Source organism: Sedimenticola hydrogenitrophicus (genome assembly GCF_025175675.1).
GTDB classification, from domain to species: domain Bacteria; phylum Pseudomonadota; class Gammaproteobacteria; order Chromatiales; family Chromatiaceae; genus Sedimenticola; species Sedimenticola hydrogenitrophicus.
The window spans coordinates 57,157-112,865 of the sequence record NZ_JANIOA010000005.1 but is presented as its reverse complement, the minus strand read 5'-3'; the positions used below and the strand labels follow the sequence as shown (position 1 = coordinate 112,865).

Genomic DNA, 55,709 nt, shown 5'->3' with positions numbered 1-55,709 from the left:
TTGGTGGCGTGGCGCGCCTCCAGCACCGCATGGGTGGCCAGGCAGGAGCAGAGGGTCGAGGTAACATTCGCATAGGCCCACTCCACCACCCGTTCCAGCGGCTCCCAGAACGGTTCGTCGGCCAGGTTGGGGTGGACCGGGGTGGCGCCGCTGATGATCAGGGCGTCCAGCCCCTCCTCCTGGATCTTCGCCAGTGGCTCGTAGTACTGGTCGATATGCCGGCGCGCCTTGTCGCCGCGCGGCAGCTCATCCAGGGTAAAGGGGTGGACGTAGAACTGGGCAATTGGGTTGCTCTCGCCGATCAGCTGGAAGAACTGGCGTTCGGTCGGCTCCAGGGCGCCGTCCGGCATCATGTTGAGCAGGCCGATGTGCAGTTCGCGGATATCCTGGTGCTGGGCCCGGGTCGGCTCCAGCACGGTCTGGCCGGCCTTTCTCAGGCGCTCGAAGGTGGGCAGGTTGTTGTGTGATACCAGTGGCATGATGGCTCCCGGTCAATCCGGTTGTTTGCGTGAAATGGCCAGCTCCAGCAGGGCCAGGAAGTCGGCCTCGTCGCGCACCTGGTTCGCCTCCAGGGAGGTGACGGTGTAGCCGAGCGGTCCGGCGATCGCCTCGTAGTGGGGGAGGCGCGAACGGAACAGGCGCGGGAACACCCAGCGGGTGAAGTCGCCCGGGTCCATCTGCGCCGCGTAGCGGAGGCCCTGCTCCTGGAGATAGTCCTGCACCTGCTGGCGCAGGAAGGCGGGACGGAAGTAGAGCGGCTTGGGGTCGTCCTGGGCGCGCCGCACCAGCTCCGCCTCCTCGTCCGCCGCGGTGGCCTGGATATAGAGGATCAGGCTGTGCTCCGCCAGCAGGTCGATCACCCCGGGCTCCTCCATGTCGCACAGGCTGCCGCCCACGTCGTTGACGAAGTGCTGGTAGCCGTAGATCTCCCGCGCCTTGCGGATGAACTCGGGGACATCGCGCATGGCGTTGATCTCGGCCTGGCGGTACTGCGCCTGGCGCTGCTGGAAGGCCTCCAGCGGCACGCCGCCCAGCTCCGGGTTGCCCAGCTTGCCGACGTAGGAGAGTACCGGGCCCAGGTCATCCACCTTGATATTGTTGCGGATGTAGATCCAGTCCTTGCGCAGCAGCTCCTTGAGGAACGGCACCCGCATCGCCTCCTGCTTGATGCTGTCGAGGATCGCCTCGTCCAGGTAACGGGTGCCGATACGGTAGTCGCCGGAGTAGTGAAACCAGTTGTAGCGGCGCATGGTCTTGGAGAGGTGGGTCTTGCCCACGCCAGACATGCCCAGCAGGGTGATGCTCTTGTTTTTCCAGGCGCGGAACTCTTGCAGACTCAACTTCACGGATTACGGCCTTCTCTATAAGGGTTGGTGATGCTCAAGCGATATAATATAACCCAAATCAGCGGCGGGCGTCCCTACGCTCTCCTATACCTGCCATAAATGGCAGTAACAGCAGCAGCAGGCAGATCAGGATCACCCCCTGCCAGCCCCAGCGGGTGTAGGCGAAGCCGCTGCCGGTGATGCCGATCCAGCCGCCCACGTAGTAGAACAGTACGTACAGGGCGTTGGCGCGGCCCTGGCCGCCGGTGAGGCGCCTGTTGAGGGAGCCGACGGCGGCGGCATGCACGGCGAAGAAGCCGGCGCACAGCCCCAGCAGCCCGAGGATGATGGCGCCGATGGAGGGCAGCAGGGTCAGCGCCACCGAGACACCCAGCAGCAGGGTGCCGCCGATCAGGGTATTGCCGCTGCCGATGCGGTTGCTGATGCGCCCTGACAGGGGGCCCATGAAGATGCCCATCACATAGACCAGGTAGAGCAGGGTGATCAGCTCGGTGGAGAAGGAGAAGGGTTCGGCCGCCAAACGGAACGGCAGGTAGTTGAATACCGAGGAGAAGATGAAGAAGCCGCCGCCCGCCGCCAGGTAGATACGCACCAGCTCCCAGCGCCGCAGCAGACTGAGAAAGCGTGGCTGTTCAGTGACCACGCTGTTCGCCTTCGGCTGCCGGGGCAGCTGCTTCAACGCCACGAAGGTGGCCACCAGTATCAGCACGGCGGCGGATCCGAAGGCGTAGCGCCAGTGCAGCGGCGGGTGGATCCAGCCACCCAGCAGGCGTCCGCCCAGCCCGCCCACCACGGTGGCCGAGACATAGGCGCCCATCACCACGTTGAGCCGTTCGATCGGCAGGGTCTTGGCCAGGTAGGCGGCGATGCAGGTGGTCAGCGCCGGGATGAACAGCCCCTGCAGGAAACGGGCGCCGATCAGCACCCAGAGGTTCTCCGTGAAGGCGCAGATCAGGCCGCCGGCCGCCACCGCGATGCCGCCGGTGAGGATGATCGGCTGGATCGGCAGGCGGTCCGCCAGGACCCCGAACGGCAGATTGGAGAGGGCGATGCCGAGGATCACCGCGGCCACGGTGAAAGAGACCTGCAGGGTGCTGGCGGCGAACTCCGCCTGCAGCACCGGCAGCACCGGCTGGGTCAGGTAGACGTTGGTGAAGGAGGCGGCCACCAGGGCAAATACCACCAGTTGCAGGCGCAGATGTGAGTCCTTACTCATTCAGGTGCAGCCGCCGCAGCTGCCGCAACGCCAGTCGCTGGCGTTGACCGCCTGGAAGAACCAGCGGGCGTGCTGTTCGTCGATCGGGATGTCGTGGGCGATGAACAGGTCGCAGAGCCAGTCGATGTTCTCCAGCACCCAGTCATCCTCCTCCAGCCCCTCGGCGAACGCCGGGTCGTCGGGATAGAGGAAGGAGTAGATGCCGTGGGTGCCCATGTCCTCCTCATGGCGCGGGGCCGGGATCTCCAGCGGGCGCCCCCGGTAGCGGATCTCCCAGCGGCCGAGACAGATCAGGTGGCCCTGTTCGCTCCAGGTGGCGGTGAATGGATTACTCATGTTTCTCGAAATATAAGGTGGTGCCCACTGTGGAAGATCGGCGGTCCTTTTTCCCCGTGGGTCGGAGTCAACGGGTCCGGGTGCAAGGGGTCGCAAGCAACCTGGCGGGTGCGGTGAGATCACCTGCCCGTTCAGGTTGGTTTGACTCCGACCCCTGCAGCTCGATTGGCTGCGTCCGCCGGCGGACCGGCAGGGCAGGCATTATAACCGATCCGGGGCGCCCGCCTGTAGTGCGGATTGGGCGCTGAATCGGGCCGCCAGGCGCCGCCGGGTGACCCAGCCGGCGCCCATGAACAGCCGGTAGAGCAGCGGGATGACAAACAGGGTCAGCACCGTGGAGACGGCCAGGCCCCAGACGATGGCGGTGGCCACCGGCCCCCACATCAGGGACGATCCGCCCAGCCCGGTAGCCAGGGAGAACAGCCCGGCGATGGTGGTCAGGGAGGTGATCAGGATCGGGATCACCCGGCGGCGGGCCGCGTACAGGGTGGCGTGCAGCACGCTCATGCCCCGCGCCAGCCGCGCATTGGCGGCGGAGATCAGCACGATGGCGGCATTCACCGCGATACCGGCCAGGGCCACCACCCCATACAGGGTGAACAGGCTCAGGGGGTTGTTGGTGATGGCCAGGCCGATCACCACGCCGGTGAAGGCCATGGGCACGGTGGCCAGGATCATCAGCGGCTGGAAGTAGCTCTTGAACTGGGTGCCGAGGATCAGGTACATGAGGCCGACGCCGAACAGAAACAGCACGGCGATGGCGTCGAGACTCTCCTGGATGTCGTCCAGCTCGCCGGAGAAGTCGAGATCGATGCTGGGATAGCGCGTCGCGATCTTGTCCCAGGCTTCCTGGATCCGCGCATTGGCGGCCACCGTGTCCATCTGCTGCTTGTCCAGGTCCGCCTCCACGGTGATGGTGCGGCGGAAGTTGTAGTGGCGGATGCTGTTGTCGCTGGGCCGGGTGGTGCTGTGCACCAGCTCCTTGAGGGCGATGCGCCCACCGCCCGGCAACGGCAGGGTGTAGTTGCCCGGGGCGCCGATGGTGGCCAGGGTGCGCGGCAGCGCGCGCACCCGCACCTCCAGCTCCTCGCCCCGGTCCTGCATCTGGCTGACGATCTCGCCGTCCACCAGCATCCGCAGGGTGCGAGTCACCTCGGCCGGGCTGATGCCGGCGCGGCGGGCGGCATCCTGGTTCACCCGCAGCGCCAGCTCCATCTGGCCCTGGCTGTCGTCGTCGGTGATGTCGCGGATCGCCGGGTTCTGCCGCAGGATCAACTTCAGCTCCGCCACCGCCTCACGGATGGTGCCGGTATCGTCGCCGCGCACCTTGACCTGGATCGGTTTCGAGGTGGGCGGACCACCGGCCAGGCGCAGGAAGGTGATCTTGTCGGGGCCGGCGGTGGCCTCGATATCGGCGCGCATGGATTCGATCATGGCATCCACGCTACGCAGGCCGTCGCTCTTGGGGTTGAGCGCCACCAGCACTTGGCCGTAATGATCGCCGAAGAAGGGGGCGGTCTCGGTGAACAGCTGCCCGGCGTAGCTGAGAATGTTGCGCGTTTCGCCCGGGCGGATGTGGCGGCGGATCTTCTGCTCTACCTGCAACACTTTGTCGCGGGTGACATCCAGCGGGGTGCCGGCCGGCATCTCCAGGCTGACATAGAACAGGCGGATCGGGTCGGAGGCGAAGAAGTCGATCTTGACCAGTCCGTTGGTGGCGCCCACGACGGCGCCGACAAACATCAGCAGCACGCCGATCAGCAGTGTCTTAGGCCAGCGCAGGGCGCGTACCAGCAGTTTGGTGTACTTGATGCGGATCCAGTGCAGGGCCTCGCTGCGCCGGCGCTGCAGGCGCGACGGATTGCGCAGGCTGATGTTGGCCCCCAGCATATGGGCCGGCAGCATCCAGTAGGCCTCGATCAGGCTGATGGCCAGGGCGATGGTGACCACCAGCGGGATGATCAGCATGAACTTGCCGAGGATCCCGGGCAGCAGCATCAGTGGCAGGAAGGCGGCCATGGTGGTCAGTACCGCGGTGGTGACCGGGGCGAACACCTCCCGCAGTGCCTCCAGGGTGGCCGGCAGCACCGCCATGCCGCGCTGCAGCCGGTAGTAGATCGACTCCACCACCACCACGGCGTCGTCCACCAGCATGCCGAGGCTGATCACCACCCCCAGCAGCACGCTCACGTTGAGGGTCTGGTCCAGGGCGTTGAGCACCAGGAAGGTGCCGGCGAGGATGAACGGGATGCCGATGGTGGTGAGCAGGGAGATACGGCTGCCGAGGAACAGCCAGGTGACAAATAGCACCATGATCAGGCCCAGCAGGGCGTTGGTCTGCATGATGTCGAGGGCGTTGCGGGTGATCTCGGTCTGGTCGTCGATTAGCACCACCTCGACCCCGGTCTTGTCCTGGAAGCGGTTGCGCGTGTCGGCGTAGTCGGCGATCTGCCGCACCAGCTCCAGGGTGTTGGCGCTCTCCTTCTTGGTGATCGCCAGCATCACCGCCGGCCGGCCCTGGTAGAACACCGCCTTGTCCTGCTTCTCCCGCGCCCGCACCACCTGGGCCAGATCGCCCAGCGGCACTTCGCCGTTGACCCCCGCCACCGGCAGGGCGGCCAGATAGCCCGGATCACTCTCCTGGCCGATGATGCGTACCAGCCAGTTCTGGTCGTTCACCCGAGCGCTGCCGGCGGCCAGATCCTGAAAGCTGCGGGTGACGGTATCGGCCAGTTGACCGGGGCTGATGCCGGCGGCCTCCAGACGCTCCGGATAGAAGTTGATCTGCAGCTCGGGATCGCGCAGGGCGGTGTCGAGGATGCGGTCGACCCCCTTGATGCGCTCCAGATCCTTCTTCACGTTCTCCGCCTGGCGGCGCAGGTTCTCGTCGTCGGCCGGCCCCACCACCGCCAGCGTGGCGCTGGGGAAGGCGTTGGCGGTGGTGATCTCGAACACGAACGGGGTGGTGGCATTGGCCGGCAGCTCATCGTCGGCGTTCTGCACCTCGCGGCGCAGATCCGCCACCCGTTTGTCGAACACGGCGGGTTCGATATCCTCGAAGCGCACCAGGATGCTGGAGATGCTCTCGCGGCTGACGCTGGAGACGAACTTGATATCGGAGATGCGGCGGATCTGCTTCTCCAGCACCTCGGTGACCCGTTTCTCCACGTCGGCCGCGGCGGCGCCGGGGAGTACCGTGGTGATATCGATCCAGTTGAAGTTGATGCTGGGATCCTGCTCCCGCGGCATCAGGTTGTAGGAGAGAAAACCGACCACCAGCACCAGGCCGAAGGTCAGGTTGGCCAGCACGTGATTGCTGAACAGGCGTCCCAGCATGTCAGTCGGTCTGCTCTATGCGGGTGCCATTGGTCACGGCCTGGCGTCCCTCGATGACCAGCAGGGTATCGGCCGGCAGGTCCACACGGGCCGGGTGACCCTCCAGGGCCTCGGGCAGGGGGAAGAAGCGGGCCTTCTCCTGCTCGACCAGGAACAGCCCCAGGTGGCCTTCCCGCCGCACCGGCAGGTCGGCCGGCACTTGGGGCCGTAGCGATCGCCACAGCAGGCGGCCACTGCTGCCGGGCAGGGTGCGGCCGTCGCTGAACTGCAGGCGCACCTCGCGGTTGCGGCCGAGTGCCTCAACCACCGGGACGATCTGGCGCAGCCGCACCGGGTAGCTGCCTTGGTTGGTCTCTAGTACGATGGTGTCGGCCTCCCGCAGTGAACCGATCAGGTCCACGGAGACCTGGGCGGAGATCTCCAGATGCTCCAGGTCGGTCAGGCGGATCAGCGGCTGACCGGGATTGACCCATTCACCTTCACCGACCAGCCGCTCCCGGACCACGCCGGCAAAGGGGGCACGAATCTCACAACGCTGCCGGTTGAGCCGCGCCTCGGCGATGCTGGCCAGTTGCGCCCGGCGCTCGGCCTCGGCGATCTGCAGATCGGCCTCCTGTTGATTGAGTTGCTCCTCGGAGGCGCTGCGGGTCTGGCGCAGCAGCCGGGTCCGTTCGATCTGGCGGCTGGCCAGGGTGACCCGCGCCGCGATACTGGCCAGTCCCGCCTCGGCCTGCTGCAGCCTGAGCTGATTGTCACGACAATCCAGGGCGGTCAGCAGGGCGTCCCGCTCCACCCGGTCGCCGACCCGTACCGGGATGTCCAGTACGGTGCCGGTGGTCTCGGCGCTGATCCGGCTCTCGTTCAGGCTCAGGGTGGTGGCGGGTGCCGAGTACTCCTGGTAAATGGTGACCTCCCCCAGCCGCGCGGTGGTGACCTGGATGGGTCGCTCCGCGGCCGCCGCGGGCCGCATGATGAGGGTCAGCAGGCCTGTCAGGAGCAGGCCGGGCAGGTGCCCGGTCGGTTGTTTCATTCGCATGATGCTGTCGGGCTCCTTGCTGCATCGATCTCCCGCAACAGCGCGGTGCTGCGGCCCTGCATCAGCTGGAGCAGGGCCCGGTTGGCGGCAATGCCGTACTCCAGGGTGAAGCGCATGCCCGGGGTGAGGGTCGGGCACTCATTGATGATGCGCTCCAGTATGTCCAGCTCACTCTGCAGATGGGCGGTCTGCTTCTCCAGCAGCGCCCTGTTTTGCTCGTTCGGCAGCAGATGGGCGAACATCATCAGGAACAGGAAGTCACTGCGGTGCTGTTCGGTCGGTTCGGTGCTCATCAGGGTCTGAAAAAAGTGTTTCCGGCCCGCCTCGGTGAGGGCGAACACCTTCTTGGTAGGCCGCTTTTGCTGGGTCTGTTCGTGAAAACTGACCAGCCCCTGGTGGGTCAATTTCGCCAGGGTCGGATAGATGGAGCCGTAGCTGGTGGCCTGGAAGTGGCTGAAGGCCTGCTCGATCGCCTTCTTGATTTCATAGCCACTGGCGTCCCCGAGACAGAGGATGCCGAGACAGAGCTGGCTGGTGTTCATAGGGCATTCATCGGGAATTGGCTATATCGGATCGTTATATATCGGGGCAATATATTTACTGGGCGCCGCGCTGTCAAATCTGTTAATCTTGCGTCCGCGTTTTTACCACTCGATGACAGACGAGTACTCTGTCAGGGTGATATTGACGTATTCAGTTGGCCTGTCCGCGTTCCTGGCAAGGCGCGGCTCGCAGCGAATGGCCCGGTCCTTTGCAAGAGCCGCAACACGGCCAGGGGCGCGGACAGGCCAACCCGAAGGGCGCCCCTGTGGTGTCCCGCCGCCGCGTTGCGTCGTTTGACAAGGACCGGGCCATTGCCTGCACGACGCGCCTTGCGGCGAAACACCACAGGGACGCTGAACTAGTCAATATCACCCTGACAGAGTACCAGGACCCCAAGCCATGAATTTTGCCCCGCTGCGATTGAAGAAGAACGAGGATCGACGCCTGCGTGCCGGGCACTGCTGGATCTACAGTAATGAGATCGATACCCTGATCACCCCGTTGCAGGGGCTGGAGCCGGGTCAGCCGGTGGAGGTCTACAGCGACCGGGAGAAGTTGCTCGGCACCGGCTATGTCAATCCCCACTCCCTGATCAGCGCACGCCTGGTCAGCCGTGATCGTCAGCACCCGCTCAGCGGCTCGCTGATCGTGCATCGGCTGAAAGTGGCCCTGAGCCTGCGCGAGCGGCTCTACCCGAAGCCGTACTACCGGCTGCTGTTCGGCGAGAGCGACGGGCTGCCGGGACTGGTCATTGACCGCTTCGGCGACCACCTGGTGATCCAGATTACCACCGCCGGCATGGAGCGGCTCAAGGCGGAGATCCTGGCAGCGGTGGTCAAGGTGCTGCGCCCCGCCGGCGTGCTGTTTCGCAACGACTCGCCGGCGCGGGAGCTGGAGGGCCTGGCGCTCTATGTGGAAAATGCCCTGGGCGGCTGGCCGGACGAACTCACGCTCGAAGAGCACGGCGTGCGTTTCACCCTACCCTCTCAGGCGGGGCAGAAGACCGGCTGGTTCTTTGATCAGGCGGCGAACCGGGGGCGCCTGATTCCGTATGTTCCCGGCAAGCGGGTGCTGGATGTCTGCAGCTATGTTGGTGCCTGGGGTGTGTTGGCGGCGGTGAAAGGGGCGGCGGAGGTGATCTGCGTGGATGCCTCGGCAACCGCGCTCGACGCGGTCGATCGCAATGCCCTGGAAAACGGTGTGGCGGAGCGGGTGGCCGGGCTGCAGGGGGATGCCTTCGATGCGCTCCGCGAACTGCGCCAGGCCAATGAACGTTTCGATGTGGTGCTGGTGGATCCGCCGGCCTTTATCAAGCGAAAAAAAGACACCAAAGAGGGCGTTATGGCTTACCGCCGACTGAACCAGCTGGCGCTCCAGGTGCTGAGCAAGGACGGTATCCTGGTCTCCTCTTCCTGCTCCCATCACATGGGCGAGGCGGCGCTGCTGCATGAAATCCAGCAGGCGGCACGACACACCGACCGCTCGCTACAACTGCTGGAGCGCGGTTTTCAGGCGCCCGACCACCCGGTCCATCCGGCAATACCGGAGACGGCCTATCTCAAGACCTTCTACCTGCGAGTCCTGCCGAGCTTTTAGGGTGGAGCCATCCCTGTGCCGAACAGGACACAGGGATGGGCAGGACGCCTACCCTTTCGAGGAGAGGTCCATGATCTCCCGCTGTATTCTCGATTTATGCGGCTCCGGCATGCCATGCCACGCCTCGGCCACCGCCATGGCATCCGGCGGAAGCGATGCGGCCAGTTCATCGCCGAACATCAACCAGGCGGGATTGACATCCAGCACGGCGGCAATCTGGTCTATTTTGCGTGGACGCAGGCTTTTTCCATTTTCAATCTTCTGGATGACGGCCTGGTTGGTCCCGGCTCGCACCGCAAGCTGCTCTTGTGTCCAGCCTTTTTCCTGGCGCCTGAAGCGCATCCGTTGACCCAGATTCCCGGGGTTTTGGGGATTCTCATTAGTCATTTTCTTCAACCTGTTGTTTGTCCAATTTTGAGTATAGCTCCCAGTCGGGTGACCGATTGCTGTTCTTGGGCCTTTATTTCAGACCCCTGTCACACACCGTCATGCCGGGGGTTCGGGGCACGACCAGCCACCACATCAATTACTCCAGGATCGCCCGGTGGTTTACCCGACAATCCTGCGCATTCAGGAGCACCAGCTTCTGTTTTTCGCTTTGCATCATGATCAACTATCAATGAATACAATTACTAACACCAAGGAAATTATTATCTTACGAGAATAATCATCCTCACTGCTAAGCATAACCCTTTTTCCTAAAGCTGTCCCTATTTTGCGTCCCAAACAGTGCCCGGAAAAGCATTTATTTCATTTTTATGCCCCGATTCTTGATGTGGATCGCTTTTCACATTGTCGATCCGGCTGGATCCGAAGGCGTTGCCCGCTACCTTGTCCCTGTCTCCACAGGGTGAACACCCTGCGGAAATGGTGGTACTCTTTGCCGGTCGTAAAAGCTTGGCCCGCCCCATATGAATTCTATGGGGTGATTTATTTTAAACTGACCATAAGAAAGATAGCCCCCTAATGCTGACTTACCCAAATATTGATCCGGTGCTGTTTTCCCTGGGGCCTGTCTCGGTACACTGGTACGGTGCCATGTATCTGGTGGGATTTGTGGCGGGCTGGTGGCTTGGTCGCCGGCGTGCCGCCCGGCCCGATTCCGGCTGGCGTGTCGAGCAGGTGGATGACCTGCTGTTCTATATAGCACTGGGCGTGGTGCTGGGCGGCCGACTCGGCTACACCCTGTTTTACGGCTTCGATAACCTGCTGCAGGATCCCGTCTCGTTGCTGCGCATCTGGGAGGGCGGGATGTCCTTTCATGGCGGTCTGCTGGGGGTGCTGGTGGCCATGTGGCTGTTTGGGCGGCGCCATGGCAAGGACTTTTTTCAGGCAACCGATTTTATCGCGCCACTGATTCCGCTGGGGCTCGGGGCGGGGCGCATCGGTAACTTTATCAACGGCGAGTTGTGGGGCGCGCCCGGTTCCATGCCCTGGGCGATGCAGGTGCCCTGCGAACGCTTCATGGCGCTCTGCGTGGACAAACTACAGCTGCCCCCCGGCACGGCAATGACCCCGCCGCTGCATCCCAATCAGCTCTATGAGGCACTGCTGGAAGGGGTGGTACTGTTTGCCATCCTGTGGCTGTTTTCGGCCCGTCCGCGTCCGGCCATGGCGGTCTCGGGACTGTTCCTGGCCTGCTACGGACTGTTCCGTTTCGCCATCGAGTTCGTGCGCATGCCGGACGCCCATATCGGCTATCTCGCCTTCGACTGGGTCACCATGGGGCAGATCCTGTCCCTGCCCATGCTGCTGGCCGGCGGCCTGCTGATCTGGTTCGCCTATCACAACCGAACACGAACGGATTGAATCATGCGTCAATATCTCGATCTCATGCGCCATGTCCTGGAGAACGGTACCCGCAAGGAGGACCGTACCGGCACCGGCACGCTGAGTCTGTTCGGTTACCAGATGCGCTTCGATCTATCGCAGGGCTTTCCCCTGGTCACCACCAAGAAGCTGCACCTGCGCTCGATCATCCATGAGCTGCTCTGGTTCCTGAAGGGAGAGACCAATATCCGCTACCTGAAGGAGAACGGGGTCAGAATCTGGGATGAGTGGGCGGATGAAAACGGTGATCTGGGACCGGTTTACGGCGCCCAGTGGCGCTCCTGGCCGACCCGCGAGGGCGGCCGTATCGACCAGATCGCCCAGCTGGTGGAGCAGATCCGCCACAATCCGGATTCGCGGCGTCTGCTGGTGACCGCCTGGAACCCGGCCGAGGTGGAGCGTATGGCGCTGCCGCCCTGCCACTGCCTGTTCCAGTTCTACGTGGCGGAGGGCCGGCTCTCCTGTCAGCTCTATCAGCGTAGTGCCGACATCTTTCTCGGCGTCCCGTTCAATATCGCCTCCTATGCCCTGTTGACCCTGATGATCGCCCAGGTCACCGGGCTTGAGCCGGGGGAGTTCGTCCATACCTTCGGCGACGCCCATCTCTACGCCAACCACCTCGAGCAGGTGGCGACCCAGCTGGCTCGGGAGCCCTTTCCCCTGCCGTGTATACGGTTGAATCCCGCGGTCGACTCGCTGTTCGATTTCGTCTATGACGACTTCACCCTGGAGCAGTACCAGTGCCACCCCCACATCAAGGCGCCGGTGGCGGTCTAAGGGCTCGCGCAAAAATAAGTTTCGGTATTCGGTCGCCACTGGAGCCCGCTGGCGGGGTTACGCCCTCGGTACTGCGAAATTATTCTTGCCCGAGCCCTAAGGCCGGTCAACCCCTACCGAACCGGCGCCGCGCCCCATGCAACAGGGAAACCTATACTGGATAGTATGCCTCTAATCTGTTGAAGCATAGATTCCGGAAGGTGGCTGATGCGGCGCATAGCGACTGTCGGTGTGGCCTCCGGCCAGGCGGGCCGGCATGGGGGATGCTGGCGTGGCCCCCTGGTGTTGCGCAATTCGCCGGGCTTGAGACGCTACTGTGCTGCCGAGGGGTTGCAGCTGGTCTGGCATGCGCTGCTGCAGGCGGATGAGCGGGTCACCAAGCTGGAGGCGGTGACCGGGCTCTGCCGGCAGGCGGCGCGCTTCGCCTCCGCCCTGGTCCGCCACCACCAGCCGTTCCTGTTCCTGGGCGGTGATCATGCCACCGCCATGGGGGTGTGGCAGGGGGTGATGGGGGCGCTTCCCGGGAGTCGCCGGCTGGGGCTGATCTGGATCGACGCCCACATGGATGCCCACACCTTCGAGACCACGCCCTCGGGCAATGTCCACGGCATGCCGGTGGCCGGACTGCTGGGCCAGGGGGATCGGCTGTTGAGCCGGGTGTATGGCGGCATGCACCACTTGCGACCGGAAAACCTGGTGCTGCTCGGGGTGCGCAGTTATGAGCCGGCGGAACAGCGCCTGCTGGAACGGCTCGGCGTGCGGGTGATCGGGATGGCTGAACTGAATGAGCCGGGTGCGTTGCGTTCACGGCTGGTAGAGACCGCGGCGCGCCTGTCGCGGCAAGTGGATGTGCTCGGCATCAGCATCGATCTGGATGCGGTCGATCCCCGGGACGCCCCGGCCGTCGGGGTGCCGGAACCGGGTGGCATTGCCGGCGATGAACTGGTCGCGGCGTTGGCCGCCATCGCGGCAGTCCCGCGGCTGGTGGGCATGGAGATCGCCGAGTTTTGTCCCCGGCATGAGCGTGAAGAGAAGACCGTGCAGCTGATCGGCAGGTTGATCGCCGCCCTTTACGGTGAGGGCGGCGAGAACAGGACGCGGTACAGATCCTTCGGATCGGCCGGCGAGGGGATCAAATCCACCTCCTCGCCGATATTCAGGTCGCAGGCCAGCTGATAGACCAGTTGCAGGATAGCGAAGTCCTCCAGGGCGAAGCCGACAGAGTCGAACAGGGTCAGCTCCCCGGGGTCCTGCCGGCCCGGCTTGTCGCCGTTGACCAGTTCCCAGAGTTCGGCGTGCACCGGGGTCTCTTTTGCCAGCTGGATCTCCCCCTCTTCCAGGCTCTGCGGCAGATACTCCACCACAATCCGGCACTGCGCCAGCAGGGCGGGGTCCAGTTCGGTCTTGCCGGGGCAGTCGCCGCCCATGGCGTGGATATGGCTCCCAGGGGGGATCATGCCAGGGCCAAGCAGCCGGTTATGCTGCCTGGCGGCCGTGGCGGTGACGACCACATCGCTGTCGGTGAGCGCCGCATCGATCGAATTGCACGGGATCAGGGTGGCGTATCCGGCCATATTGCGGGCAAATTTTCCCATCGCCCGCGGGTCGGTGTCGAAATAGGAGACCTGCTCGATCGGCAGCACCTGGCGGAGCGCCAGCAGCTGGAATTCCGCCTGGGCGCCGGTGCCTATCAGCGCCAGGTGACGGCTCTCGGGGCGGGCCAGGTATTTCGCCCCCAGCGCCGTTGTGGAGGCGGTACGGATGGCGGTCAGCAGGGTCATTTCACTCAGCATCAGGGGGTAGCCGTTCCGCGCATTGGCCAGCATACCCAGGGCAACGACACTGAGACGACCCGCGGCGGTATTTTTCGGGTGTCCGTTGACATACTTGAAGCTGTAGAACTCCTCGTCGGCGCAGGGCATCAGTTCAATCACCCCCTGCGGGTAGTGGGTGGCGTGGCGGGGGGATTTGCGGAACTCGTCCCAGCGCCCGAAGGCGGCTTCGAGGGAGGCCAGATTCTGTCGCAGGAAGTGGTCCATCCCGGTTTCCCGGATAAGCTGTTTCAGGTGGCTGATGGTGATAAGTCGCATGCCGTCAGTCCCATGTTGTTGGTTGTTTAGAGGTAACTACTCAGCCGGTCTGTAAGTGATTGGCCTGCCTTGTTGGCCGATCTTGATCCAGCCATCGTGTGAGGCCGGCAAGGCAGACCAATCACCCCGTGAGTCGTTACGTTTAGAGTAAAGCTTAGACCATGGACGTGGTATGCTCCGCGGCATGCAACAGACGCCGCTCATTTCCCTTATTGCCGCCATGGACGAGGACCGGGTCATCGGTTGTGAGAATCGCCTGCCCTGGCGTCTACCCGCCGATCTGCAGCATTTCAAGCGTCTGACCCTGGGCAAGCCGATCATCATGGGACGAAAAACCTGGGAGTCGCTGCCCGGTCTGCTGCCCGGCCGCACCCATATCGTGATCAGCGCCAATTCGGCCTACCGGGCCGAGGGTTGCCGGCTGGTGCACACGGTCGAACAGGCGCTGGCGGTGGCCGGCGATGTGGCGGAGATCATGATTGTCGGTGGCGCCAACCTCTACCGTCAGTTGTTGCCGCGGGCCGACCGGCTCTATCTGACGCTGGTGCATACCCGGGTGGTGGGCGACGCCTGGTTTCCGGATTATGCAGTGGACGCCTGGCGCGAGCTGGCACGGGAGGACCACTGCGCCGATGAGCGCAACCCGTTCGATTACACCTTCCTCACCCTGGAGCGGGCTGACGCCTGACAGGCGTGATCAGGGTTTCTTGTAGCCGCTGCAGTCAACCTGCACCACCTTGGGCGGTTTCTCCCCGCGGATCTGCAGTGCCGTCAGCTTGCCGCCCCAGAGGCAGCCGCTATCCAGGCACCAGCTGTTGTGGCTGTGGTGATAGCCCAGGGTCGACCAGTGACCGAACAGGATACGCTGGTCGCGGGTGGCGCGCCCGGGCAGGGCAAACCAGGGCTGGTAGCTTGGGGGCTGGTGTCCCGGCGCCCGTTTCTCCTTCAACGCCAGGTTGCCCTGGTCATCGCAGAAGCGCAGGCGGGTAAAGCAGTTGATGATAAAACGCTGACGCTCCATGCCCCGCAGCTCGTCCGACCAGCAGCTGGGCTCATTGCCGTACATCTTTAGACACAGCTCCCCGAGTCCGTCACTTTGCAACACCCCCTCCACCTCGGCTGCGCAGCGCAGCGCCGTTGCCAGGTCCCACTGCGGTGGCAGGCCGGCGTGAATCAGACTGTAGCCCCGTTCCGGACAGTGGTGCATCAGCGGACGGTGGCGCAGCCACTCCAGCAGCTCGTCCCGGTCTTTGGCCTTCAGCACCTCGCACAGCGTGTGGTCCTTTTCCGCATGCTTCATGTTGCCCTGCGACAGGGCCAGCAGGTGCAGATCATGGTTACCCAGTACCACGGTGGCACCATCCCCCAGCCCCTTGACGAAGCGCAGGGTTTTCAGGGAATCGGGTCCCCGGTTGACCAGGTCTCCGGCAAACCAGAGGGTGTCATGGTCGGGGTTGTACTTGATCTGTTTCAGTAGCCGTATCAGCTCCCGGTAACAGCCTTGAACATCGCCGATGGCATACAGCGCCATATCAGAATCCATCCCGCTGAAGTGTGGTCAGTTGTCGGTCGTGCACGCCGCCCAGCAGCAGTTGGGAGAGCAGTGCACCGGTTAGTGCCAGGAACATGTCCCATTGGGTATCCCAGATGTCGCCCTGGGTGCCGAGAAAGGCCGCCGAGGCCTCTTCGCTGATCAGGGCGGTCCACCACTCGATCATTTCATAAAAGGCGGAGAATGCAAGGCAGACGCTGGTCACCGTGAGCAGCAGCCAGCCACCCGGGGCCAGCGGCGAGCGGCGCAGCAGTATCTCCCGCGCCAGTATGGCCGGGATGAACCCCTGGGCCAGATGGCCGATCCGGTCATAGTGGTTGCGTGTCAGATCCAGGCTGTCACGCAGCCAGTTGAACAGGGGGACCTCGGCATAGGTGTAGTAGCCACCAATGATCAGGATGATGGCGTGCAGGGCCAGCAGCCGGTAGAGCAGCGGGGTCAGGGGGAACACGGGCCTGCTCCAGATCACCAGTACCAGACCCAGCATCACCGGCACGGTCTCCAGAAACCAGGTGAGCCGGTCGGCCACCGGATCAATCGCACTGAACAGCAGCGACACTGCGACCAGCAGCAGTAACACGGCCGGTTCCTTGACGATGGTTCGCTTCATGCATTCAATCCGGTTATGGAGCTAGTGCAGGATTCGCGGCAGCGCCAGGGAGAAGGGGGCGATGGGGGCGTCAAACTGTTCGCCCGTTTCGGACTGCATCCGGTAGCTGCCCTGCATGGTTCCCACCGGGGTCGGCAGTGCCGTGCCACTGCTATAGACGAAATCCTCACCCGGCCGCAGAAACGGCTGCTGTCCCACCACGCCTTCGCCGAATACCTCCTGCACGTCGCCGTTGGCGTCGGTAATGAGCCAGTGGCGACTGATCAGCCGGGCACCGGTCCCCCCGGTATTGCGAATGGTGATGGTGTAGGCGAACACATAGCGATCCTCTGCCGGGTCGGACTCGGCTTCGACATAGGCGGTGCGTACCTCCACCTCGATGCTGTTGCGTGCTGATTTGCTCATGGACAGGTGTAACTCGATTGACCAATGGACGGGATTTTATCTGAAACGACAGACTCGTAGGTATTATGACAGCTTCAGATATGGGTTGTCCGGTCGCTCAATTATATAGTTGAGAGATTCTCTGATGTGCGTTGTGGACAATAGGATACTGCGGATGAACAAGCGATCAATATTCCTGCTGCTCTGGCTGGGGTGTGTGGCGGCGTGGGCGGCCGATGCCAATCAATTGCTGCTGGCGGCCGCCGGTCTCGGGCAGGAGCGACAGGTGGTGGCGCTGTTGGCGCAGGGTGCCGATGCCAATGCCAGCAACAGTGCCGGGCGTCCCGCGCTGGTGCTGGCGGCATTCAATGGCAATGCCCGTACCCTGCGGGCGTTATTGGCCGCAGGGGCCGATGTGAATGCCGTGGATGGGGTCGGCAACAGTGCCCTGATGGATGCCGCCGCCTTTGGTCATACGGCGGCCGTGGAGGCGCTGATCCAGGCCGGTGCGGATGTCAATCTCAAGAACAAGGCGGGCGTCGGCGCTTTGCGGCGGGCCAATCTGGGTAAGCACCCGGCGGTGATCCGGCTGCTGGAAGAGGCGGGGGCAACCGAGGGGGCTGACCAATGAGCCGGCCGGCGGAGTGGCGGAATTTGCGGGTGGGTTGGCATTTTTGCGTCACCGCCGAGGCGACTGCCGGACGATGTGAAGTGAGTCAATTTCACGGCGGCGCGTTCGTAGCAGAGTATGCCTTGATCCCTTTGATTCCACTCCCTGGTTGGCAGCCGTGATGCGGGCGGAGGTGTAACGTGTTCAGAGCCCAATACCCCCGGCGCAAGCCGGATGTTCTCCTTATCCTTTACTCCCTGGTCGGGGCGGCGTTGCTGGCGACTCTGTCGATCCACTTCCACCTGCTGGACCGGCCGGCGGCAGTTGATCAGAGTCACTCCTATAGCAATCCGCGGGGCTGATTGCCCTACGGAAGATGCCACTCACGGCCAGATGGTTTAAAATCAGCCGGTTTTTCAGGTTCGCGGCGTTATGCGAACAGTCCTGAACTGAATCCGGGTGGTGAATGAGTAAAAAATTACGCGTGGGGGTTGTCGGAGTCGGCTATCTGGGGCGGTTTCACGCCCTGATCTATTCCCGAATGGAAAATGTGGAGCTGGTCGGTGTGGTCGATACCGATCCGCAAACCGCTGCGCGGGTGGCCGAGGAGTGCGGCTGCACCGCCTTCGGCAGCAGCAGCGAGCTGTTGGGAAAGGTCGATGCGGTCAGTATCGTGGTGCCTACCACGGCCCACCTGGATGAGGCCAGGCCTTTTCTTGAGGCCGGGGTACACATGCTGCTGGAAAAGCCGATCGCCTCCACGGTCGAGGCCGGCAGGGAGATCGTTCGACTGGCCGAAGCCGCGGGCGTCATTCTGCAGATCGGCCATCTCGAGCGTTTCAATGCCGGCGTCATGGCGCTGGCGGAGCGCATCCACCAGCCGCGTTTTATCGAGGCCCACCGCATGGGTGGCTTCGTCGAGCGCGCCACCGACGTGGACGTGGTCTCGGACCTGATGATTCACGATATCGATATCATCCTCTCGCTGGTGAAGTCGGAAATCATCGCCATCTCGGCGGTGGGTACGCCGGTGCTCACGTCGCATGTGGATATCGCCAATGCCCGCCTGGAATTCGCCAACGGCACGGTGGCCAATGTGATCGCCAGCCGGGTCTCGGAAAAGCGCATGCGGCGTATCCGGGTGTTTGAGGAGAGCCGCTACGAGTCGCTCGATTTTATCGACCAGCGCATCGAGACCGCCTATCCCAAGCCGCGACCCGGCGAGGCCTGGCCCGAAGTGGTGATGGAGAGCCTGGCTATCGAGCCGGTCAAACCCCTGGACGCCGAGCTGGCCGCCTTCGCCGCCAGCGTGATCTCCGGTAAGCCGCCGCTGGTGGACGGGCAGGTAGGCCTTGAGGCGCTGGATGTGGCCATGCGGGTCAAGGCCGAGATCATGGGGCGTCTCGGGGCGTAACCGGATTCCCGGACGCGCATCGCACCGGACATCGGCGCTCCCGTTTTGGGGCGCCGGGCAACGGGGCGGGGAAAATTCTTTACTCTTAGGGTTTGCGCAAGAATAATTCCGTAGTACCGAGGGCGTTCCTGGGCCCCGCTGGCAAGGCACGCTTTGCAGGCAATGGCTGTTCCCTTGGCAAAAAGCGTAACGCCGCCAGCGGGGTCCAGGGGCGACCGAATACAGGAACTTATTCTTGCGCGAGCCCCTAATCTGGATATGACAATGACACAACAGACAGCACCCGAGGGTGTGCCATACCTCAGTCTGCAGCACGAGTTTCAAACCCTGCAGGCAGAGTGGTTCAGCCGTATTGAGGCGATCGGGGCCGGCGGGGCCTTCATCCTTGGCCCCAATGTGCGTGCCTTCGAGCAGGAAGCGGCGGCGTATATCGGCAGCGAGTTCGCCGTGGCGGTAGCCAACGGGACCGACGCCCTGGTGCTTTCGCTACGCGCCCTGGATATCGGCCCGGGGGATGAGGTGATCACCTCGCCCTTCACCTTTTTCGCCACCGCCGAGGCGATCTCCATGGTCGGGGCGACCCCGGTTTTTGCCGACATCGATGAGGCGAGTTTCAATCTGGACCCCGCGAGCGTGGCGGCCCGGATCAACGAGCGGACCCGGGCGATCCTGCCGGTGCATATTTTTGGTAACCCGGCGGATATGGAGCGGCTGAACCAGTTGGCCCGGCAGCATGGCCTGAAGGTCATTGAAGATGGTGCCCAGGCATTTGGCGCGCGTGCCGGGGAGTCCACCGTGGGCAGTCTGGGGGACAGCGGCTGTTTCAGTTTCTATCCCACCAAGGTGCTGGGTTGCTACGGCGACGGCGGGCTGATCAGCACCAGCGACGAGGTGATCCGGAAGCGTCTGCTGAAACTGCGCAATCACGGTGCCAGCGCACCATTTACCCATGATGAACTGGGCTATAACAGCCGCCTGGATGAGGTGCAGGCCGCCCTGTTGCGGATCAAGCTGGAGAAGCTGGAGCAGGATATCGCCGCCCGCACCCAGGTGGCCGACTGGTATGACGCGCGGCTTGCCGGACTCGATCTGGTGACGCCGCTACGCCCCGCCCAGGGGCGCCATGCGTTCAATCTCTATACCATCCGCCATCCCCGCCGGGACGCGCTGCGGGCACACCTGAATGAGCATCGGATAGGCAACAGCCAGTGCTATCCCCTGGGGCTGCATCTGCAGCGGATCTATGCCGGGCTCGGCTATCGCCCCGGGGATCTGCCGGTCGTGGATCGCCTGTGTGGCGAGACCCTGTCGTTACCGATCTTCCCGGCCATGACCGAGACGCAGGTCGATTACGTCTGTGACCGGGTGGCCGGGATCTGAAACGGTGCCGGCCGCATTGAGCGGCCAGTGATTAGTCCGTAGTCGCGCGGGGTGGACACGTAGTCTGTGCCGCCTTGTTGTCCCGGAAATCGGGGTCGGAGTCAAGCCGCCAATAACGGGTGTCATTTCTCCAATGATTGTGCGGCTTGACTCCGACCCCTGCGAACAGACGGCACCCATGTGGCGCCCTATGATCGGGTTTCGGAGCCCTTAGTCCTCATCCAAATCCATATCGATATCCAGATCATCCTCCAGATCCGGATCTTCAATCTCATCCAATTCCGCCTCCACCTTTGCGGTGCTGGGCTGGGGGGTCAGTTCCACTTGTTTCAGGCGCATGGAGGCGCGCGGCGAGAACTCTTTTTTCGCCTTGGTATAACCGGTATTGAGCAGGCTGGTCAGGTAGGATTCATCCTTGGTGAGCTCGCGCAGCTTGGGTTCGACTATGCCCACCTGGAATTCGAGGATCTTGTTGCGGTTCAGGGAATAGAGGTAGACGGTGTTGGCGTTGCCCGTTTCCAGGTTCAGGTCGCGCAGTACCGGTGAGCTTTTAGTACCAGCCTCAAGAAAACCGTGCCAATAATTCTTTTTGCTCATTTTTACCCCGCATCATTGAAACTTTTTCCCAGGCGGAACGCAGAGGAGAACCGCCTGAATAGCTATAAAACCTCCGGGTCCTGCAGGGTCTGCAGGAGCGGAATCGGCCTGATCTTATTTTAAAATCAGGCGTTCGACAATAGTTTCCGATACGAAGTTTTAGCGCAATTTTGGGCTTGGTTTTTTGCCTCCGTAACCCCGTTGGGAGGCCAGGCCACCAGCAATTCTAAATTTGGCGAGAATTCATTTTTAGCCGCAAATGAACGAGAATAAATTTACTATAACCCCTCCGGTGGTTTGGTGGACGCCAGCGGGGTGAGGCATAACGGGAAAATTCATAATGGGCTGGACCCTGGAGAACCACGGATTCACACAGATAAACACGGATTCGGAATTTTCATCTCCTATCTGTGTATATCCGTGTCCATCCGTGGTTCCTTACTAACCGGATTGGGATAACTAAACGGCTATTGAACGCCCTATTTAGGATTGTTGCGAGACCACAGCCCCCGTTGCGGGACTAATACTCCTGTAGCACCAGGTCGCTGAAAAGGGCGTTTCGCTCCTGTTCGGAGGCCGCTTCGAGGGCATTGTCGACCAGTTCCCGGGTCAGGTGCGAGGCAAACAGTTGGATGAAATCGTAATGGTATGCCCGCAGGAACAGGCCCGGCCTGAAGCCGAGCCGGGTGGTGCTCGGGGGAAACAGGTGCGTGGCATCGAGGGAGCACAGGTCTTTGTCCTGATCGGGGCTGTAGGCCATCTTAGCCAGGATGCCGATGCCGAGGCCCAGTCTGACATAGGTTTTGATCACATCGGCATCGGTCGCCGTGAACACCACATTCGGCTCCAGGTCGTGACGGCGAAACGCCTTGTCGAGCTGGGAACGGCCGGTAAAGCCGAACACATAGGTAACGATCGGGTACTCCGCCACCGCCTCCAGGGTCAAGGGGTGAACCTCCCGCAACGGATGGTCGCAGGGGGTGATGATGGTCCGGTTCCAGTGATAGCAGGGCATCATGATGAGGTTGCCGAAGTCCACCGTTGCCTCGGTGGCGATGGCGAAATCCACCGCGCCGCCGGCCGCCATCTCGGAAATCTGTTCCGGGTTGCCCTGGTGCATCTGCAGGTCGACCGCGGGGTAGCGTGCGCGAAACGCCTTGATCACGGGTGGCAGGACGTAGCGGGCCTGGGTGTGGGTGGTGGCGATGGAGAGGCTGCCGGCGCGCGGATCGCTGAATTCGCTGGCCACATCGCGGATCGAGTCCACTTCCCTGAGCACCGCCTCGGCACGGCTGATGATCGCCGTGCCGGCATCGGTGATGCCGGTCAACTGGCGGCCGGTCCGCTCGAAAATGGTGACACCGAGCTCATCTTCCAGCAGGCGGATCTGCTTGCTTACGCCGGGTTGGGAAGTGAACAGGCGCTCGGCGGCCGCGGTAATGTTCAGGTCATTCTGGGCGACTGCCAGGAGAAAACGGAGCTGTTGTAATTTCATGGTGCGACTCAATATATATAATGATTCTTATTGCCGCTATAACAATCAACTATTTCTATAGACGGAAAAGTTATTTTGATGTATTGTCTCGCCGCGCTATAGTCTGGTGCAAGCATATTCCTCGTTGCTGGAGCAACCGGAAGCACGCCGCGACTATTAACATTGTAGGAAGCTTTTCAATGAGCGCAGTACAGAGAGTAGATGAATCTGCAAGAAACGGTTCCGTATTGGCCAGTCTCGGTTTTGATGATGACGGTTTCCTGTGTGATGCGGCGGTCTGGGATGATCGGGTGGCGGAGCGGCTTGCCGAACTGGAAGGCGTCGCACCCCTGCAGGCGGCCCACTGGCGGGTGATCCGCTTCGTGCGCGACCGCTATCTACGGCTGGGTGCCATCCCCCCCATGCGCCGGATATGCCGCAGCAGTGAGCTTTCAAGGAGCGAGGTGAAGGCGCTTTTCGGCGGCTGCCTCCAGGTTTGGCGCATCGCCGGGCTGCCCAATCCGGGCGAAGAGGCCAAGTCCTATTTGAGTTAAACCCAGAATTTTTCTGTCCGGCCCGGCCGGTCAGTACCGCTGAGAGGCGGAATCAGTATTAAGGGCTTGCCCTTTCACCGCGTTATACCTCCCTTTGCCCGGTTCGTCCGGGCGTTTTTTTGTCCATCAAGAAGCGTTTTCTCCGCCCGTTGCCAGCCGATGTGCCGCCACTATGGCCGCGTGCAGGCTGCCGATGTCGGCCTGGCCGCTGCCGGCGAGATCGAGGGCGGTACCGTGATCCACCGAGGTGCGGATGATCGGCAGGCCGAGGGTGATGTTCACCGCATTGCCGAAACCCAGGTGTTTGAGTACCGGCAGCCCCTGATCGTGATACATGGCCAGCACAGCGTCCGCCCGTTTCAGGTGCCGGGGGGTAAACAGGGTATCCGCGGGCAGGGGGCCCTCCAGACGCATCCCCTCGCGGCGCAGCCGCTCCAGGACCGGGATGATGGTGTCGATCTCCTCCATGCCGAGATGCCCGCCTTCACCGGCATGCGGATTGAGTCCGCAGACCAGGATCCCGGGGTCGGGCAGGGCAAAGCGCCGGGTCAGGTCGCGGTGCAGGATCCTGAGCACGCGTTCCAGGGAGGCCTGGGTGATGGCGGCACTGACATCCTTGAGTGGCAGATGGGTGGTGGCCAGGGCCACCCGCAGGCCGGGGCAGGCCAGCATCATCACCGGGAAGGCATTGGTCAGCCGGGCAAGAAACTCGGTATGGCCGGAGAAGGGGATGCCGGCGTCGTTGATTACCCCCTTGTGGATCGGGCCGGTCACCAGGGCGCTGAAGCGGTTTGCCAGGCAACCCTGCGTCGCCTGGGTCAGGGTCTCCAGCACATAAGCGGCATTGGCCGGTTCCAGGATGCCCGGTATGACCGGTGCGGCCAGGTCTACCGAAACCACACTGAGGCTGCCGGCGGTCTGCGTTGCCGGTTGGGCGGGATCATAGGGGCGGATGTGGAGCGGGAGGGAGAGCCGTGCCGCCCGCTCCGTCAGCAGCTGCGCTGAACAGACCGCCACCAGCGGATACTCCCGCGTCTCCTGGGCCAGTTGTACGCACAGGTCGGGGCCGATGCCGGCGGGCTCACCCGGGGTGAAGGCGAGGGGTGGGCGCGGCATGCTCAATCCCATCTCCCTCAGGAGTCGCTGATGCGGATGTCGATGAACGCTTCGTCCTTGAGGCGGCGCAGATAGAGTTCACCTTCCTCGGACGCCTTGCGATTGCTGATCGCCTTCCTCGCTTCCGCCTTCAGCACCTCGGTGGTGCTGTCGTGTTCCCGCCGCTCCAGCAGTTGCGCCAGATGCCAGCCGTATTCGGTGCGGAACGGTTGGGTCAGCTCGCCGGGGGCCAGCTTGGCAATCTCCTCATCAAACCGCGGCAACAGCGCGCCGGGGGTGACCCAGCCCAGATCGCCACCCTTGATGGCGGAGGATTTGTCGTCCGAGTGGGAACGGGCCAGGGCGGAAAAGTCGTCGCCGCCGCTAATGCGCTGGCGCAACTGCTCCAGGCGGGTACGGGCGTCGTTGTTCGAGGTGACCTCATTGGTGCTGATCAGGATATGCCGGACATGGCTCTGGGTGACGATCTTGCGCTCGCCCCCCCGGTAGTCGTTCAGTTTGATGATGTGGTACCCGCTGGCGGTGCGGATCGGGTCACTGATCTCCCCCCGCTCCATGTTGATCACCAGGTCGACGAAGATGGTGGGCAGCTGGTTGGCCGGTCGCCAGCCAAGGTCGCCCCCTTCCAGCGCCTGGCGGCCATCCGATTTGGTGATCGCAATATCGGTGAAGTCGGCGCCGGCGCGCAGCGATTCGACCAGCGACTCCGCCTGCCGGCGCGCACGCTCCATCTGCTCCGGTGAGGCGGCCTCCGGGGTGGCGATCAGGATATGCTGCAGCTGGTAGGCGGAGCGCTCGCCCAGGCTGCCGGCCTGGCGTGCGATATAGGTCTCCACTTCCTGGTCGGTGACCCGGATGCGCCGGCGTACCTCCTGGTCCAGCAGTTGCTGCAGGGTGATCTCCTCCTGGATGTTCTGACGGAAGCTGCGGAAACTGATGCCGCCCTCCTCCAGCGTGCGGCGGAATTCGGACAGGCTCAGTTCGTTGTTCCGGGCGATATTGTTGATCGCCTGGGCGACGATGTCTTCGCTGACATTGATGCCGGCCCGTGTGGCGGCGGCCAGCTGCAGTTTTTTCAGGATCAGCCTTCCCAGTACCTGTTTTTCAATAATTGTCTGGGGTGGCAGGCGCTGTCCCTGCTGGCGCAGTTGCGCGACGATCTTCATGATCTCCCTGTCCAGTTCACTGCGGACGATGATGTCATCGTCGACCACGGCGATAATCTCGTCCACCGGTTCGATCGGTTGGCTGAGGGCGAATGTGGCTGGTCCATACAGGAGGGCCACGCCCAGGAGCAGCGCCCCCAGGTTGTTTAACAGGGTCTTTCCAGTGGTCATGAATATGTCAATCAGTTGTCAGTGTGATAGCCCAGGATACCGCGTTCCAGGAATTGATCAATCTTGTCGCCGAGACTGGTGAGCCCTTTCAGCTCCAGCTGCAGGAACAGGGCGAGGTTGCCGTCGGCATTGGCATCGGTGCGATAGTCGCGGACGACAAAACGGCTGACCCAGCAGCAGCTCTCGTACTCGACTCCGGCAAAGGTCTCCATGCTTGTCTCATGCAGCAACGAGTAGTTCCAGCGGCCGACCGCGTGCAGCCGGTGGGTGATCGGCCAGCGTGCCGACAGGTCGGTCTGCTCGATGGAGCCGTTGGTATAGCGGTAAGTCAGGTTGAGGATGCGCCGTCGCTCGTCCAGGTAGTGAATGCCGAAGGCCCCCCGTTCCGTTTCGTTGCCGCTGGCGTGCGGGTTCCACTGCAGCCCCGCCTGCATGCGCCACTCACGGCTCAGCCGGGCGGCCACCTCGGCGACGATCGATGAGCTGTCCTCCTGGGGCACCGCACCGCTGCTGATCAGCTGTACCTCCCGGTCCCTGAAATAGAAGATCTGACCGATACTGGCGCGGAAGAGTTCCTCGCCGCTGGCGCTGCTCAGTCCCCGGGTGGTGAGGGCGGTGGTCAGCTGGTTGGCGTCCCCCACCTTGTCGACACCGCTGAAGCGGTTCTCGCGGAACAGGTTGGCGAAGCTGAAGTCCAGCGCGCCGGTGTCGAAGTCCGGGAGATCGCTCTGATCCTCTTTTGGCGTATAGAGATAGTACAGGCGCGGCTCCAGGGTATGGGTGATGGCGTTGCCGAACCAATTGCCGCCGCGGTCGAAGTAGAGTCCGCTGTCCAGGCTCAGGGTCGGCAAGGTGCGGCTCGGGTTGTCACTCAACCCGGGGGTCTGGTTCTCCAGGCTGTAACGGGTGTGGTGCAGGCTCAGCTTGGGCGTCAGGAAGCCCCAGGGGCGGCGCAGCGGCAGGCTGACCCCGGGCTGCAGATCGAAGCGTTCGCCCTTCACCTTGTTGTCCGAGCTGTGGCCGAAGTGGACATACTCGCTGCGCAGGTGGTAGGTCAGGCCCATCGCCTGATCCGGTTTCTCCAGGTTGAGCAGCAACTGGGGCAGGCGGCTGTAGGGACGGTCATTGAGGGCGATGGTGCTGTCGATGGTCTGGAACTGCTGGGCGCGGCCGAGAAAGCTCCAGCCATCGCCAAAGTACTGGACGTCCCCGCGCCGTTCCTGGTGTTGCACGCTGGTGGCGGCCAGGCTGGCGCCCAGGTCATCGAGATAGTCGTTATCGGAGACGTAATTGAGATTGATGTCATAGCTCCAGCGCGGCGCCGGCGTCCCGTTCAGCAGCATGTTGAGCGCGCCGCGGGTACTGTTCTCTCCCGGCCCCCGTTCACTGTCGCTCGGCAGCAGCTCGCCACGGACCTCGCCTTTGTTGCGCTCGGTCAGATAGCGAAATTCTCCCCCCAGTAGGATGCCGCGCTTGCTCATGATGCGCGGGGTGAAGGTGGCATCCAGATGGGGGGCGATATTGAAATAGTAGGGGATGGAGGCGTCCGCGCCGCTGTTTTCCGAGCTGCCGATGGTAGGCGGCAGGAAGCCCGATTTTCTCCGGTCATCGATTGGGAAGGTGGCGTAAGGGAGATAGATGAAGGGCACCCCCTTGAAGCGCAGTTTCGCATGGCGCGCCACGCCCACGCCGCTGGCCTGATCGATCTCGATCTCCTCGGCCTCCACCTGCCAGTCGCTGTTGCCCGGTGGGCAGGTGGTGTAGCGGACATCGCTATAGCGGGACTGATCCGTATTCAGTATTTCCGCCGTGCCGGCATTGCCCCGCGCCAGTGGATCGGTGAGGCGGAATTCGGCCTGTTCCGCGCTGCCCTGCCGGGTATTCAGGTTGTAGTGCATTTCACTGCCGGTGACCCGCAGTCCCGGCTGCTCCAGGTAGACGTTACCCTCGGCGTCCAGGGTATTGCCCCCTTTCAGGTAAGTGACGTGGTCCGCCTGCAGGCGTTCGTTGGCGTGTTCGACCTGGACATTGCCGGAAAAATCCGCACGGCCTTCGCTGCGGTAGAGATCGGCCGCGTCGGCCTCGATCCGGGTACTGGTGTCCGCAATCGGCAGGCTGGGCGGGTGCCGGGGGGATCGATCCGCGGCGCACTGACTCCAGTCGAGGCCGCGGTCGATCCGCGCCACGTCCACAGGTGATGGAGCGACCGACATTGTCGCTTCGGGGCGCTGGGCTGTGGCGGGTGCCGATGGCGTGACCGGGGGTGTCTCGGCGGCAGGAGCTTGCTGATGGATGTCGGGTGTTGTGCTGGCGGTAGTACTCGTCTCTGCCTGGGTGGATTGCGCGGAAGCCTCGGGTGCCTGCTCCATCGCCTGGCTATCATTCGACGTGGCGGTTTTACCGGTGGTGATGACCGCGGGCGCAACCTCGACCGGAGCCGGTGGCGTCTCGGTGGCGTTGTCTTGTATGGGCGGGGTTGTCGTGGCTTCCGTTGATGCGGTTGTTCCAGGGGTGGATTGATCCTCCTCAGTGGCCTGTTCGGCGTCACCGCCAGGGGCCTGCGGCGTGATCAGCGGCGTGATCGCCACCGCCTCGGGTGTCCGGGGCTCTTCCAGGGGTTGGGTGGTGACACCCCCTTGAACGGGTTGCTCCAAGCTACTATCGCTGGTTATGGGTGGTGTGTCGGCGGGTCGTTCAATCGCCACCGGCTCGGGAGGGACCGGTACGCCATCCTGGAAGCACTCCCAGCCGCCATCGCTGGATACGCGACAATCCCATTTTGGAGCGGCTTGAGCGGCAGGAACCAACAGCAATCCACTGATGGCAAGTGGTAGCATCCTTCTTTTTCCGGGCACGGCAACTCTCTGAATTCTTCTGATTAGGTTGGATCGGCAGGGGGCCATTCGGCCACTCCCGCCCTATACTGCCCCTGGGCGCCGCTCCCCTGGCGGCACGCTGCGGCTTCCGAATGTGAGAAGCCGTGGCAAGAGCCGCATAAAATCGCATAGAATCGCCTTTTCTTCAATGGCCGCAACTGCTTTCACTCTACCGCGCTACTCGTCGGGCGGGGGAGAAGGCCGGCCTGCCGCAGTACGGAACCGGTAATGCCCAAGAGAGAACACGCCCTGACCCAATGGTTGACCGAGCAGATTGGCCTGCGGGATTTCCGTATCGAGCCGGCCTCGGACGATGCCAGCTTCCGGCGCTATTTTCGTCTTACCCTGGCCGACGGGGAGACCCGGATCGCCATGGATGCCCCGCCGGAGCAGGAGGATTGTGTGCCGTTTCTGCATATCGCTGCGCAGCTGGGTGCGGTCGGTCTGCATGTGCCTATGATCCATGCCGCCGATCCGGCGCAGGGTTTTATCCTGCTGGAGGATCTTGGTACGGTGCACTACCTGGACCGGATGAACGAAGCGACCGCGGACCGGCTCTATGGTGATGCCCTGGCCGCCCTGGCAGTGCTGCAGTCGGTGGGGCCGCGCGAGGGGCTTCCGCCCTATGATGCGCAGCTGCTGCGACGGGAGATGGCGCTGTTTCCCGACTGGCTGCTGGGGCGGCATCTCGAGCTGAGCCTGGATGCTGCCGAGCAGGCGCTGCTGCGAGAGTGTTTCGATCTGCTGGTGGAGAGTGCCCTGGAGCAGCCCCGGGTCTGCGTGCATCGGGACTACCACAGCCGCAACCTGCTGCTGAGCGAATCCCCCAGCCCCGGGATCCTCGACTTTCAGGACGCGGTGCTGGGGCCGGTCACCTATGACCTGGTGTCGCTGCTCAAGGACTGTTACATCGCCTGGCCGATGGTGCGGGTGCAGGCTTGGGCTCTGGGCTATTTCCAGCTGGCGGTGCAGTCGGGGGTGTTGCAGCCGTCCCACGAAGCGCGGTTCCTGCGCTGGTTCGATCTGATGGGGGTGCAGCGGCACCTGAAGGCGAGCGGGATCTTCGCCCGCCTCAACCACCGCGACGGCAAGCCCGGTTACCTGGCGGATATCCCGCGCACCCTGGGCTATATCGTCGAGGTGGCCGGCCGCTATCCGGAGCTGGCCGGACTGGGCGAGCTGATCGAGCGGCGGGTGCTGCCCCGGCTCTAGAGTTGTCGGGAACAGCGGCAGGTGCCCCGCCTGCCGCTTTCCACGCCTTATTCGCCCGCCTGCTCCCGGGCCACCGCCCGGTAGCCGATGTCGTTGCGATAGTAGACATCGTCCCAACTGATCTGCCGGACCAGGGCGTAGGCGCGCGCCTGCGCCTCGGCCACGCTGTCGCCCAGGGCGGTGGCGCACAGCACCCGGCCGCCGGCGGTGACCACGGTGCCATCCCGTTGCGCGGTGCCGGCGTGGAACACCTTCTCGCCCGCCACCGGCTCGGTCGGCAGGCCGCTGATCACATCGCCCTTGCGGTAGTCGGCGGGATAACCGCCGGCCGCCAGCACCACGCCGAGGGAGGCGCGCGGGTCCCAGTCGGCCTGCTCCCGGTCCAGTCGCCCCTCCAGGGCGGCCAGGCAGTGGGCCACCAGGTCCGACTTCATGCGCAGCATGATCGGCTGGGTCTCTGGATCGCCGAAGCGGCAGTTGTACTCCAGTACCTTGGGCACGCCCTCGGCGTTGATCATCACCCCGGCATAGAGGAAGCCGGTGTAGGGCAGCCCCTCGGCCGCCATGCCCGCCACCGTCGGCCGGATCACCTCGTCCATGATCCGCTCATGCATCGCGGGGGTGACCACCGGGGCCGGTGAGTAGGCGCCCATGCCGCCGGTGTTCGGCCCCCGGTCGCCGTCGTCCCGGGCCTTGTGGTCCTGGGAGCTGGCCATGGGCAGGATGTGCTCGCCATCCACCATGACGATGAAGCTGGCCTCCTCGCCGGTGAGAAACTCCTCGATCACCACCCGGTGTCCCGCCTCGCCGAAGCTGTTGCCGGCGAGCATGTCGCGCACCGTGGCCTCGGCGACGCTCATCTCCGCGGCGATGATCACCCCCTTGCCGGCGGCCAGGCCATCCGCCTTGATGACGATCGGCACGCCCACGCGATGCAGGTAGTCCAGGGCCGGGTCGATGTCGGTGAAGTTGCCGTAGGCGGCGGTGGGGATCCGGTGGCGCGCCAGGAAATCCTTGGTGAAGGCCTTGGAGCCCTCCAGCTGGGCCGCCCCCTGGCTGGGTCCGAAACAGTTCAGGCCGGCGGCCTGGAAGGCGTCCACCACCCCCAGAACCAGCGGGGCCTCCGGGCCGACGATGGTCAGGCCGACCTGATGGGTCTGGGCGAACTCAACCAGGGCCTCGATATCTTCCACGCCGATCGGCACGTTCTCCATGCCCGGCTCCAGCGCCGTGCCGGCATTGCCCGGTGCCAGGTAGATCTTCTCCGCCAGGGGGGACTGGGCGGCCTTCCAGGCCAACGCATGTTCGCGGCCGCCGCCGCCGATAATCAGGATGTTCATGTTGGATTGCCCTGCATTTTCAAATTTAAGTTATTCGCGCCTGCTCAAAAACCCCATGCAAACAGACCCAGGCATCCTGCGGGTTGTGTGCAACGTTATGGGGAAGTAGCCGTTATTCGTGTTCATTTGCGTTCATTCGCGGCTCATCTTTTTCGTAGGTGCGGCTGAGTCAGATCAATAAGCAAGAATAAGTATTAGTCAGCGGTGCGTGGTCACGCCCCGGTCGCTGCGCTCGAAGAAGCGGGTGATGTTGTCGGTTTCCGGGGTGGCGCTTTCCAGTTTCAGTCGTGCCAGCGCCTGGCTGGTATTCAGCCCGGCGTGGTAGAGGGTCTTGTAAGTCTGCTTGATGGCGGCGCGGTTCGCCGCCGGCATACCGGCGCGCCGCAGCCCGACCGTATTGAGGCCGATCACCCGGGCCGGATTGCCGTCGCAGGTGACATAGGGCGGGATGTCCTTCACCACCTTGGCGCAGCCGGCGATCATGGCGTAGTCGCCGATAAAGCAGAACTGATGGATGGCCACCAGGCCGGAGATGAAGATCCGCTCGCCCAGCTCCACGTGGCCGGCCACGGTGCTGTTGGGACCGAACACGTTGTGACTGCCGAGCCGGCAGTCGTGGCCGGCATGGAAGCCGCACATGAAGTAGTTGTGGTCGCCGATCTGGGTGCCGCCCTCGGTCTTCACTCCGCGGCTGATGTTCACCCCTTCGCGGAACTGGTTGTGGTCGCCGATCAGTAATGGTCGGCTTTTGTCCGGGGTAAAGCCCAGGTCCTGCGGCTCGCAGCCAAGCGCGGCGCCGTGGTACACCCGGTTGTGGCGGCCCAGCCGGGTGCCCTCGAAGATGCGTACCCCACTCTCGATGCGACAGCCCTCGCCGATCACGACATCCGCCTCGATGATCGAATAGGGTCCTACCCGGACGGACTCATGCAGGCGGGCGCTGTCATGGATGATGGCGGTTGGATGAATGTTCATGGCAATGGATTTGTAGCGGGCACCCACAACCGGATACCCGCTGTGTCAGGTTTAGTGGCGGAAGTGGCGCATGCCGGTGAAGACCATGGCGATGTCGTGCTCATCGGCCGCCGCGATCACCTCGTCGTCGCGCATCGAGCCGCCCGGCTGGATCACTGCGCGGATGCCCGCGGCGGCGGCGTTGTCCAGGCCGTCGCGGAACGGGAAGAAGGCGTCCGAGGCCATTACCGATCCCGGCACCACCAGTCCGGCCTGCTCGGCCTTGATGGCGGCGATGCGGGCCGAGTTGACCCGGCTCATCTGTCCCGCGCCGACGCCGACGGTCATGCCGTCCCGGCAATAGACGATGGCGTTGGACTTGACGAACTTGGCCACCCGCCAGCTGAACAGCAGTGCCTCCATCTCCGCTTCGCTGGGGGCCCGTCGGGTCACCACCTGGAGCTGGTTGTAGAGCTGCAGATCGGCGTCCTGCACCAGCAGGCCGCCGTTGACCCGCTTCATCTCCAGGCGGTGGCTGGACTCGCGGTCCCAGGCGCCGCAGGCCAACAGGCGCACGTTCTTCTTGGCCGCGACGATCGCCACCGCCTCGTCGGTGACCTCCGGGGCGATGATCACCTCGACGAACTGCTTGTCGACAATGGCCTGCGCGGTCCTGGCGTCCAGGGTCCGGTTGAAGGCGATGATGCCGCCGAACGCCGACTCCGGATCGGTGCTGAAGGCGCGCTCATAGGCCTCGGTCAGATCGGCACCGAAGGCAACGCCGCAGGGGTTGGCGTGCTTGACGATGACGCAGGCCGGGGCCTCGTAGAACTGCTTGACGCACTCCAGGGCGGCGTCGGTATCGGCGATGTTGTTGTAGGAGAGCTCCTTGCCCTGCAACTGTCGGGCGGTGGCGATGCACGCCTCGGGCTGGTCGCGTTCGATGAAGAAGGCCGCCTTCTGGTGCGGATTCTCGCCATAGCGCATGGTCTGCACCTGGCGATACTGCAGGTTGATGGTGCGCGGGAAGTCCGTGGTTTCGCCAGCCACACGGGCACCCAGGTAGTTGGCGATGGCGCCGTCATAATTGGCGGTGTGCTCGAAGGTCTTCACCGCCAGGTCGAAGCGGGTGGTGTCGCTGACGCGACCGTCGTTGCTGTCCATCTCCTGCAGCACGCGGGCATAGTCCCCGGCATCGACGATGACCGTGACATCCTTGTGGTTCTTGGCCGCTGCGCGCAGCATGGTGGGGCCGCCGATGTCGATGTTCTCGATCGCGGTGGGCAGGTCGCAGTCCGGGTTGGCGACGGTCTCCTCGAACGGGTAGAGGTTGACCACGATCATGTCGATCGGCGCGATGCCGTTGTCGGCCATCACCGCGTCATCGATGCCGCGCCGGCCGAGGATGCCGCCATGGATCTTCGGGTGCAGGGTCTTGACCCGGCCGTCCATCATTTCGGGGAATCCGGTGTGGGCCGAGACCTCGGTGACCGGGATCTGCTGTTCCGCCAACAGGCGGGCGGTACCGCCGGTGGAGAGGATCTCCACGCCGCGCTGATGAAGTGCCTGGGCGAACTCCACGATGCTGGACTTGTCGGAGACACTGATGAGGGCTCGGCTGATTGCTGTCATGATCCTGAACCTGCTTCTGCTGGATGATTAATGGAAACGCGGCCGGCCGGCCGCGTTATGGGTTCGTTTGCTATCTCGTCAATCGGCTCAATCGAGATCGTAAAGAGCCAGCTTCTTACGCAGGGTGCTGCGGCTGATGCCGAGAATCTCGGCAGCACGGGTCTGGTTACCCTCGGTGTGGGTCATGACGGTCTCCAGCAGTGGCTGCTCCACCTCGGCCAGCACCATCTGGTAGATGTTGGCCGCGCTGTGGCCGTCCAGCTGCCGGAAGTAGCTGGCGAGGGCATCCCTGACGCATTCGCGCAGGGGTTCTGTTGCCTTGTTCTTGGCCACGGAAAAGTGTGGCTTGTTGGGTTCTTGCGCCAGTAAGGCTTCCATCGTCATGCTGCCCGCTCCTTATTTATGGCCAACTGATCGAAAAATTCCACGATCAGGGCTTTTTGTTTTTCCGTTGAGTCGGTTGTATTTATGCGCTGTCTGAAGAGCGCGCCTCCCGGTTGGGTCTTGCTGTACCAGGCGATATGCTTGCGTGCGATGCGCACCCCCTGAAACTCGCCGTAAAATGTGTACAGGTTCCCCAAGTGCTCCAATAGGATATCGCGAATCCATGCCGGTTGGGGAGCGGAATGTTTTTCCCCCGTTTTCAGGTAGTGGTCGATCTCGCGAAATATCCAGGGGCGTCCCTGGGCGGCCCGGCCAATCATGATAGCATCGGCGTCGGTCAGTTCCAGCACCTTTTTTGCTTTTTCCGGCGATTCGATATCGCCATTGGCGATCACCGGGATGGTGACCGCCTGCTTGATCGCGCGGATGGTATGGTACTCCGCACTGCCGGAGAAGCCGCAGGCGCGGGTGCGGCCGTGCACCGCCAGGGCCCGGATGCCGCTGGCCTCGGCGATGCGTGCGATCTCCAGGCCGTTACGGTTGTCCGGGTCCCAACCGGTGCGGATCTTCAGGGTGACCGGTGCCTCCACTGCCCGCACCACGGCGTCGAGAATGCGTCCCACCAGGGGCGGGTCCATCAGCAGTGCCGAGCCGGCGGCCACCCGGCACACTTTCTTGGCCGGACAGCCCATGTTGATGTCGATGATCTGGGCGCCGTGGTCGACATTGATCCGCGCCGCCTCCGCCATGGTCCGCGGATCGGCGCCGAGGATCTGTACCGAGACCGGGCCCGGTTCACCCGCGAAGTCGAGCCGGCGCACCGTCTTGCGGGTGCCGCGCAGCGAGGCATCTGAGGAGATCATCTCGGAGACCGCCATGCCGGCGCCGAGGCGGCGACAGAGCCGGCGGAACGGCCGGTCCGTGACCCCTGCCATCGGTGCGACCAGCAGATTGTTGTCGAGTTGGTAAGGACCGATGCGCATCGTCTATCTATACAGGCCGGTTGATTCTGGAGCGGTCGCGAAGAGAGGCGGCTATGGTACGACGATCCATCGGAAGGGACAAGGGACAAGCGCCCGACCTGGGTGCTGTCGGGAACTCAGTAGAAGTCGAACTGGAATCCCACTACCTGGTCGCCCGGGTCCTCCAGTTCCAGGTGGATAGTCTCGGGAATGCCCGGCTGCAACAGACCCCTGGGCGTGTCGCGGTACTCCTCCGGGCTGAACCGGCGCCGGGCGATCAGGCCGCCGCTGCTGTCCAGCAGGCTCAGTTCCAGTTGCGGCCAGGGCTGGATGAAGTCGGCGTCATTGCGCAGGATGAGCATCAACTTCAGGGCGCCCTCCCGGTCCGGGTGGGTGGTGATGGCGCGGGAGACCACGTGCAGTTTTTCCGGTTCATGCCGGGGCGGCAGCTGACAGAGCAGCAGCTCGCAGGCGCTCTCCAGCAGCTCCCGGCCGGCGGGGTAGCGCAACAGGTGATCACGCCCGAACCAGGCGAGCTGGCCCAGGGCCACGAGCAACAGCAGCAAGATGGCGAGTGACCAGCCGAGGGTGCCCCGGCGGCGGCCGATATCCTCCAGGCTTTCCTCCAGCGAGAGGGGCGCGGTCTCGGCCGGCTGGATCTCGGGCAGGTCGTGGGGGATGTCGAACGGGACCCTGGCGGGACGCGGCGCATCCGCCGACGGATAGCCCGGCTCGGTGTCGGCATCGACTGTCTCCTCCCCTGCCGTGTCCGGCTCGCAGCCGAAATCGGTCTCGCGGGCCGACTCGGGGGGCGGCTCGACAGGTGGCTCGATGGATTCATGCAGCTGCGAGTCCAGGCCGATACGGACACTGTCCATCTCCGGATCGTCGAAGTGATAGAGCGGCTCGAACGGGTCGCGCTCGTCATCCCTGGCCAATCCCTCGGCAGCCTCCTGCTCCGGTTCCGGCGCGGGCGTCTCCGGGCTGATCTGCAGGGTCAGCAGCAGTTCGGACAGGCTGCTGTGCATCTCCCCGCGACTGATCTCCTGCGCGGGGCTGTCGAACGGCAGTTCCAGGTTCTGTGGCGGTGGATACGCCTCGATCAGGCGGGATTCCGGCCAGTCTGTCGCCGGGGGTGGCTCGCGCAGGTTGTCCAGGGCGCTGAACACCCGGTCGCAACGGCAGCAGTGGGCCTTGCCGGCGGCCGCTTTCAGCTGCTCGCTGCTGATGCGGAACAGGGTCTGGCAGTGGGGGCACTGGGTATACACGGTCAGTGGGTCCTGTTCATTGCCGGGTTCCCTCCAGCAGCACCCACTCCTCCTGGTGCCGCGGCGGCTGCATGGCGAAGGCCTCGGCATAGGCGTCACTGACCATCTGCGCCTGCTCGCTGAGGATCCCGGAGAGGATGATGCGGCCGCCCGGGCGGGTCAGTCCGGTCAACTGTTCCTTGAGCTCGATCAGGGTGCCGGCGAGGATGTTGGCCAGCACCAGGTCCACCGGGTGTCCGGGCAGATCGGCGGGGTCACAAGGCTGCAGCCGCTCCAGCACGCTGTTCTTTTCGGCATTGGCGACGGTGGCCTGCATCGCCTGCGGGTCGTGGTCGGTGGCATACACTCGCTTCGCCCCCAGCTTCAGCGCCGCCACCGCGAGAATCCCCGAGCCGCAGCCGAAGTCGATCAGCTCCAGCCCCTCCAGCGGGGTGCGGTCCAGCCACTGCAGGCAGAGGGCGGTCGTCGGGTGGGTACCGGTGCCGAAGGCGAGTCCCGGATCCAGCTCGACGACGATGGCGTCGTCCTGCTCTACGTGCCGGCCCTGAGGGCAGATCCACAGCCGCCGGCCAAAGGACATGGCGTGGAAGTTGTCCAGCCAGGCGCGCTCCCACGCCTGGTCCTCCAGCACCTCAAGGGCGAGGCTGCGGGTGACGTCGCGGTTGAGGGTCTGGTTGAGGGTCTGGTTGATGCGCTGGCGCAGCTCGTCGCTGTCGATGTCGCCGGCAAACAGGCCGGTGACCCGGGTCAGCTTCCAGAGGGGGAGTTCGCCCGGCCCGGGTTCCAGCAACGGTTCATCCTCGGCGTCCTCTAGGGTGGTGGAGAGGGCGCCGAGATGTTCAAACAGCAACTCGATCAGCGGTGCCTGATCCTTGCCGGTAGTCAGATGGGCCTGTATCCAGGGCACGTTCAGCTCCTGTTGGCCGGCCCCGGTCTCCGCCGCGAGCCCGCCGCTTGCTACTAGATACCCAGTTTCTTTTCCAGGTAATGAATGTTGGCGCCACCCTTGGCGAATGCCTCGTCCACCATGATCCGTTGCTGCAGCGGGATGTTGGTCTTGATGCCGTCCACCACCATCTCCGAGAGGGCGGTCCGCATGCGGGCGATGGCCGAGGCGCGGTTCTCGCCATGGGCGATCAGCTTGCCGATCATGGAGTCGTAATGCGGTGGTACCCGGTAACCGTCATAGATGTGGGTGTCCACGCGGATACCCGGCCCGCCCGGGATATGCAGATGGGTAATGTCGCCGGGGCTCGGCATGAAGGTGACCGGGTCCTCGGCATTGATGCGGCACTCGACCGCGTGGCCGCGTATCTGGATGTCGGACTGCCGGTAGGCGAGCGCCTCGCCGGCGGCGATGCGCAGCTGCTCCTTGACGATGTCGACGCCGGTGATCATCTCGGTTACCGGGTGTTCCACCTGGATCCGGGTGTTCATTTCGATGAAATAGAATTCGCCGTTCTCGTAGAGGAATTCGAAGGTGCCGGCGCCCCGGTAACCGATGCGGCGGCATGCCTCGGCACAGCGTTCGCCCAGGCGGTTGCGCAGCTCCTCGGAAATGCCCGGGGCCGGCGCCTCCTCCACCACCTTCTGGTGCCGACGCTGCATGGAACAGTCGCGCTCGCCCAGGTGGATGGCGTTGCCGTGGGTATCCGCCAGTACCTGGAACTCCACGTGCCGGGGATTCTCCAGGTACTTCTCCATATAGACGGTATCGTTGCCGAAGGCGGCGCCCGCCTCGGCCTTGGTCAGGGAGATGGCGTTGAGCAGGGTCGCCTCGGTGTGCACCACGCGCATGCCGCGGCCGCCGCCGCCGCCGGCCGCCTTGATGATCACCGGATAACCGATCCCGGCGGCCATCTTCAGGGTCTTGCGCTCATCGTTGTCGAGGGGGCCGTCGGAGCCCGGGACACAGGGCACCCCGGCGGCCTTCATCGCCTCGATGGCGGTGATCTTGTCGCCCATCATGCGGATGGTTTCCGGCTTGGGGCCGATAAAGATGAAGCCGCTCTCCTCCACGCGTTCGGCGAAATCGGCATTCTCGGAGAGAAAGCCGTAACCGGGGTGGATGGCCATGGCGTCGGTCACCTCGGCGGCGCTGATGATGGAGTGGACCTGCAGGTAGCTGCCGGCCGAGGGGGCGGGGCCGATACAAACGGTCTCATCCGCCAGCCGGACATGCTTCAACTCCCGGTCCGCCTCGGAGTGGACCGCCACGGTCTTGATGCCGAGTTCACGGCAGGCCCGCAGGATACGCAGGGCGATTTCGCCCCGGTTGGCGATGACGATTTTTTCGATCATAGCGACAGGGGCCTTTAGTCGATAATAAACAGGGGCTCGTTGTATTCCACCGGCTGGCCGTTCTCCACCAGGACTTGGGTGACGACCCCGGACTTGTCACACTCGATCTGGTTGAGGATCTTCATGGCCTCGATAATGCAGAGGGTTTCACCCACGCTGACGTGTTGGCCGATCTCGACAAAGGGTTTCGAAGTGGGGGTGGGGGAGCGGTAGAAGGTGCCGACCATGGGCGAACGGATCGCATGGCCGGTGAGCTCCGGCTTGGCTTCGGCCGCGGCGTCGTGGACAACGGCCGGTGCCGGTGCCGCGGCCGCGGCCACCTGGGGCTGCGGGGCGGCCATGAACATGGCGGGCGGGGCCGAGCTGACGCGGCTGATGCGTACCGACTCTTCCCCTTCGTGTATCTCGATCTCGGCGACGTCGGACTCTTCGATAAGTTCGATCAGTTTTTTTACTTTGCGGATATCCATTGTGGCTGTAAATCCCGGTTCAGTGGCTAGAGGCTGAGGCGCTTGAGGGCGGCAGCGAGTGCGAGTTCATAGCTCTGCACCCCCAGGCCGCTGATAACGCCTTCAGCGATATCGGAAAAATAGGAGTGCCTGCGAAACGGCTCCCGTGCGTGAACATTGGAGAGGTGCACTTCTATGAAGGGTATGCCCACCCCGAGCAGGGCGTCGCGTAGCGCCACGCTGGTGTGGGTAAAGGCAGCTGGATTGAAGATGATATAGGCGATCTGCTCGTCGCGGGCGCGGTGAATGCGCTCGATCAGCTCATGTTCGGCATTGCTCTGGGTGAAGGTGAGGTTGTGCCCCGCACCTTGGGTGAGGTGGGTCAGCCGCTCTTCAATATCGGCCAGCGTGTCCCGGCCGTACAATTCGGGTTCCCGGGTCCCCAAGAGATTCAGGTTGGGTCCGTTCAGTACCAGGATGGTGGCCATGATTGTTTACCTGACGGGTGCCGGGCGTTGCCGCCGCACCGTTGATGCTGCTGTTGAATGAATTCGAGCTAAGGGCAAATTCTGACGGAGCAGGTCCAGTTTGTCCAGATTTTAACGAAGATCACGTCACGTTCGACGAAAATTTATAGCGAATTAAAAGGGTCGGTCGCCTCGCCGGTTACAGCAAGGGTTCCAGCTCCCGCTCCAGCACCTCGCGGCTCACCTCGCCCACCTGGATGTAGCGGGTGTTACCCTGGCGGTCGAAAATGGCGGTGAACGGCAGCGAGTCGAAGCGGTTGCCCATGCGGTTGGAGAGCCTGATGGCGTCGGCATTGCCGATCAGGATCGGGAAGTTGATGGCGTAGATATCGACGAAATCCTGCACCATGAGCGGGTCGTCGATGGCGATGCCGACAAACTGTACCCCCCGGTCGGCGTAGGCCTGCTGGGTCTCAATGAACAGCGGCATCTCCTTGCGGCAGGGGGGGCACCAGGTGGCCCAGTAGTTGATCACCAGGACCTTGCCGTTCCACTGGCTGCTGGCCTGCTGTTCACCCTCCAGGTTGGCGAAACTGAAGGCCGGCAGGCGGCTCTCGGCGTTGCCGGTCAGCTTGGGTTTGGCCGGCTCCTGTTCACAGCCCGCCAGCAGGCCGAGGGTCATCAGGAGCAGGGCGGGCAACAGGAGAGAACCCGGGAGAGAACGAATCGTCATTGCAGCGCCTTTCTTACGTGGTTGCTGAAGTCGTCGGGCCCCATGAAGCCGACCACGCGGTAGCCGCGGCGCTCTTTGCCGTCGCGGCCGTAGAACATGATGCTGGGTGGGCCGGGCAGGCCGAAGTGACCCTGCAGCAGGGCCACGTCCTGGGCGTCATTGGCGGTCACGTCGGCCTGCAGCAGGACGGCGTCGGAGAGCGCAGCGATCACCTTGGGGTCACTGAAGGTGTAGCGCTCCATCTCCTTGCAGGAGACACACCAGTCGGCATAGAAATCGAGCATTACCGGTTTCCCGGCGGCGCTGGCCGAGGCGACCTCACGCTGCAGGTCGGCCACGCTCTTGATGCGCCGAAACTGCAGGTGCGCCGCCTCGCTGCCGCCGCTGGCCGCCATCAGGCCGCGTAGCGGCTGCACGGTATCCCGGCCGCCGGCCGCGGCGCCGATCAGCATCAGGGTGCCGTAGATCAGCACCACCACGCCGAGGCCCTTCCACAGGCGATCCCAGCCCGAGGCCTCCACCGCCAGCTCGCGCAGGGCACCCATGTAAATGGCGCTCACCACCAGCAGGATGCCCCACAGCAGCATCGAGACATCCACCGGCAGTATCCGCTCCAGCAGGATGATGGCCACCGCCAGCATGCCGACGCCGAATACCGCCTTCACCTTGTCCATCCAGCTGCCGGCGCGCGGCAGATACTTGCCCGCCGAGGTGCCGATGATGATCAGCGGTGCGCCCATGCCCATGGCCAGGGTAAACAGCGCCAGGCCGCCAAGCAGGGCATCGCCGGTCTGGCCGATATAGATCAACGCGCCGGCCAGGGGCGGCGCCACGCAGGGGCCGACGATCAGCGCCGAGAGGAAACCCATGACGGCGACGCCGGCCAGGGTTCCGCCGCTCTGCCGGTTGCTGCGTTCCGCCAGCTTGCTCTGCCAGCGGCTGGGTAGCTGCAACTCGTAGAAGCCGAACATGGAGAAGGCCAGCAGGACGAACACCAGGGCGAAGAAGCTGAGAATCCAGGGATCCTGGAAGGCCGCCTGCAGATTCTGCCCGAATAGTCCCGCCAGTATCCCGGCGGCAGTGTAGGTGAGGGACATGGCCAGCACATAGACCACCGAGAGGGTGAACGCCTTGCGGGTGGTGATACGGCTGCCCTGCCCGGCGATGATCCCGGAGAGGATCGGGATCATGGGGAAGACACAGGGGGTCAGGGAGAGCGCCAGCCCGAGGCCGAAGAACAGCGGTATCACCAGCCAGGTGTTGCCGCCGGCCAGGGCGGCGGCGATGCTGTCCAGTTCGGAAAGCGGCTCCGCCGCCACGTTGGCTGTGACGGGGCTGGCCACGGCGGCGTTGGGCGTCTGGGTGGCGATCAACGCCTGTTGCGCCTGCTGCAGGGGGGAGGGGGTGGCCGGTGCGGCCGACGATCCGATTGCCTGGGGCGGTAGCGCCAGTGACAGGGTCTTGCGGATCGGTGGATAGCAGACGCCCAACTCGGCGCAACCCTGGTAACCCACCTGCAGCTGAATGTCGGTGGCCGCCGGATTGCCGCGGATCAGCGGTAGCGGCAGGTTGATCTCATTGTGGTAGACCGGCAGATCGCCGATCGACCCGTCGGGCCGCAGCGCATCCCGCTTCATCTCTGCGGGTGGCAGTTGGAAGCGGCCCAGCTGTACCCCTTCGCCGCTCAGCAGTTCAACATGGATCTTGTCCTGATAGAGATAGGTGCCGTCGGCGATGCGCCAGATCAGGCGGATGAGGTCCGGCCGCTCGACTTCCGCCGAGAGCTGGTAGGCCTGCTCCGGGGTGAGTATCTCGTCCTCGTCCTGCAGCCCCAGTGCCTGGCCCAGGTTGCCGCCCAATTTACCCAGGGCGGCGAGGGCGGGTGTGGCGGCTGGGGCTGCCTGGGCAGGGGCGACGGGGGCCAGTGACAGGGTCACGGTCTCCTTCTGCGGCGGATAGCAGAGACCGGCATCGGCACAGCCCTGGGAGACCGTGGCCAAGGCCAGGGTGGTGTCCGCGCCGGGTGCGCGCTCGATGGGAATCCGCATGGATACCGAGTTACGGTACACCTCCATGTCGCCGAAAAACTGATCCGTTTTGATTTTTCCCGCCGGGAATTCGGCCTCCCCCAGGGTAATGCCGGGGGTCTCGCTGGTGAACTTGAATTTGCTGCGGTAGAGGTAATAGCCGTCGGCGATTCGCCAGGTTGCGCGGACGCTGCCGTCCTCCTCGGCCAGGGCGGAGAGTTTGAACGCCTGCTGGGGCAGCAGGTAGTCCGGTTCCTCCTGGGCGCCGGCGAGGCCCGGTAACAGCAGCAGGAGCAGCAGGAACAGCGGGTTCAATCTTGTTGTTGTGTGCATTCATCAATCCAGTGGAGATAGGCCGGCAGCCCCTGTTGTACAGGGACCGCTATGATCTCCGGTAGTTCATAGGGATGGACGGAGAGAATGGCTTGCTGCAGGTCCACGTAACGCGCTTGCGTGGTCTTGATCAGCAGCTGCCACTCCTCCGACGTCTCAAGCTTACCCTGCCAGGAATAGACCGACTTTACCGGGGCGATGATGTTGACGCAGGCGGCGAGTCGTTGTTCAACCAGGAGGCCGGCAATCCGGTCGGCGCTCGCCTGGTCGGGGCAGGTACAGTAGATCAAAAGCTTGTCCACAGGCATGTGGCGGACGATACAGGATTGCCCGTTCGCGCGCAAAATGTTAAGGGCTCGCGCAAAAATAAGTTTCGGTATTCGGTCGCAACTAGACCCCGCTGGCAGCGTTACGCTTTTTGCCAAGGGAACGGCCATTGCCTGCAAAGCGTGCCTTGCCAGCGTGGCCCAGTTACCACCTCGGTACTGCGAAATTATTCTTGCGCGAGCCCTAAGTCGAGCCGGCGCGGGCGTGTCGGCCTTCGCGCGCTGCACCAAGCGTGGGTAAAGAGAGCGAGGGGTGGGGGCATCATGAGAAAGATTCAGGCGATCCGGGCCACCTGGTTTGGTCGGAGTCGTCTTGAAACGGGCAGTGGCGGGGCGTAAGCTCTGCCCCCATGAATCCATTACTCGCGCTCCTACTGCTGTTTGTCGGTATCCCCCTGGTTGAGCTCTATTTCCTGATCGAGGTCGGTTCCCGGATCGGCGCCCTGCCGACCATTTTCCTCACCGTCTTCACCGCCGTGCTGGGTGGGCTGCTGGTGCGCCTGCAGGGCTTCTCCACCGCCATGCGGGTCAGAGCCGGGATGGAGCGGGGCGAGGTGCCGGCGATCGAGATGCTGGAAGGGGTGGTGCTGCTGCTCAGCGGCATCCTGCTGCTGCTACCCGGCTTCTTTACCGACCTGTTCGGTTTCCTCTGTCTGGTGCCGCCGGTACGGCGTGCCATGATCGTCTGGTTCCTGAAGCGCGCCGGCACCCTGCATCCGGCTCCGGGGAATGATCCGCAACAGCGCAACCCGGAGCATCGCGTCATCGAGGGCGAATGCCGTCGGGATGATGAGTGAGCTGGACGCGGCCGCGCCGATCGGTGTCTTCGACTCCGGGATCGGCGGACTCTCGGTACTGACGCAGATTCGCCGGCTGTTGCCGGCGGAGTCGCTGCTGTACGTGGCCGATAACGGCCATCTCCCCTACGGCAACAAGCCCGCGGACTATGTCATCGCCCGCTCCCTGGCGATCACCCGGTTCCTGACGGAGCAGGGGGCGAAGGCCATCGTGGTGGCCTGCAACACCGCCACGGCCGTGGCGGTGGCGGAGCTGCGCCGGCAGTTTGCGCTGCCGGTGATCGGCATCGAGCCCGGGCTGAAACCGGGCATCCGCCACAGCCGTGGCGGTGTGGTCGGGGTCCTGGCTACCGCGGGTACCCTGGGTAGCGAAAAATTTCAGCGGCTCATCACGACCCATGGCCAACAGCGCCGGGTGATCGTACAGCCGTGCCACGGCTGGGTGGAACAGGTGGAGTCGGGAGCCCTGGCGAGTCAGAAGACCTGGGAGCTGGTGGCGTCCATCATCCAGCCCCTGCGGCTACAGGGGGTGGATACCCTGGTGCTCGGCTGTACCCACTACCCTTTCCTGGCGCCCCTGATCCGGGAACTGGCCGGACCGGAAGTGGAGATCGTGGATACCGGCCCGGCGATCGCCCGGGAGCTGCAGCGCCGTCTGGATGCCCTGGGATTGTTGCGGAGCGGGACGGGGACGGGCGGCGAACACTTCTGGGTAAGCGGCGATCCCAAGTCCGCCGGGATGCAACTGGCCCGGTTGTGGCGGCCGGGCTGTCCGCTGGAGCGGCTGCCGGCCGGCGTGGAGTAAGGGCCTGTCAATAAATCCTCGGGGTAGTCCCCCCGGCTCAGCCGGGGAGTCGTCAGGTTTGACCCATGCATGGGCCGAGCGCTTCTGGATGACAGATGGCAAATGGACTCTCGCCAAGACGCCAAGAACGCAAAGATTATAGGGCGCCCCGTGGGCGCCGTGGATGTTTGCGCCGATGTGGCGGCGGGCATGGCCCGCCCTATGACTGCGTCGATGAATCAGGTGCTAAAAGCAAGGTATGGTTTTTTCTTGGCGTCTTGACGAGAGTAATGATGTTTTACCGATCCAGGACCGGGAAGGCGTCGTGGGTACGAAAAGTCCCTTCATTTGTCGGAATCAAGACTGATCTGTTGTGCCGGCGGCACCGGGCATGGACCCGCTCAAGCGAGCAGCCGATACCACCAGCGCCCGAGCTGCTCGTGCAGGGCGTAGTAGCTGTCCAGCAGCGCCCCCGCGTTCGGCAGCCAGTCGTGGTAGCTCGGTTGGGTGCCCGGGATGTGGGCGAAACCGGTGGGCGCCGGTTGTACCGCGATCCCGGCGGCCTCGAATACATCCAGGGCGCGCAGCATGTGCCAGGCGTGGGTCACCAGCATGATCTTGCGGATGCCGCGCTGCTCCAGCAGCGGCTTCAGGGCATATGCCTGTTCCCGGGTAGTGCGGCTCTCCCCTTCGATCGCCAGCACACGCACGCCGAACTCTTGCTCCAGTACGTCACGGGCCAGGTCCGCCTCACTGGGGCCGCGGCTGCGTGGTTTGCCGCCGCTGGTGATCAGGGGCAGGCCGCTCTTGCGCGACAGCCAGGCGGCGTAGCGCAGCCGTTCCAGATGCAGGGTGTTGACGGTGTCCCGCTTGCCGAACTCCGCCGCCGCGTCGCGACGACCCGCCCCCAGCACCACGATGGCCTGGGCGTCGGAGCTGTCGATCTGCGCCTCGGTCAGCGCGGGCAGGGATTCCAGGCCGGCCATCAGCTCGCTGGAGAAGAAGGGGGTCGAGAGCAGATAGAGCGCCGTCACGCTGCACAACAGCAGCAGCTTGCCGAGCAGTCGCCGGACCATCAGCAGGCCGATCAGGCCGAGGAGCACCAGGACGCCGGGTGGCAGGATCAGGTCTTTCAGGGTCCAGACGATCTCCTGGGACATCACCTAATTCCCCGCGTCGCGGTCAAGCAGCGGGTTGGCCTGCAGGTCGGCATGGTAGGAGGAGCGCACCAGCGGCCCGCTCGCCACGTTGGAGAAACCCATCGCCTCGCCCTCCTGGCGTAGTTGATCGAATTCCCGCGGGGTGACGAAGCGGTCTACCGGCAGGTGCTCCCGGCTCGGTTGCAGGTACTGGCCGAGGGTCAGCATATTGACCTGGTGGTCGCGCAGGTCGCGCATCACCGCCAGCACCTCCTCGTGCGTCTCGCCCAGCCCCAGCATCAGACCCGATTTGGTCTGCACTTCGGGGTGGCGCTGCTTGAAACGGGAGAGCAACTCCAGCGATCCCTGGTAATCGGCCCCGGGGCGGGCCTGCCGGTAGAGCCGGGGGGCGGTCTCCAGGTTGTGGTTGAAGACATCCGGCCGGGTCTCGGCAAACGCCGCCAGCGCCACCTCGATGCGGCCGCGGAAATCGGGCACCAGGATCTCGATGCGGGTCTCCGGATTGTGCTCGCGCAGCGCCGTGATGCAGTCGACGAAGTGGCCGGCGCCACCGTCGCGCAGGTCGTCCCGGTCCACCGAGGTGACCACTACGTAGCGCAGCCGCATCGCTTTCACCGCCTCGGCCAGCTCCGCCGGCTCGTTGGCATCGAGCGGCAGTGGTTTGCCGTGGGCCACGTCGCAGAACGGGCAGCGGCGGGTGCAGATATCCCCCATGATCATGAAGGTGGCGGTGCCGTGGCTGAAGCACTCGCCGAGATTGGGGCAGGCCGCCTCCTCGCATACCGAGCTGAGCTTGCTCTGGCGCAGGATCTGCTTGATCTCGTTGACCCGCTCACCACTGGGCAGCTTGACCCGGATCCAGTCCGGCTTGCGCGGCATTACCCGGGTCGGCTCGACCTTGATCGGGATCCTCGCCAGCTTCTCGCCGCCGCGCTGGTGGGTCTCGGGGGTGGCCCGTGACGGGGCGTTGTGGTCTTCGACTTTACTCATGGGATGGATTGTCGCCTGTGGCCGTTGTCAGTGCACCAATATTATTCTCGCAAAGAGGCAGAGCGCGTAAAGGTAAAAAAACAGGATTTTTGAAGGGATGGGGGGCAATCGCATTTTCCAGGCCATTCTGTGATGTATGCACAAGTATATATCCTTGTTTTCTTGGCGTTCTTAGCGTCTTTGCGAGAGGTTTATGGAATGATCGAGTCAAGATTATAGCCGAGCCGTTGTAACAGGTGCCGGGTCAGCGCTTCGCCAACCGATGACAGTTTCGTCGATTGTGTCAGGTCCGCCATCTGGGTGACCCGCAGGTCGGCAAAGCCGCAGGGGTTGATGCGGCTGAACGGCTCCAGGTCCATGTCCACATTCAGGCTCAGCCCGTGAAAGCTGCAGCCGTGGCGGACCCGGAGCCCGAGGGCCGCGATCTTGCGGGCGTCGACATAGACCCCGGGGGCGTCCGCGCGGGGGTAGGCGGCGATGCCGTAGTCCCGCAACAGGTCGACAATGCTCTGCTCGATCAGGGTGACCAGCTGGCGCACCCCCAGGCGGTGACGCCGCAGGTTGAGCAGCAGGTAGGCCACCAGCTGTCCCGGCCCGTGATAGGTGACCTGGCCACCGCGATCGGTGCGGATGACGGGGATATCGCCGGGGGCGAGCAGGTGTTCCGGTCTGCCGGCCTGGCCCAGGGTGAATACCGGTGGATGCTCCACCAGCCAGATCTCGTCGCGGGTTGTGTCATCCCGTTCGGCGGTAAAGCGTTGCATCTCCCGCCACACCGTTTCGTAGGGCTGGCGGCCAAGCTCCCGGATCAGCGGCGGCCGGGTGGGGAGGTCGGCCGTCATAGGCTCATTACCACGTCCCGGTGGGCGGTGAGCGCGTAATAGATGGCGTCCAGCTGCGCCTTGCTGGTGGCCTGGAAGGTGACGGTCACCGACAGGTACTTGCCGTTCTTGCTGGCGCGGCTGCGGCTGGACTGGTGCGGCAGGTTGGGCACATGCAGCGAGACGATCTCCATCACCAGTGCCTCGAAGTCCGGGTGGCTGGCGAGCCCCATCGCCTTGACGGCGAATTCGCAGGGGAACTCCAGCAGGGTCTCTTTCTGTTCGTTCATGTTGACGGAGCACCTAGGATGGTATCCGGCCCGCCTGGAGCAGGGCCTTGTATTCGCCGTAGCAGGCGGCCATGCGGGTGTAGATGGGGCCGGGTGTGCCGTTTCCAACCGGGTGGCCGTTCAGTTCCACCACCGGCGTCACCTCCTTGGTGGAGCTGGTGACCCAGATCTCGTCGGCGCTGTCGAGCATCGCCTCGCTGATCTCCTGTTCACGACAGGGCAATCCGTGTTGGTGCGCCAGCTCCAACACCAGGTCGCGGGTGATCCCGGGCAGCAGCCGGTCGCTCTTCGGTGGCGTGATGAGTTCCCCCGCCTGGACGATGAACAGGTTACTGGCGGCCCCCTCGGTGGCCTGGCCGTCGCGGATCAGGATCGCCTCGCCCGCCCCCTGGTCCAGCGCCTCGCTGCGCAGCAACACATTGGCCAGCAGGGTAATCGCCTTGATGTCGCAGCGCAGCCAGCGGTTGTCGGCCAGGGTGATGGCCTTGATGCCCGTCGCCAGGGTAGTGGGGTCCGGGTAGAGCGCCGGCTGGGTCATGACGAAGACAGTCGGCGCGATGCCGTCGGGAATGGCGTGGTCGCGCTGGCCGCTGGAGCCGCGCGTGACCTGCAGGTAGATCGACTGGTCTGCCCCCGGCAGCTGGCCGATGAGGCGTTCCAGGATGGCTTGCCACTCGCCCCGCTCCAGGGGATTGTGCATGCGGATGGCGTGCAGGCTGTTGTCCAGCCGGCGCAGGTGCTCCTCCAGCCGGAACAGTCGGCCGCCGTAACAGGGGATCACTTCGTAGACCCCGTCGCCGAACAGGAAGCCCCGGTCCATGACCGAGACCTGACCCTCCTCGGGCGGCAGAAAGCGGCCATTGAGATAGATTTCCGCTGGCCGCGCCTGCATCGTTACTCCAGCCATAACAGGACGGTATCCTTGGCGATCTGCACCAGTCCCCCTTCGACGATTGAATCCAGCGCCACCAGCTCGGTCTCGACGATGCTCTCCCCGTCCAGGGAGACGCTCACCGTGCCAAGCGGTTGTCCGGAGGTCACCGGGGCCATGATCTGCGGATCGATGCGCATGCCGGCGTTCAGGTTCGGGTATTGTCCCCGGGGAATGGTGATGTAGAGATCCCGGGCCAGCCCCAGGCGCAGCCGCTCCTGGCTGCCTTTCCAGACCCGCGTGTCGGTCAGCTTCTCGCCGGCACCGTAGAGTCGGTGGGTCTCGAAGAAGCGGAAGCCGTAGTTGAGCAGGGACAGGCTCTCGCTGGCGCGGGCCTCCTCGCTGCGGGTGCCCATCACCACCGCGATGAGGCGCATGCCGTCCTTTTTGGCCGAGGCCACCAGGCAGTAGCCGGCGGCCTCGGTGTGACCGGTCTTCACCCCGTCCACCGCGTCGTCGCGCCACAACAGCTTGTTGCGGTTGTGCTGCCTGATGCTGTTGAAGGTGAACTCCTTGGTGGCATACCACTGGTAGATATCCGGAAACTCGCGGATGGTGGCGCGGGTCACCCGGGCGATATCCCGCGGCGTGGTGTAGTGCTCCGCGTGCGGCAGTCCGGTGCTGTTGACGAAGTGGGTGTTCGCCATCCCCAGGCGCTTGGCGTGGTCGTTCATCAGGTTGGCGAAGGTCTCCTCGCTGCCGGCCACATGCTCGGCCAGGGCGACGCTGGCGTCGTTGCCGGACTGGATGATCATGCCCTTGAGCAGCACCTCAAGGGCGATCTTTTCCCCCACCTCGATGAACATCCGCGAACCGGGGGTACGCCAGGCCTTTTTGCTTACCAGCACCTGGTCCTGCAGGGTCACCTGACCCGCCTGGATCTCTTTCATGACCACATAGGCGGTCATGATCTTGGTCAGGCTGGCGGGCTCCAGGCGCTGTTCGGCATTGTTCTCGGCCAGCACATGGCCGCTGTCGAAGTCGATCAGCAGGTGGCCGGTGGCGGCGACACTGGGTGGGGCCGGCACGGGGGCGGCAGTGGCGGACAGCGTGAACAGGGTCAGCAAAAGCAGGCTAAACAGGGCGGGGAGGGCGGTGCTGGTGGTGCGTGCAAACATGGTATTCCTTGGTCAGTTACTTGAACCTGAAGCAGCTGGCGCTACTTTAAATTTGATCAAAGTACTTTTGTAGGGTGGATAAGCGACAGCGCATCCACCGCGGCAATGGTGGATGCGCCTACCGGCTTATCCACCCTACGAAACAGAAACAGCTTTACCCGGCAATATTTCCGGCAATATTTAAGCTGGAAGACTACTAGAGACAGCTTACAACAGGTCGGGTTCTGTTGGATGCCGGTTTATCATAAAAAAACCATTGTAACCGCCAAGGCCGCAAAGAACACGAAGGAAAACATTGGCTTGCACTTTCCCGGTACTTCACCTTCCGGGTTGGGCCGTAGCTGTGAACAAGCCGTTGTATCTCTTTGTGTACTTTGCGCTCTTCGCGGTTGAATCGAGGAATGTTGGCTTATTCTAACGCGAATGCGCGATCAAAATCGCGGTGGCCGTACACACTTCGGGCTGCTGGCCGGGTTTCGGCGTCTCCCTCACGCCAGGGCGGCGGATTTCAGTCGATTATCACCTGCGTATCGACAATGCCCAGCCGGGGCAGGCTGGCGCTCAAGTGGTCCACCTGTTCCACATCGGCCAGGGGGCCGATCTGCACCCGAAACAGTGGCTGTCCGCGGTTGTCGATCTGCTGGATGCGCACCTTCTCGCCCAGCGAGCCGGCCAGCCGCAGGCTCAGCTGGTTGGCGTTGTGCCGGCTGCTGAAGGCGCCAACCTGAATGAACAGCCCGGGGGCCGCCGGATGACTGGCCTGGATGAGCGGACTGAGCGGGGCTGGCGGAGGCGCGGCCGGCACCTGTCCGGGCGGGCCGCCGGGATCCAGGGCCCGCACCTCCACTAGGCCGGTGCCTTCACCGAGAATGCCCAGTTTGGTGGCCGCCGCATAGGAGAGGTCGATCAGCCGGTTGTTATGGAACGGGCCGCGGTCGTTCACCTTGACGATGGCCGTGCGGCCGTTGCGCAGATTGGTCACCTGGACATAGGTAGGCAGCGGCAGGCTCTTGTGCGCGGCGGTCATGGCGTACATGTCGTAGGGTTCGCCGCTGCTGGTGGCGCGGCCGTGAAACTTGGTGCCGTACCAGGAGGCGATGCCCCGCTCCACATAGCCGCGGCTGCTCGGCAGGGTGTGGTAGCGCTGGCCGAGCACTACATAGGAGGCCGGGTTGCCGCGCCGGCTGACCGGCTCGACCCGCGGCGTGGCATTGGCGATGGCATTGGGATCGAGTCGCCGCGCCGGTGCGCTGTCGCTACTGTCCGGAAAGCCGGGCGGCAGGGAGGGGCGGATTGAACAGGCCGCCAGCAGCGTGGCGCAGGCCAGTCCCAGCAACAGCGCTTTTCCCGGCATGCCGGCGGCCATCAGCCGGACGTCCCGTTTTTAAGGGCCCGCGCAAGAATAATTCCGTAGTACCGAGGGCGTTCGTGGGCCCCGCTGGCAAGGCACGCTTTGCAGGCAATGGCCGCTCCCTTGCCAAAAAGCGTAACGCCGCCAGCGGGGTCCAGGGGCGACCGAATACAGGAACTTATTCTTGCGCGGGCCCTAAGCGCCCGGATCTCCTGGCTCAACTGGTAGACCGCCATGGCGTAGAGATTGCTGTGATTGTAACGGGTGATGACGTAAAAGTTATTCAGACCCAGCCAGAACTCGGAGCCCTCCGCGCCCTGGAAGTGGATGACGGTCGCCTTGGCGTCATCTGCCGCGGCAGCGGGGGTGTCGACTATGCCGGACGCCGCCAGCTCAAGCAGCGGTGTGTTGGGCGCCGCCGCCCGCTGCGCCGGTTCGATATAAAAGGATTGCCCCGGTTCCAGGCGCCTGGCCGGCAAGGCCACGGCCTCCCCCGGGCGCCAGTTGTGGCGGCTGAAGTAGTTGGCCACGCTGCCGATGACATCGGCATCATTGCCCCAGATATCGCGCTTGCCGTCTCCGTCGAAATCCACCGCGTAGCTGAGATAGCTGGTGGGGATGAACTGCGGGGTGCCCATGGCGCCGGCATAGGAGCCCAGCGCCATGGCCGGCTCCATCTGCTCTTCCATCAGGATCTGCAGGAAGGCCTTCAGCTGGGTACGCCCAAATTCATAGCGTCGCGGATAGTGATAGGCCTGGGTGTAGAGGGCGTCGAGGATGGGGATGCTGCCGGGGCGCTTGCCGTAGAAGGTTTCGACGCCGATGATCGCGACGATGATCTCCGGTGGCACGCCATAGACCGCCTCGGCCCGCTCCAGGGCCGCCCGGTGTTTCTCCCAGTAGGCGACCCCCGCCTCGATGCGGCTGGGCTGGAGGAAGATCGGCCGGTAGCTCTTCCAGGTGTGGATGGTCTCGGCCGGGCGGTCGAGGCTGTCGATCACCAGTTGACTGCGGCTGGCGCCCTGCAGCAATTGACGCAGGGTATCGAGCGGATAGCCCTTCTCCGCGGCCAGATCCTGCAGCAGCGGTTCGACCTCCGCCGTCGGTGCGGCCAGGGCCAGTGCTCCGTTCCAGTGCAACAGCAGCGCCAGGGTGCCGATTTTGGCCAGGATCTTGATCAGCGTCTTGGGCATGCTTTGTTCCTTGTGCGTTACCGCGCTGCCTGCCGGCTAGGTGGGCAGCAGCTTGCGATGGGTGTGTATGGACATCAGGATACCGAAACCGGCCATGATGGTCACCAGCGAAGTGCCGCCGTAGCTGACCAGCGGGAGCGGTACGCCGACCACTGGCAGAATGCCGCTGACCATGCCGGTATTCACGAACAGATAGACGAAAAACACCATGGTGACGGCCCCGCCCAGCAGCCGGCTGAAGGTGTCCTGGGCCTGGGCGGCGATATAGAGGCCGCGCAGGATGATCACCAGATAAAGCGCCAGCAACAGCAGGATGCCGATGAAGCCGAACTCCTCGGAGAGGACGGCGAAGATGAAGTCGGTGGTCCCCTCGGGGAGGAATTCCAGATAGGACTGGGTGCCGTTCAGCCACCCCTTGCCGTAGAGTCCGCCGGAGCCGATGGCAATTTTCGATTGGATGATGTGGTAACCGGTGCCCAGCGGGTCCCACTCCGGATTGAGGAAGGTGAGCACGCGGTTACGCTGGTAGTCGCGCATGCCCCACTCCCACAGGACCCAGGAGACCGGGATGGCGGTGACGGTCATGCCGCCGATGAAGCGCCAGCTGAGTCCGGCGAGAAACAGCACGAAGATGCCCGCGCTGGCCACCAGCAACGAGGTGCCGAGGTCGGGTTGGCGGGCGATCAGCAGCACCGGAACCAGGATCATCAGTCCGGCGATGACCAGGCGGCTCCAGCGCGGCGGCAGGGATTTCTCCGCCAGGAACCAGGCGATCATCATGGGCACCGCCAGCTTGACCAGTTCCGACGGCTGGAAGCGGAACAGCCCCAGGTTGAGCCAGCGCTGCGCCCCCTTGCCCACCTGTCCGGCCACCAGTACCGCGATCAGCATCAGGATGCCGGCGGCAAACAGCCAGGGGGCCCAGCGGCGCAGCGTGGCGGGCGGCACCTGGGCGACCACCACCATCACCGCGAAGGCGATCCCCAGGCGGATCAGTTGGCGCTCGATCACCGCCATGTCCTGGCCGCTGGCGCTGTACAGCACCAGCAGGCCGAATCCGCACAGCAGGATCAGGCCGGTCAACAGTGGGAGGTCCAGGTGCAGGTCCGCCAGCAGCCCCTCGGCCCGGGTCGGGTTGGATTCCGGCAGGCCGCTCGGCTGATAGCGCGCCATCAGCGGCGCTCCTTGAGCAGTTGGTGGTCCATGATGGCCTTGGCGATGGGGGCGGCCACCGAGCCGCCGTGACCGCCGTTCTCGACGATCACGGCGACGGCGATACGCGGCGCCTCGGCCGGGGCAAAGGCGATAAAAAGGGCGTGGTCGAGCATCTTCTTCTCCAGCTTCTCCTCCTCGTATTTCTCTTCCTGCTTGACGGTGAACACCTGGGCGGTGCCGGTCTTGCCGGCAATCCGGTACTGCTCGTTGCGGATCAGCCGGGCAGTCCCGCGCGCTCCCTCGGTGACCTGCAGCATCGCCTCGATGATATTATCCCAATTGGCCTCGGAGTGCCGGGCGATCTGCAACTGCTGGCTGACCGGCTGCTCCTGCGGATCCGGCTCACCGTTGCGGCGGATTGATCGGACAATCCGCGGGCGGACGCGTGCGCCGCGGCTGGCGAGGGTGGCCGTGGCGCTGGCGAGCTGCAGCGGTGTGGTCAGGAAATAGCCCTGGCCGATCCCGGTGATAAGGGTCTCGCCCGGATACCAGGACTGGTTTCTGGTCGCCCTTTTCCACTCCCGGGAGGGCAATAATCCACCCAGTTCGCCGGTGATATCGACGCCGGTCTTCTGGCCGAAACCGAACGGCGCCAGGTACTCGGACAGCTGGTCGATCCCCATCTGCTGCGCCAGATCATAAAAGTAGACATCGCAGGACTGGGTGATGGCCTGGTCCAGGTCGACAGGGCCATGGCCGGCCTTTTTCCAGTCGCGGTATTTGTGGCTGAGGTTGGGCAGCTGGAAGTAGCCGGGGCAGTATTTTTTCTGGCTCGTGGTGATGACGCCGTTCTCCAGTCCCCCCAGGCCGATGAAGGGTTTGATGGTGGAGCCGGGCGGGTACTGGCCGCGAATGGCGCGATTGAACAGGGGCATGTCGTCCGAATTCTGCAGCGCGTCATAGTCCGCCGAGGAGATCCCCTCGACGAACAGGTTGGGGTCGAAGCCCGGTTTGCTGACCATGGCCAGGATATCCCCGGTGCGCGGGTCGATGGCCACGGCCGCGCCGTTTTCCTCCGCGAACGCTTCCATGGCCACCCGCTGCAGCGAGGCATCCAGGGTCAGGTGCAGGTCCATACCCGGGGCTGGCGGTTCGCTTTCCAGGATCCGGATCACCCGGCCCAGGGCATTGATCTCGACCTGTTGCAGACCCACTTTGCCGTGCAGTTCCGCTTCATAGTATTTCTCGATGCCGTTCTTGCCGATGTGTGTGGTCCCGGAGTAACTGGAGGTATCGATGCTCTGCAGTTCACGCTTGTTGATGCGGCCGACGTAGCCGAGGATATGCGCGGTGACATCCTTGAGCGGATAATCCCGCAGCAGCTTGGCCTGGATATCCACGCCGGGGAAGCGGTGGCGGTTGACGGCAAAGCGCGCCACCTCCTCGTCGCTGAGCTGGACCCGGATGGGGATGCTCTCAAAGCGGCGCTGATGGCTTTTCAGGCGGGCAAAGCGTTTCCGGTCGTTGTCGCTGATGTCGATGATCCGGCCCAGCTCCTGCAGTGTCCGGTCCAGGTCCTTGACCCGTTCCGGGGTAATCTCCAGGCTGTGGGTCGGCAGGTTCTGGGCCAGGATGACGCCGTTACGGTCGTAAATCAGGCCCCGGGTCGGCGGCAGCGGTTCCACCTTGACCCGATTGTCCCGCGACAGGGTGGTGAAGTGGGCATGGTCGGTAATCTGCAGCTTGGCGAGATGCAGGATCAGCAGTAGCAGGAGCAGCAGGATGATCAGGGTCGCACTGACGGCGCGCGCGCGGAACAGGTGGCTCTCGCGCAGGTAATCCTTCAGCGTGGTCGGATACATGGCTCAGCTGACCTGGAACTTGCGTCGCAGATCCCGCAGCACGATGTACACCCAGGGCCAGAGGAGCATGCCGACCAGAGGCGGCGCCCAGTAGGAGAGCGGCGGCGTGGGCTGACCCACGGCGCCCATGACCCAGAGGGAGAGCAGTTTCTCCAGCAGCAACAGTACCAGAATGGTCAGCGACTGCTGCCACAGGGGAAACAGGCGGATCCGCAGATGCATTTCGAAGGTGATGTAGGCGATCAGCCCCAGCGACAGGGCGTGCTGCCCGAGCAGGGTGCCGGAGAGCACATCGACCACGATGCCGAGCAGCCAGCCGACACCGACGCCGACCCGCTGGGGCAGCGCCATGGTCCAGTAGATCAGTACCAGGGTGTACCACTGCGGGCGCAGCATCTGCGCCCAGTCGGGTAGCGGCAGGATGGCCAGCAGCAGGGCGACGCAAAAGCTGGCAATGATGACTGGTGTGCCGCTTCGGGGTGTCAGTGTCATGGCTCCCCCGCCGGTGTCTGTACCGCGGCCTGCCCGGACGTCTCCGGGGCCGCGTCTGTCTCCGCGGCGGCGTCCTGGTCCGGCGGTGTCAGCGTCCACACCAGCAGCGCCTCGCGGGCGCGTTCCAGGTGGGCGCTGGGCTGGGCCCTGATGCGGGCGAAGGGTTCGCCCGGTTCGCGGGTAATGGTGGTCACCGTGGCGACCGGGTAGCCGGATGGGAAGCGTCCACCCAGCCCGGAGGTGACCAGCAGGTCACCCACCTTGATGTCGGCATTGTTCGGCAGATTCGGCAGCTCCAGTTCATTGATGTGCCCGGTACCGATGGCTACGGTGCGCAGGCCGTTGCGGTTCACCTGGATCGGCAGCG

The 55,709-nt window shown here is 63.9% G+C and carries 55 protein-coding genes (2 of these 55 only partly in view); 13 read left to right on the top strand and 42 right to left on the bottom strand.

What is annotated here, in order from left to right; genetic code table 11:
- The 7 genes from metA to NPX02_RS04680 all read right to left on the bottom strand — a co-directional run.
- A protein-coding gene (gene metA, locus NPX02_RS04710; protein WP_260292225.1) for a homoserine O-succinyltransferase MetA crosses the window boundary here: on the bottom strand, positions 1-479 show its 5' portion. It extends 592 nt beyond the left edge of the window; 479 of the gene's 1,071 nt are visible here — the first part of the coding sequence; the start codon lies at positions 477-479; its stop codon lies off the left edge, out of view.
- 12 nt (positions 480-491) lie between these two features.
- Complete coding sequence (locus NPX02_RS04705) at positions 492-1,346, bottom strand: ATPase (protein WP_260292221.1); 855 nt, start codon at positions 1,344-1,346, stop codon at positions 492-494.
- A 58-nt stretch (positions 1,347-1,404) separates the two neighbouring features.
- Positions 1,405-2,562 carry an MFS transporter gene (locus NPX02_RS04700; protein ID WP_260292218.1) on the bottom strand — a complete coding sequence of 386 codons (1,158 nt, stop codon included), beginning with the start codon at positions 2,560-2,562 and terminating at the stop codon, positions 1,405-1,407.
- Positions 2,563-2,898 carry a hypothetical protein gene (locus tag NPX02_RS04695; protein ID WP_260292217.1) on the bottom strand — a complete coding sequence of 112 codons (336 nt, stop codon included), beginning with the start codon at positions 2,896-2,898 and terminating at the stop codon, positions 2,563-2,565.
- Between the two features lie 201 nt (positions 2,899-3,099).
- Positions 3,100-6,234 (bottom strand): efflux RND transporter permease subunit, encoded by a 3,135-nt coding sequence (locus tag NPX02_RS04690; protein ID WP_260292216.1) that lies wholly within the window; start codon positions 6,232-6,234, stop codon positions 3,100-3,102.
- Position 6,235: 1 nt separating this feature from the next.
- Positions 6,236-7,270 carry an efflux RND transporter periplasmic adaptor subunit gene (locus NPX02_RS04685; protein WP_260292215.1) on the bottom strand — a complete coding sequence of 345 codons (1,035 nt, stop codon included), beginning with the start codon at positions 7,268-7,270 and terminating at the stop codon, positions 6,236-6,238.
- Positions 7,261-7,812 (bottom strand): PadR family transcriptional regulator, encoded by a 552-nt coding sequence (locus tag NPX02_RS04680; protein WP_260292214.1) that lies wholly within the window; start codon positions 7,810-7,812, stop codon positions 7,261-7,263. The genes NPX02_RS04685 and NPX02_RS04680 overlap by 10 nt, the downstream gene beginning before the upstream one ends.
- A 400-nt stretch (positions 7,813-8,212) precedes the next feature.
- On the opposite strand from NPX02_RS04680, the gene NPX02_RS04675 reads away from it, so the two are divergent.
- Positions 8,213-9,409: a class I SAM-dependent rRNA methyltransferase gene (locus tag NPX02_RS04675; RefSeq protein ID WP_260292212.1), complete on the top strand. Its 1,197-nt coding sequence runs from the start codon at positions 8,213-8,215 to the stop codon at positions 9,407-9,409.
- 48 nt (positions 9,410-9,457) lie between these two features.
- Here the strand turns inward: NPX02_RS04675 and NPX02_RS04670 are convergent, their stop codons facing one another.
- Complete coding sequence (locus NPX02_RS04670) at positions 9,458-9,796, bottom strand: helix-turn-helix domain-containing protein (protein ID WP_260292210.1); 339 nt, start codon at positions 9,794-9,796, stop codon at positions 9,458-9,460.
- Between the two features lie 579 nt (positions 9,797-10,375).
- Between NPX02_RS04670 and lgt the strand changes: the two genes are divergently transcribed.
- The 3 genes from lgt (at position 10,376) to NPX02_RS04655 (ending at position 13,192) form a co-directional block, all read left to right on the top strand.
- Entirely contained in the window at positions 10,376-11,218 is an 843-nt protein-coding gene (gene lgt / locus NPX02_RS04665; protein WP_260292207.1) for a prolipoprotein diacylglyceryl transferase, read from the top strand.
- A 3-nt stretch (positions 11,219-11,221) separates the two neighbouring features.
- Positions 11,222-12,016 carry a thymidylate synthase gene (locus NPX02_RS04660; RefSeq protein WP_260292204.1) on the top strand — a complete coding sequence of 265 codons (795 nt, stop codon included), beginning with the start codon at positions 11,222-11,224 and terminating at the stop codon, positions 12,014-12,016.
- 207 nt (positions 12,017-12,223) lie between these two features.
- Positions 12,224-13,192, top strand: a complete 969-nt coding sequence (locus tag NPX02_RS04655; protein WP_260292202.1) for an arginase — start codon at positions 12,224-12,226, stop codon at positions 13,190-13,192.
- On the opposite strand, the gene NPX02_RS04650 is transcribed toward NPX02_RS04655, so the two are convergent.
- Entirely contained in the window at positions 13,087-14,106 is a 1,020-nt protein-coding gene (locus NPX02_RS04650) for an ornithine cyclodeaminase (RefSeq protein WP_260292201.1), read from the bottom strand. The genes NPX02_RS04655 and NPX02_RS04650 overlap by 106 nt on opposite strands.
- A gap of 184 nt (positions 14,107-14,290) precedes the next feature.
- On the opposite strand from NPX02_RS04650, the gene folA reads away from it, so the two are divergent.
- The gene (folA, locus tag NPX02_RS04645) at positions 14,291-14,794 is read left to right on the top strand and encodes a type 3 dihydrofolate reductase (protein WP_260292199.1); all 504 of its coding nucleotides are present in this window, start codon (positions 14,291-14,293) and stop codon (positions 14,792-14,794) included.
- Positions 14,795-14,803: 9 nt separating this feature from the next.
- Here folA and NPX02_RS04640 read toward each other — a convergent pair whose 3' ends face one another.
- The 3 genes from NPX02_RS04640 to apaG are packed head-to-tail and all read right to left on the bottom strand — an operon-like array spanning position 14,804 to position 16,673.
- Positions 14,804-15,637: a symmetrical bis(5'-nucleosyl)-tetraphosphatase gene (locus tag NPX02_RS04640; protein WP_260292195.1), complete on the bottom strand. Its 834-nt coding sequence runs from the start codon at positions 15,635-15,637 to the stop codon at positions 14,804-14,806.
- A gap of 1 nt (position 15,638) precedes the next feature.
- Positions 15,639-16,268, bottom strand: a complete 630-nt coding sequence (locus tag NPX02_RS04635; RefSeq protein ID WP_260292194.1) for a DUF2238 domain-containing protein — start codon at positions 16,266-16,268, stop codon at positions 15,639-15,641.
- Between the two features lie 21 nt (positions 16,269-16,289).
- Positions 16,290-16,673, bottom strand: coding sequence for a Co2+/Mg2+ efflux protein ApaG (apaG, locus tag NPX02_RS04630; RefSeq protein WP_260292190.1), 384 nt, complete (start codon positions 16,671-16,673; stop codon positions 16,290-16,292).
- A 154-nt stretch (positions 16,674-16,827) separates the two neighbouring features.
- Between apaG and NPX02_RS04625 the strand changes: the two genes are divergently transcribed.
- From NPX02_RS04625 to NPX02_RS04610, 4 genes are all read left to right on the top strand, one after another.
- Positions 16,828-17,283, top strand: coding sequence for an ankyrin repeat domain-containing protein (locus tag NPX02_RS04625; protein WP_260292187.1), 456 nt, complete (start codon positions 16,828-16,830; stop codon positions 17,281-17,283).
- Between the two features lie 179 nt (positions 17,284-17,462).
- Positions 17,463-17,624 carry a hypothetical protein gene (locus NPX02_RS04620; RefSeq protein WP_260292186.1) on the top strand — a complete coding sequence of 54 codons (162 nt, stop codon included), beginning with the start codon at positions 17,463-17,465 and terminating at the stop codon, positions 17,622-17,624.
- Between the two features lie 104 nt (positions 17,625-17,728).
- Positions 17,729-18,676: a Gfo/Idh/MocA family protein gene (locus NPX02_RS04615; RefSeq protein ID WP_260292185.1), complete on the top strand. Its 948-nt coding sequence runs from the start codon at positions 17,729-17,731 to the stop codon at positions 18,674-18,676.
- Between the two features lie 264 nt (positions 18,677-18,940).
- Entirely contained in the window at positions 18,941-20,056 is a 1,116-nt protein-coding gene (locus NPX02_RS04610) for a DegT/DnrJ/EryC1/StrS family aminotransferase (RefSeq protein ID WP_260292183.1), read from the top strand.
- A 210-nt stretch (positions 20,057-20,266) separates the two neighbouring features.
- Here NPX02_RS04610 and NPX02_RS04605 read toward each other — a convergent pair whose 3' ends face one another.
- Positions 20,267-20,653 carry a hypothetical protein gene (locus NPX02_RS04605; protein WP_260292182.1) on the bottom strand — a complete coding sequence of 129 codons (387 nt, stop codon included), beginning with the start codon at positions 20,651-20,653 and terminating at the stop codon, positions 20,267-20,269.
- Positions 20,654-21,173: 520 nt separating this feature from the next.
- Positions 21,174-22,148, bottom strand: a complete 975-nt coding sequence (cysB, locus tag NPX02_RS04600; protein WP_260292179.1) for an HTH-type transcriptional regulator CysB — start codon at positions 22,146-22,148, stop codon at positions 21,174-21,176.
- Between the two features lie 179 nt (positions 22,149-22,327).
- On the opposite strand from cysB, the gene NPX02_RS04595 reads away from it, so the two are divergent.
- On the top strand, positions 22,328-22,681 hold the full coding sequence (locus NPX02_RS04595; protein ID WP_260292175.1) for a TusE/DsrC/DsvC family sulfur relay protein: 354 nt from the start codon (positions 22,328-22,330) through the stop codon (positions 22,679-22,681).
- Between the two features lie 126 nt (positions 22,682-22,807).
- Here NPX02_RS04595 and pdxA read toward each other — a convergent pair whose 3' ends face one another.
- From pdxA to NPX02_RS04580, 3 genes are read right to left on the bottom strand one after another with little or no spacing between them, the layout of a single operon-like run.
- Complete coding sequence (gene pdxA, locus NPX02_RS04590; RefSeq protein ID WP_260292174.1) at positions 22,808-23,797, bottom strand: 4-hydroxythreonine-4-phosphate dehydrogenase PdxA; 990 nt, start codon at positions 23,795-23,797, stop codon at positions 22,808-22,810.
- A gap of 17 nt (positions 23,798-23,814) precedes the next feature.
- Positions 23,815-25,134 carry a peptidylprolyl isomerase gene (locus tag NPX02_RS04585; RefSeq protein WP_260292171.1) on the bottom strand — a complete coding sequence of 440 codons (1,320 nt, stop codon included), beginning with the start codon at positions 25,132-25,134 and terminating at the stop codon, positions 23,815-23,817.
- 11 nt (positions 25,135-25,145) lie between these two features.
- A complete protein-coding gene (locus NPX02_RS04580; protein ID WP_260292168.1) occupies positions 25,146-27,788 on the bottom strand; it encodes an LPS-assembly protein LptD in 2,643 nt (880 codons plus the stop codon).
- Positions 27,789-28,238: 450 nt separating this feature from the next.
- On the opposite strand from NPX02_RS04580, the gene NPX02_RS04575 reads away from it, so the two are divergent.
- The gene (locus NPX02_RS04575) at positions 28,239-29,222 is read left to right on the top strand and encodes an aminoglycoside phosphotransferase family protein (protein WP_260292154.1); all 984 of its coding nucleotides are present in this window, start codon (positions 28,239-28,241) and stop codon (positions 29,220-29,222) included.
- A 47-nt stretch (positions 29,223-29,269) separates the two neighbouring features.
- Here the strand turns inward: NPX02_RS04575 and purD are convergent, their stop codons facing one another.
- The 13 genes from purD to cutA all read right to left on the bottom strand — a co-directional run bounded on the left by purD (position 29,270) and on the right by cutA (position 42,362).
- The gene (gene purD / locus NPX02_RS04570; RefSeq protein WP_260292152.1) at positions 29,270-30,562 is read right to left on the bottom strand and encodes a phosphoribosylamine--glycine ligase; all 1,293 of its coding nucleotides are present in this window, start codon (positions 30,560-30,562) and stop codon (positions 29,270-29,272) included.
- Positions 30,563-30,760: 198 nt separating this feature from the next.
- Positions 30,761-31,537, bottom strand: a complete 777-nt coding sequence (gene lpxA, locus NPX02_RS04565; RefSeq protein ID WP_260292151.1) for an acyl-ACP--UDP-N-acetylglucosamine O-acyltransferase — start codon at positions 31,535-31,537, stop codon at positions 30,761-30,763.
- A 51-nt stretch (positions 31,538-31,588) separates the two neighbouring features.
- Entirely contained in the window at positions 31,589-33,148 is a 1,560-nt protein-coding gene (gene purH, locus NPX02_RS04560) for a bifunctional phosphoribosylaminoimidazolecarboxamide formyltransferase/IMP cyclohydrolase (protein ID WP_260292148.1), read from the bottom strand.
- 87 nt (positions 33,149-33,235) lie between these two features.
- The gene (gene fis, locus NPX02_RS04555; protein WP_260292146.1) at positions 33,236-33,532 is read right to left on the bottom strand and encodes a DNA-binding transcriptional regulator Fis; all 297 of its coding nucleotides are present in this window, start codon (positions 33,530-33,532) and stop codon (positions 33,236-33,238) included.
- Positions 33,529-34,515 carry a tRNA dihydrouridine synthase DusB gene (gene dusB / locus NPX02_RS04550; protein WP_260292145.1) on the bottom strand — a complete coding sequence of 329 codons (987 nt, stop codon included), beginning with the start codon at positions 34,513-34,515 and terminating at the stop codon, positions 33,529-33,531. The genes fis and dusB overlap by 4 nt, the downstream gene beginning before the upstream one ends.
- A gap of 116 nt (positions 34,516-34,631) precedes the next feature.
- Positions 34,632-35,762 (bottom strand): DUF3426 domain-containing protein, encoded by a 1,131-nt coding sequence (locus NPX02_RS04545; protein WP_260292144.1) that lies wholly within the window; start codon positions 35,760-35,762, stop codon positions 34,632-34,634.
- A gap of 16 nt (positions 35,763-35,778) precedes the next feature.
- Positions 35,779-36,669, bottom strand: coding sequence for a 50S ribosomal protein L11 methyltransferase (gene prmA, locus NPX02_RS04540; RefSeq protein WP_260292142.1), 891 nt, complete (start codon positions 36,667-36,669; stop codon positions 35,779-35,781).
- 53 nt (positions 36,670-36,722) lie between these two features.
- On the bottom strand, positions 36,723-38,063 hold the full coding sequence (gene accC, locus NPX02_RS04535) for an acetyl-CoA carboxylase biotin carboxylase subunit (RefSeq protein WP_260292137.1): 1,341 nt from the start codon (positions 38,061-38,063) through the stop codon (positions 36,723-36,725).
- A 14-nt stretch (positions 38,064-38,077) separates the two neighbouring features.
- Positions 38,078-38,533: an acetyl-CoA carboxylase biotin carboxyl carrier protein gene (gene accB, locus NPX02_RS04530; RefSeq protein WP_260292136.1), complete on the bottom strand. Its 456-nt coding sequence runs from the start codon at positions 38,531-38,533 to the stop codon at positions 38,078-38,080.
- 26 nt (positions 38,534-38,559) lie between these two features.
- On the bottom strand, positions 38,560-39,000 hold the full coding sequence (gene aroQ / locus NPX02_RS04525) for a type II 3-dehydroquinate dehydratase (protein WP_260292135.1): 441 nt from the start codon (positions 38,998-39,000) through the stop codon (positions 38,560-38,562).
- A gap of 178 nt (positions 39,001-39,178) precedes the next feature.
- Positions 39,179-39,712, bottom strand: a complete 534-nt coding sequence (locus NPX02_RS04520; protein WP_260292134.1) for a TlpA family protein disulfide reductase — start codon at positions 39,710-39,712, stop codon at positions 39,179-39,181.
- The gene (gene dsbD, locus NPX02_RS04515; protein ID WP_260292133.1) at positions 39,709-42,072 is read right to left on the bottom strand and encodes a protein-disulfide reductase DsbD; all 2,364 of its coding nucleotides are present in this window, start codon (positions 42,070-42,072) and stop codon (positions 39,709-39,711) included. Before dsbD ends, NPX02_RS04520 begins: the two co-directional genes overlap by 4 nt.
- Positions 42,051-42,362, bottom strand: a complete 312-nt coding sequence (cutA, locus tag NPX02_RS04510; protein WP_335342510.1) for a divalent-cation tolerance protein CutA — start codon at positions 42,360-42,362, stop codon at positions 42,051-42,053. The genes dsbD and cutA overlap by 22 nt, the downstream gene beginning before the upstream one ends.
- Before the next feature lie 386 nt (positions 42,363-42,748).
- On the opposite strand from cutA, the gene NPX02_RS04505 reads away from it, so the two are divergent.
- On the top strand, positions 42,749-43,195 hold the full coding sequence (locus NPX02_RS04505; RefSeq protein ID WP_260292130.1) for an FxsA family protein: 447 nt from the start codon (positions 42,749-42,751) through the stop codon (positions 43,193-43,195).
- Positions 43,188-44,000: a glutamate racemase gene (gene murI, locus NPX02_RS04500; RefSeq protein ID WP_260292129.1), complete on the top strand. Its 813-nt coding sequence runs from the start codon at positions 43,188-43,190 to the stop codon at positions 43,998-44,000. Before NPX02_RS04505 ends, murI begins: the two co-directional genes overlap by 8 nt.
- A gap of 380 nt (positions 44,001-44,380) precedes the next feature.
- Here murI and NPX02_RS04495 read toward each other — a convergent pair whose 3' ends face one another.
- The 12 genes from NPX02_RS04495 to mreC form a co-directional block, all read right to left on the bottom strand.
- On the bottom strand, positions 44,381-45,139 hold the full coding sequence (locus tag NPX02_RS04495; protein WP_260292128.1) for a YdcF family protein: 759 nt from the start codon (positions 45,137-45,139) through the stop codon (positions 44,381-44,383).
- A 3-nt stretch (positions 45,140-45,142) separates the two neighbouring features.
- Positions 45,143-46,129: a lipoyl synthase gene (lipA, locus tag NPX02_RS04490; RefSeq protein WP_260292127.1), complete on the bottom strand. Its 987-nt coding sequence runs from the start codon at positions 46,127-46,129 to the stop codon at positions 45,143-45,145.
- Positions 46,130-46,320: 191 nt separating this feature from the next.
- Entirely contained in the window at positions 46,321-46,971 is a 651-nt protein-coding gene (gene lipB, locus NPX02_RS04485; protein ID WP_260292126.1) for a lipoyl(octanoyl) transferase LipB, read from the bottom strand.
- Complete coding sequence (locus tag NPX02_RS04480) at positions 46,968-47,240, bottom strand: YbeD family protein (protein ID WP_260292125.1); 273 nt, start codon at positions 47,238-47,240, stop codon at positions 46,968-46,970. Before NPX02_RS04480 ends, lipB begins: the two co-directional genes overlap by 4 nt.
- A 13-nt stretch (positions 47,241-47,253) precedes the next feature.
- Positions 47,254-48,147 (bottom strand): D-amino acid aminotransferase, encoded by an 894-nt coding sequence (locus NPX02_RS04475; RefSeq protein ID WP_260292121.1) that lies wholly within the window; start codon positions 48,145-48,147, stop codon positions 47,254-47,256.
- A complete protein-coding gene (locus NPX02_RS04470; RefSeq protein WP_260292119.1) occupies positions 48,135-49,289 on the bottom strand; it encodes a D-alanyl-D-alanine carboxypeptidase family protein in 1,155 nt (384 codons plus the stop codon). Before NPX02_RS04470 ends, NPX02_RS04475 begins: the two co-directional genes overlap by 13 nt.
- A 508-nt stretch (positions 49,290-49,797) precedes the next feature.
- On the bottom strand, positions 49,798-50,655 hold the full coding sequence (locus tag NPX02_RS04465) for a septal ring lytic transglycosylase RlpA family protein (RefSeq protein ID WP_260292118.1): 858 nt from the start codon (positions 50,653-50,655) through the stop codon (positions 49,798-49,800).
- Positions 50,655-51,833 carry a lytic murein transglycosylase B gene (mltB, locus tag NPX02_RS04460; protein WP_260292117.1) on the bottom strand — a complete coding sequence of 393 codons (1,179 nt, stop codon included), beginning with the start codon at positions 51,831-51,833 and terminating at the stop codon, positions 50,655-50,657. Before mltB ends, NPX02_RS04465 begins: the two co-directional genes overlap by 1 nt.
- 36 nt (positions 51,834-51,869) lie before the next feature.
- Positions 51,870-53,006: a rod shape-determining protein RodA gene (gene rodA, locus NPX02_RS04455; protein WP_260292116.1), complete on the bottom strand. Its 1,137-nt coding sequence runs from the start codon at positions 53,004-53,006 to the stop codon at positions 51,870-51,872.
- The gene (gene mrdA, locus NPX02_RS04450; RefSeq protein ID WP_260292115.1) at positions 53,006-54,850 is read right to left on the bottom strand and encodes a penicillin-binding protein 2; all 1,845 of its coding nucleotides are present in this window, start codon (positions 54,848-54,850) and stop codon (positions 53,006-53,008) included. The genes rodA and mrdA overlap by 1 nt, the downstream gene beginning before the upstream one ends.
- A gap of 3 nt (positions 54,851-54,853) precedes the next feature.
- Positions 54,854-55,342, bottom strand: a complete 489-nt coding sequence (gene mreD / locus NPX02_RS04445; protein ID WP_260292114.1) for a rod shape-determining protein MreD — start codon at positions 55,340-55,342, stop codon at positions 54,854-54,856.
- Positions 55,339-55,709, bottom strand: the end of a protein-coding gene (gene mreC, locus NPX02_RS04440) for a rod shape-determining protein MreC (protein WP_335342511.1). 529 nt of this gene lie beyond the right edge of the window; the window shows 371 of its 900 coding nt (coding positions 530-900); the start codon falls outside the window, past its right edge — the gene reads right to left on this strand; it ends in the stop codon at positions 55,339-55,341. Before mreC ends, mreD begins: the two co-directional genes overlap by 4 nt.

Coding starts and splice junctions, on each gene's coding strand:
- NPX02_RS04505 (WP_260292130.1), top strand. CDS start 42,749: ATGAATCCATTACTCGCGCTCCTACTGCTGTTTGTCGGTATCCCCCTG.
- pdxA (WP_260292174.1), bottom strand. CDS start 23,797: ATGCCGCGCCCACCCCTCGCCTTCACCCCGGGTGAGCCCGCCGGCATC.
- mltB (WP_260292117.1), bottom strand. CDS start 51,833: ATGCCCAAGACGCTGATCAAGATCCTGGCCAAAATCGGCACCCTGGCG.
- NPX02_RS04615 (WP_260292185.1), top strand. CDS start 17,729: ATGAGTAAAAAATTACGCGTGGGGGTTGTCGGAGTCGGCTATCTGGGG.
- folA (WP_260292199.1), top strand. CDS start 14,291: ATGCAACAGACGCCGCTCATTTCCCTTATTGCCGCCATGGACGAGGAC.
- NPX02_RS04495 (WP_260292128.1), bottom strand. CDS start 45,139: ATGTCCCAGGAGATCGTCTGGACCCTGAAAGACCTGATCCTGCCACCC.
- murI (WP_260292129.1), top strand. CDS start 43,188: ATGAGTGAGCTGGACGCGGCCGCGCCGATCGGTGTCTTCGACTCCGGG.
- NPX02_RS04605 (WP_260292182.1), bottom strand. CDS start 20,653: ATGAGCAAAAAGAATTATTGGCACGGTTTTCTTGAGGCTGGTACTAAA.
- NPX02_RS04585 (WP_260292171.1), bottom strand. CDS start 25,134: ATGACCACTGGAAAGACCCTGTTAAACAACCTGGGGGCGCTGCTCCTG.
- mrdA (WP_260292115.1), bottom strand. CDS start 54,850: ATGTATCCGACCACGCTGAAGGATTACCTGCGCGAGAGCCACCTGTTC.
- NPX02_RS04690 (WP_260292216.1), bottom strand. CDS start 6,234: ATGCTGGGACGCCTGTTCAGCAATCACGTGCTGGCCAACCTGACCTTC.
- lipA (WP_260292127.1), bottom strand. CDS start 46,129: ATGAGTAAAGTCGAAGACCACAACGCCCCGTCACGGGCCACCCCCGAG.
- aroQ (WP_260292135.1), bottom strand. CDS start 39,000: ATGGCCACCATCCTGGTACTGAACGGACCCAACCTGAATCTCTTGGGG.
- accC (WP_260292137.1), bottom strand. CDS start 38,063: ATGATCGAAAAAATCGTCATCGCCAACCGGGGCGAAATCGCCCTGCGT.
- NPX02_RS04625 (WP_260292187.1), top strand. CDS start 16,828: ATGAACAAGCGATCAATATTCCTGCTGCTCTGGCTGGGGTGTGTGGCG.
- NPX02_RS04465 (WP_260292118.1), bottom strand. CDS start 50,655: ATGGCCGCCGGCATGCCGGGAAAAGCGCTGTTGCTGGGACTGGCCTGC.
- NPX02_RS04675 (WP_260292212.1), top strand. CDS start 8,213: ATGAATTTTGCCCCGCTGCGATTGAAGAAGAACGAGGATCGACGCCTG.
- purD (WP_260292152.1), bottom strand. CDS start 30,562: ATGAACATCCTGATTATCGGCGGCGGCGGCCGCGAACATGCGTTGGCC.
- NPX02_RS04670 (WP_260292210.1), bottom strand. CDS start 9,796: ATGACTAATGAGAATCCCCAAAACCCCGGGAATCTGGGTCAACGGATG.
- purH (WP_260292148.1), bottom strand. CDS start 33,148: ATGACAGCAATCAGCCGAGCCCTCATCAGTGTCTCCGACAAGTCCAGC.
- NPX02_RS04470 (WP_260292119.1), bottom strand. CDS start 49,289: ATGTTTGCACGCACCACCAGCACCGCCCTCCCCGCCCTGTTTAGCCTG.
- accB (WP_260292136.1), bottom strand. CDS start 38,533: ATGGATATCCGCAAAGTAAAAAAACTGATCGAACTTATCGAAGAGTCC.
- apaG (WP_260292190.1), bottom strand. CDS start 16,673: ATGAGCAAATCAGCACGCAACAGCATCGAGGTGGAGGTACGCACCGCC.
- NPX02_RS04520 (WP_260292134.1), bottom strand. CDS start 39,712: ATGACGATTCGTTCTCTCCCGGGTTCTCTCCTGTTGCCCGCCCTGCTC.
- NPX02_RS04695 (WP_260292217.1), bottom strand. CDS start 2,898: ATGAGTAATCCATTCACCGCCACCTGGAGCGAACAGGGCCACCTGATC.
- NPX02_RS04680 (WP_260292214.1), bottom strand. CDS start 7,812: ATGAACACCAGCCAGCTCTGTCTCGGCATCCTCTGTCTCGGGGACGCC.
- lpxA (WP_260292151.1), bottom strand. CDS start 31,537: ATGAACATTCATCCAACCGCCATCATCCATGACAGCGCCCGCCTGCAT.
- NPX02_RS04655 (WP_260292202.1), top strand. CDS start 12,224: ATGCGGCGCATAGCGACTGTCGGTGTGGCCTCCGGCCAGGCGGGCCGG.
- cysB (WP_260292179.1), bottom strand. CDS start 22,148: ATGAAATTACAACAGCTCCGTTTTCTCCTGGCAGTCGCCCAGAATGAC.
- dusB (WP_260292145.1), bottom strand. CDS start 34,515: ATGCGCATCGGTCCTTACCAACTCGACAACAATCTGCTGGTCGCACCG.
- NPX02_RS04635 (WP_260292194.1), bottom strand. CDS start 16,268: ATGAAGCGAACCATCGTCAAGGAACCGGCCGTGTTACTGCTGCTGGTC.
- NPX02_RS04610 (WP_260292183.1), top strand. CDS start 18,941: ATGACACAACAGACAGCACCCGAGGGTGTGCCATACCTCAGTCTGCAG.
- NPX02_RS04685 (WP_260292215.1), bottom strand. CDS start 7,270: ATGCGAATGAAACAACCGACCGGGCACCTGCCCGGCCTGCTCCTGACA.
- rodA (WP_260292116.1), bottom strand. CDS start 53,006: ATGGCGCGCTATCAGCCGAGCGGCCTGCCGGAATCCAACCCGACCCGG.
- NPX02_RS04650 (WP_260292201.1), bottom strand. CDS start 14,106: ATGCGACTTATCACCATCAGCCACCTGAAACAGCTTATCCGGGAAACC.
- NPX02_RS04575 (WP_260292154.1), top strand. CDS start 28,239: ATGCCCAAGAGAGAACACGCCCTGACCCAATGGTTGACCGAGCAGATT.
- NPX02_RS04475 (WP_260292121.1), bottom strand. CDS start 48,147: ATGGCTGGAGTAACGATGCAGGCGCGGCCAGCGGAAATCTATCTCAAT.
- NPX02_RS04660 (WP_260292204.1), top strand. CDS start 11,222: ATGCGTCAATATCTCGATCTCATGCGCCATGTCCTGGAGAACGGTACC.
- fis (WP_260292146.1), bottom strand. CDS start 33,532: ATGACGATGGAAGCCTTACTGGCGCAAGAACCCAACAAGCCACACTTT.
- NPX02_RS04700 (WP_260292218.1), bottom strand. CDS start 2,562: ATGAGTAAGGACTCACATCTGCGCCTGCAACTGGTGGTATTTGCCCTG.
- NPX02_RS04480 (WP_260292125.1), bottom strand. CDS start 47,240: ATGAACGAACAGAAAGAGACCCTGCTGGAGTTCCCCTGCGAATTCGCC.
- dsbD (WP_260292133.1), bottom strand. CDS start 42,072: ATGCACACAACAACAAGATTGAACCCGCTGTTCCTGCTGCTCCTGCTG.
- NPX02_RS04595 (WP_260292175.1), top strand. CDS start 22,328: ATGAGCGCAGTACAGAGAGTAGATGAATCTGCAAGAAACGGTTCCGTA.
- lipB (WP_260292126.1), bottom strand. CDS start 46,971: ATGACGGCCGACCTCCCCACCCGGCCGCCGCTGATCCGGGAGCTTGGC.
- lgt (WP_260292207.1), top strand. CDS start 10,376: ATGCTGACTTACCCAAATATTGATCCGGTGCTGTTTTCCCTGGGGCCT.
- NPX02_RS04640 (WP_260292195.1), bottom strand. CDS start 15,637: ATGGCGCTGTATGCCATCGGCGATGTTCAAGGCTGTTACCGGGAGCTG.
- mreD (WP_260292114.1), bottom strand. CDS start 55,342: ATGACACTGACACCCCGAAGCGGCACACCAGTCATCATTGCCAGCTTT.